The organism is Dactylosporangium cerinum, from assembly GCF_042653625.1.
GTDB classification, from domain to species: Bacteria; Actinomycetota; Actinomycetes; order Mycobacteriales; family Micromonosporaceae; genus Dactylosporangium; species Dactylosporangium cerinum.
Genome location: NZ_JBHSIU010000028.1, coordinates 56,462 through 114,132 on the forward strand (window position 1 = coordinate 56,462; position 57,671 = coordinate 114,132).

A 57,671-nucleotide genomic window follows, 5' to 3' on the forward strand; every position below is an offset into this window, starting at 1 on the left:
ACGTCGCGCAGGCGTGGGGTGACCGGCAGTCCACGGTCGGCGAAGACGTCGCGGAGGATCGGCGTCCAGTCGCCGGTCTGCAGTTTGGTCCTGATCCGCGGACTCGTATATCCGCAGCTCAGCGCCTGTGTACGAGTAAAAAGTCCGCGTTGGTCCGCGGCGTGTGCGTCGAGCCGGTCACGGTCCGGCTGCCCGGGGTTCATGATGTCCGAGGATTGTCATGCCCGAGCCGACTGTCGACGCACAACAATTTTCTGTGGATAACCCAGCGCCATGATCGCCACTTGTCGCGTGTCGGGGCCGACCGACCGCTGCCCTGTCGTCCGATTTGTGGATCTAGGTGACCGCTCGGGTGACAACTTAGGGTCGCCTAACCGACAGACGGCCTCTTCGCGGTTCTAGACTCGCACCAGAGTGACTTTGTGAAGACTTTCACGAGCCGGAAACCACCGGTCAGCGTGACGAAAGGGCAGGAGGTGACGGCTGTGACCGACACTCAAAACGATGCGGATGTCATCGTCGTCGGCGCGGGGCCCGGCGGGTCGACCGCCGCGTTCCACCTGGCCCGGCACGGGCTGCGGGTGCTGTTGCTGGAGAAGACCGAGTTCCCCCGGGAAAAGGTCTGCGGCGACGGTCTGACCCCCCGTGCGGTCAAGCAGCTGATCAAGATGGGCATCGACACCACCGAGGACAAGGGCTGGCTGCACAACCGTGGCCTGCGGGTCATCGGCGGTGGCATCCGGCTCGAGCTCGACTGGCCCGACCTCGCGAGCTACCCCGACTACGGGCTGACCCGCACCCGCATGGACTTCGACGACATGCTGGCGACCGCGGCGACCGCCGCCGGCGCGACCCTGCGCACGGGCACGCCGGTCACAGGCCCGATCCTGGACCGCACAGGCCGGGTGGTCGGCGTGACCGCGACCGGACCCGGCAAGGAGCCGCTGGAGTTCCGGGCACCGCTGGTCATCGCGGCCGACGGGGTCTCGGGCCGGTTCGCGCTCGCGCTGGGCATCGCCAAGCGCGAGGACCGGCCGATGGGCGTCGCGGTCCGGCAATACTTCCGCAGCGAGTTCCGGCACGACGACGACTACCTGGAGTCGTGGCTGGAGCTGCGCAGCCGGGAGTCCGGCGACAAGCTGCTGCCCGGCTATGGCTGGATCTTCGGGCTCGGCGACGGCCGGGTCAACGTGGGCCTCGGCGTGCTCAACAGCAGCGTGGCGTATGGCAAGACCAACTACAAGACGCTGCTCTCCGACTGGGTCGACAACACGCCGGCGGAGTGGGGTCTGTCGGACCCCGCCAACGCCGAAGGCAAGCCGCAGGGCGCCGCGTTGCCGATGGGCTTCAACCGGGTGCCGCACTACACCCGGGGTGTCCTCCTGGTGGGCGACACCGGCGGCATGGTCAACCCGTTCAATGGTGAGGGCATCGCCTACGCCATGGAGTCCGGCGAGCTGGCGGCGGAGATCGCCATCCAGGCCCTCGCCCGCCCGCAGGGCACCGCCCGGGAGCGGGTGCTCGCCAACTACCCCACCGAGCTCAAGGCGCGCTACGGCGGCTACTACCGGCTCGGCAACATCTTCGTGAAGCTCATCGGCAATCCGCAGGTGATGCGGATGGCCACCAAGCACGGCATGCCACACCCGATGCTCATGCGGTTCGTGCTGAAGCTTCTCGCCAACCTCACGGACCCGCGTGGCGGCGACGCCATGGACCGTGTGATCAACGCGATGACCCGCATAGCACCCGCGGCCTGACAAACACGGGCATAACCCGGAAACCACAACTGACCAGCCAAAAGCACAGCCCCGGACGAAGCGGTCCGGACATCACCGAATAGTGTTAAACCGCATACAGCTTGAGTGGTCCCCAGGGGCGGCAGCCCCGCCGGGCTCGCCGAAAGGACGGAGCAGCACAGTGTCGCTCGCGCCGTACGTACCTATCCTCGGACTCTTCGCCCTCGCCGCAGCCTTCGCGCTGTTCTCGGTGGCGGCGGCCCCGTTCGTCGGGCCGCGCCGCTTCAACAAGGCGAAGCTCGACGCCTACGAGTGCGGCATCGAGCCCACTCCGCAGCCCGTCGGCGGTGGCCGCTTCCCGGTCAAGTTCTACCTGACCGCGATGCTCTTCATCGTCTTCGACATCGAGATCATCTTCCTGTACCCGTGGGCCATGAACTTCGGCATGCTCGGGGTGTTCGGGTTCGTGGAGATGGTCCTGTTCATCGTCACGGTGTTCGTCGCGTTCGCCTACGTGTGGCGGCGCGGCGGGCTGGATTGGGACTGAGCCATGGGCATCGAGGAAAAGGTACCGACCGGCATTCTGCTGACCTCCGTCGAGAAGCTGGTCAACTGGTCGCGCAAGGCCAGCTTCTGGCCCGCCACGTTCGGCTTGGCCTGCTGCGCCATCGAGATGATGGCGACCGGCGCGGCCCGCTACGACCTGGCGCGCTTCGGCATGGAGGTCTTCCGGGCCAGCCCCCGCCAGGCCGACCTGATGATCGTGGCCGGCCGGGTCAGCCAGAAGATGGCCCCGGTCCTGCGCCAGATCTACGACCAGATGCCGGAGCCCCGCTGGGTGCTCTCGATGGGCGTCTGCGCGTCCAGCGGCGGCATGTTCAACAACTACGCGATCGTGCAGGGCGTCGACCACATCGTGCCCGTCGACATGTACCTGCCGGGCTGCCCGCCGCGGCCCGAGATGCTGATCGACGCGATCCTGCGGCTGCACGACAAGGTGATGGCCGAGCCGCTCGGTGACCGGCGCCGCCGCATGATCGAGGCGCGGGTCGAGCGCGACGGGCCGCCGATCGTGGCACCTGGCGCGATGCCGTCGAGCTACCGGTTCGACAAGGCCAAGCGTGCCGAGTGGACCAAGGCCGTCGCTCAGGGCCGCGAGGAGCAGCTGCGCATCCAGAAGTGGATGGAAGAGCGGGCGAACCTGTCCGGAGGAGCGAAGTGACTGAGGTAGAACCGGTCGGCGCCGAGCTCGGCGCCCCGGCGCAGCTTCCGCCGTCCAGTGCCGCCGGGCAGGGCATGTTCGGCGTGCAGGGCACGGGTGACACCTCCGGCTTCGGCGGTCTGCGCCGGCGCCGCGAGGTCGAGCTGGACTCCCCGCGCCCGTTCGGCGGGTATTTCGACGAGGTGGTCGACGGGCTGGAGGAGGCGTATCCCGCCTTCGCCGACGCGATCGAGCGGGTCGTCGTGGACCGCGGCGAGCTGACGCTGCACGTGGTGCCCGAGCGCATCGCCGAGGTCGCGCAGACCATGCGGGACGACCCGGCGCTGCGCTTCGAGCTGCTCTCGTCGGTGTCCGGGGTCGACTACCTGGGCTCCGACGGCCGGCGGCTGCACGCCGTCTACCACCTGACCTCGATGACGTTCCGCCGCCGGATCCGGTTGGAGGCCGCGGTCACCGCCGAGGACCCGCACCTGCCGAGCGTCACGCAGATCTACCCGACCGCCGACTGGCAGGAGCGGGAGACGTACGACATGTTCGGCATCGTCTTCGACGGCCACCCCAACCTGACCCGCATTCTCATGCCCGACGACTGGGAGGGCTTCCCGCAGCGGAAGGACTACCCGCTCGGCGGCGTGCCGGTCGAGTACAAGGGCGCCGAGATCCCACCGCCGGACCAGCGGAGGAGTTACCAGTGAGCACCGATTACGCCAGCGCCCGGGAGACCACGGAAGGCAAGGTCTTCACCGTCACCGGCGGCGACTGGGACACGGTCGTCAACGAGGCGGGCTCCGAAGAGCGCATCGTCGTCAACATGGGCCCGCAGCACCCGTCGACCCACGGCGTGCTCCGGCTGGTCCTGGAGCTCGAGGGCGAGACGGTCACCGAGGCCCGGACCGTCGTCGGCTACCTGCACACCGGCATCGAGAAGAACCTGGAGTTCCGCAACTGGACCCAGGGGACCACGTTCGTCACCCGCATGGACTACCTGGCGCCGATCTTCAACGAGACCGGCTACTGCCTGGCGGTGGAGAAGCTCCTCGGCATCGAGGACCAGATCACGCCCCGCGCCACGACGATCCGTGTGCTGATGATGGAGCTCAACCGGGTCGCGTCGCACCTCGTGTGGCTGGCGACGACGGGCATGGAGCTCGGCGCGCTGTCGATGATGATCTACGGGTTCCGCGAGCGGGAGTACATCCTCGACATCTTCGAGATGGTCTCCGGCCTGCGCATGAACATGGCCTACGTCCGGCCGGGCGGCGTCTCCCAGGACGTGCCCGAGGAGGCGCTGGCCAAGATCCGCGAGTTCCTCGGCTGGATGCCTGAGCGCATCGACATGTACGAGGACCTGCTGTCGGGCAACACGATCTGGCGCGAGCGCACCCAGGGTGTGGCGGTGCTGGACGTGACCGGCTGCCTGGCGCTGGGCATCACCGGCCCGGTCCTGCGCTCCGCGGGGCTCGGCTGGGACATCCGCAAGCAGCAGCCGTATCTCGGCTACGAGACCTACGACTTCGAGGTCCCCACCGAGCCGACCGGCGACGCCTGGGGCCGCTACAAGGTCCGGCTCAACGAGATGCGCCAGTCGGTGCGGATCATCCAGCAGGCCATGGACCGCCTGGAGCCCGGCCCGATCATGATCGCCGACAAGAAGATCGCGTGGCCGGCGCAGCTTGCGATCGGCGGCGACGGGCTCGGCAACTCCCTCGACCACGTCGCGAAGATCATGGGCCAGTCGATGGAGGCCCTGATCCACCACTTCAAGCTGGTCACCGAGGGCTTCCGGGTGCCGGCCGGCCAGGTGTACGTGCCGATCGAGGCACCCCGCGGTGAGCTCGGCGTGCACGCGGTCTCCGACGGCGGCACCCGGCCCTACCGGGTGCACTACCGCGAGCCCAGCTTCATCAATCTGCAGGCGATTCCGGCGATGGCCGAGGGCGGGCTGCTCGCCGACGTCATCGTGGGCGGCGCTTCGCTCGACCCCGTCATGGGTGGGTGTGATCGTTAATGGCGTTCAGTGAGGTCACGCGCGAACGCGCGCGGCAGATCATCGCGCGGTACCCGGAAGGCCGGTCGCGCTCGGCACTGCTGCCGCTGCTGCACCTGGTGCAGTCGGAGCAGGGTTACGTCTCGCCGGAGGGCATCGCCTTCTGCGCCGAGGTCCTGAACATCACCAAGGCGCAGGTCGGCGCGGTGGCGACGTTCTACACGATGTACAAGCGCAAGCCCACCGGCGACTACCTCGTCAGCGTCTGCACCAACACCATGTGTGGCGTGCTCGGCGGCGACAAGGCGTTCGAGGCGCTGCGCGACTACCTGGGCGTCGACCACGACGAGACGACGTCGGACGGCAAGATCACGCTCGAGCACGCCGAGTGCCTCGCCGCCTGCGACTACGCGCCGGTGATGACGGTCAACTACGAGTTCTTCGACCAGATCACCGAGGACAGCGCGCTCACCCTGGTCAAGCAGCTGCAGAACGGCGAGCGCCCGCAGCCGACCCGCGGCACGCGGCTGTGCACGCTCAAGGAGATGGCGATCCAGCTGGCCGGCTTCGCCGACGACCGGGGCGACGACGTCATCGCCGACGGCCCCGCGGGCGAGCCGACCCTGGCCGGCAACCGGCTCGCTGAGCGGTACGGCATCGCCGTCCCCGGCTTCGACCCCGAAACGCCGATCGCCAAGAAAGAGGAGGCGAAGCCGTGACCCTCGACTACCAGCCTTCCCAGGAGTCGCTGTCGAAGCTGACGCCGGTGCTCACCAAGCGCTGGCTGTCGCCCGACGCGTGGAAGATCGACGTCTACGAGCGGCTCGACGGCTACACCGCGCTGCGCAAGGCGTTCAAGGCGCACCCTGACGAGCTGATCCAGCTGGTCAAGGACTCGGGCCTGCGCGGCCGCGGCGGCGCCGGCTTCCCCACCGGCATGAAGTGGGGCTTCATCCCGCAGAACGACGGCAAGCCGCACTACCTCGTGGTCAACGCCGACGAGGGCGAGCCGGGCACCTGCAAGGACCTGCCGCTCATGATGGCCGACCCGCACTCGCTGGTGGAAGGCGTCATCATCGCCTCCTACGCGATCCGGGCCAACTTCGCCGCGATCTACATCCGCGGCGAGGCCGTCCACTCCGCCCGCCGGCTGCGGGCCGCGGTCGAGCAGGCGTACGCCAAGGGGTACCTGGGCAAGAACATCCTGGGCAGCGGCTTCGACCTGGACCTGGTCGTCCACAGCGGAGCGGGTGCCTACATCTGCGGCGAGGAGACGGCGCTGCTCGACTCGCTGGAGGGCTACCGCGGCCAGCCCCGGCTGCGCCCGCCGTTCCCGGCGACGCACGGGCTCTACGCGTCGCCGACGGTCGTCAACAACGTCGAGACGATCGCCAGCGTGCCGTACATCGTCCTCGGCGGCTCGGCCTGGTTCCGCAGCATGGGCACCGAGAAGTCGCCCGGCCCGAAGATCTACTCGATCTCGGGGCGGGTCAACAACCCCGGCCAGTTCGAGTGCGGTCTCGGCGTCACGCTGCGGCAGCTCATCGACCTGGCCGGCGGCATGCAGCCCGGCCACGAGCTGAAGTTCTGGACGCCGGGCGGGTCGTCGACGCCGATGCTCACCGACGAGCACCTCGACGTGCCGATGGACTTCGAGGGCATGGCGGGCGTCGGCACGATGCTCGGCACCACCGCCGTCCAGGTGTTCTCCAACCAGGACGACATCGTGTACGCCACGTACCGGTGGATCGCCTTCTACCACCACGAGTCCTGCGGCAAGTGCACCCCGTGCCGCGAGGGCAACTACTGGATGGTGCGGATCCTGCACCGCATCCTCGCCGGCCAGGGCACCGTCCTGGATCTGGACACCCTGCTGGACGCCTGCGACAACCTCCTCGGGCGCTCGTTCTGCGCGCTCGGTGACGGTGCGACCAGCCCGGTGACGTCCTCGATCAAGTACTTCAAGCAGGACTACCTGGACTACATCGAGGGCCGCAAGACCCCGATGTTCAAGGGCGAACTGGTAGGAGCCCACTGATGACGGACGTCGTTCCGAAGGTCGACACGGTCAAGCTGACCATCGACGGCATCGAGGTCGAGGCACCCAAGGGCGCCCTCGTCATCCGGGCCGCCGAGCAGATCGGCATCTCCATCCCCCGTTTCTGCGACCACCCGCTGCTGGCCCCGGCCGGCGCGTGCCGCCAGTGCCTGGTCGACGTGGAGGGCCAGCGCAAGCCGGTCGCGTCCTGCACGCAGCCGGTGGCCGAGGGCATGGTGGTCCGCACCCAGATGACCTCTGAAGTGGCCAAGAAGGCCCAAGAGGGCATCATGGAGTTCCTCCTGATCAACCACCCGCTGGACTGCCCGGTCTGCGACAAGGGCGGCGAGTGCCCCCTGCAGAACCAGGCGATGAGCAACGGCCAGTCCGAGAGCCGGTTCGTCGAGCACAAGCGGGAGTACCCGAAGCCGCTGCCGATCAGCACCCAGGTGCTGCTCGACCGTGAGCGGTGCGTGCTGTGCCAGCGCTGCACCCGGTTCTCCGACGAGATCGCCGGCGACAAGTTCATCGACCTCATGGAGCGCTCGTCCAACGAGCAGATCGGCGTCTTCCGGGGCAACCCGGAGTCGCCCGAGGACGACGCGCCGTTCAACTCGTACTTCTCCGGCAACACGATCCAGATCTGCCCGGTCGGCGCGCTGACCAGCGCGCAGTACCGCTTCCGGGCGCGGCCGTTCGATCTGGTCTCCACGCCGAACGCGTGCGAGCACTGCGCCGCCGGCTGCGACCAGCGGGCCGACCACCGCCGCGGCAAGGTCATGCGCCGCCTGGCGGGCGACGACCCGGCGGTCAACGAGGAGTGGAACTGCGACAAGGGTCGCTTCGCGTTCCAGTACACCCAGGCCACCGACCGGCTGACCACGCCGCTGGTGCGCGACCGCAAGACCGGTGAGCTGCGCGAGGCGAGCTGGCCCGAGGCGCTCACGGTCGCGGCCGCCGGGCTCGCCGCCGCGAAGGACAACGGCGGCGTCGGCGTCCTGACCGGTGGCCGGCTGACGGTCGAGGACGCGTTCGCGTACTCGAAGTTCGCCCGGGTCGCGCTCGGCACCAACGACATCGACTTCCGGGCCCGCCCGCTGTCGGCCGAGGAGACCGAGTTCCTCGGCTCGTCGGTCGCGGGTCGGGTCGAGGTCACGTACGCCGACATCGAGCGGGCCGGCGCGGTCGTCTTCGTCGGGCTGGAGCCCGAGGAGGAGTGCCCGATCATCTTCCTGCGGGCCCGCAAGACCTACCTGAAGCGGGGACTGGCCAGCTACGCGGTCGCCCCGTTCGTCAGCCGCGGGTTCGAGAAGCTCGGCGCGACGGTCATCCTCACCGCGCCCGGCGCCGAGGCGGAGGTGCTCGGCGAGTCCGAGCAGCTGCGCGAGGCGCTGTCGGCCGACGGCGCGATCCTGTTCGTCGGCGAGCGGCTGGCGAGCGTCGAGGGCGGCCTGTCCGCCGCGGCGCGGATCGCCGAGGAGACCGGCGCCAAGCTCGCCTGGGTGCCGCGTCGCGCGGGCGACCGCGGTGCGGTCGAGGCCGGCGCGCTGCCGACCCTGCTGCCCGGTGGCCGCCCGGTCTACGACCCGGCCGCTCGCAGCGAGGTCGCGGCCGCGTGGCAGCTCGACGCGGGTGTCCTGCCCAGCGCCTCGGGCCGCGACACCGACGCGATCATCGCCGCCGCCAAGGCAGGCCAGCTCGGCGCGCTGCTCGTCGGCGGCGTCGACCCGGCCGACCTGGCCGACCCGCAGGCCGCCGAGCAGGCGCTGGACGCGGTCGGCTTCGTGGTCAGCCTGGAGCTGCGGCTCAGCGCCGTCGCGAAGCGCGCCGACGTGGTCCTGCCGATCGCCCCGGCGGTCGAGAAGACCGGCTCGTATGTCAACTGGGAAGGACGGGTCCGCCCGTTCGGCACGGTGCTCAAGACCGCCGCGATGAGCGACGCCCGCGTCCTGGACGCGATCGGCCGCGAGCTCGGCCTCGAGCTGGGGGTCGGCGACGTCGCCGCCGCGCGGGTGCAGCTCGCCGCGCTGGCGGAGCTGCCGCTGCCCGGGACCGCCGAGGCGGGCACCGCGCTGCGCAGCAGTGTCCGGGTCGCGGTGCCGACGGTGGCCGCCGGCACGGCCGCCGCGCCCACCAGCGGCCAGGCGGTCCTCGCGTCCTGGCACCACCTGCTCGACAACGGTTCGCTGCAGGACGGCGACGGCCACCTGGCCGGCACCGCCCGCACGCCGGTCGTGCGGATCTCCAAGAGCACCGCGGCCGACCTCGGGGTCGCCGACGGTGACGCGGTGACGGTCGGCACCGGGCGTGGCGCGATCACCCTGCCGGCACTGGTCACCGACATGGTCGACGGGGTCGTTTGGGTCCCGACGAACTCACCCGGCTCGACCCTGCGCCGCACGCTCGGCGTCGCCGAAGGTGCGCTGGTCGAGATCAGCACTGGGGGTACCAAATCATGATCCTCGCCGAGAACCTCGACCAGTTCGGCAAAGACCCCTGGTGGCTGGTGCTCGCCAAGGTCGTCGTGATCTTCGCGTTCCTGGTCGTCATGACGCTCTTCGCCATCTGGTACGAGCGCAAGGTCGTGGCCCGGATGCAGGTCCGGCCCGGCCCGAACCGCAACGGCCCGTTCGGCCTGCTGCAGTCCCTCGCGGACGGCCTGAAGCTGGCGTTCAAGGAAGACATCATGCCGCGCCTCGCGGACAAGGTCGTCTTCTTCTTCGCCCCGGTGATCTCCACGATCTGCGCGTTCACCGCGTTCTCGGTGATCCCGTTCGGCCCGACGGTCTCGATCTTCGGCACGCACAGCCCGCTGCAGCTCACCGACATCCCGGTGGCCGTCCTGCTGGTGCTGGCCTGCTCGTCGATGGGCATCTACGGCGTCGTGCTCGGCGGCTGGGCCTCCGGCTCGACCTACCCGCTGCTCGGCGGCCTGCGCTCCAGCGCCCAGATGATCTCGTACGAGGTCGCGATGGGCCTGTCGATCGTCTCGGTCTTCCTGGTCTCGGGCACGATGTCCACCTCGCAGATCGTCGAGGGCCAGGCCGGCAACGGCACCGTCGACATCGGCGGCTGGCAGGCCGACCTGCCCGCCTGGTACGGCATCCTGCTCATCCCGAGCTTCCTGATCTACTTCACCTCCGCGGTCGGCGAGACCAACCGGGCCCCGTTCGACCTTCCCGAGGCCGAGTCGGAGCTCGTCGGTGGTTTCCACACCGAGTACTCCTCGCTGAAGTTCGCGCTGTTCTTCCTCGCCGAGTACGTCAACATGGTCACCGTCTCCGGCCTGTGCACGACGCTGTTCCTCGGCGGCTGGCGGGCGCCGTGGCCGATCTCGCTGTGGGACGGCGCCAACCAGGGCTGGTGGCCGGTCCTCTGGTTCACCATCAAGATCCTGCTGCTGCTGTTCGTCTTCGTGTGGCTGCGCGGCACGCTGCCCCGCCTGCGCTACGACCAGTTCATGCGGTTCGGCTGGAAGGTCCTGATCCCGGCCAACCTGATCTGGATCCTTTCGCTCGCCGGCATCCTGCTGACGATCGACAGCGACAGCCTCAGCTCGGGCGGCAAGTTCGGCGTCTCCGTCGCGATCATCGTCGCGGCCCTGGCGCTCGGCTTCGTCGCGATCGCCCTGTCGCGCCGCAACGCCACGGTCGTCGAGATCCCGAAGGCGCACCCGGACGGCCGGGTCGGTGGCAGCAAGGGCTTCCCGCTGCCGCCGCTGAACCTCGAGGTCCCGCCGAGCCCGCGGGCCAAGCTTGTGATCGCCGAGCGGGAGCCCGTCTCGACCGGCAAGGAGAAAGCATGAGCATCGGCGGAACCCTGAAGGGGTTCGGGGTCACCTTCTCGCACATGTTCAAGAAGGTGGTCACCGAGGAGTACCCGGAGCAGCGCAAGCCTCCGGCCCCGCGGTACCACGGCCGGCACATCCTCAACCGCTGGCCGGACGGCCTGGAGAAGTGCATCGGCTGCGAGCTGTGCGCGTGGGCCTGCCCCGCGGACGCGATCTTCGTCGAGGGCGCCGACAACACCGAGGACGAGCGCTTCTCGCCCGGTGAGCGGTACGCCCAGACGTACCAGATCAACTACGCCCGCTGCATCTTCTGCGGTCTGTGCATCGAGGCCTGCCCGACGCGCTCGCTGACCATGAGCAACGAGTACGAGCTGGCCCGCGACAACCGGCGCGACCTGATCTTCACCAAGGAGATGCTGCTCGCGCCGCTGCTGCCCGGCATGGAGCGGCCGCCGCACGACATGCGTCTCGGCGAGACGGAGAAGGACTACTACGTCGGCGCGCTCGAGAACCCCGGCACGTCTGCGGGTGCCGAGCACTACAAGGGGGGTCAGGAATGAACCTCTCCCTGGAGCTGCTGGCCGCCGCCGGTGACGTGAAGGGCGGCGAGGCCGCCACCTTCTGGATCCTCGCTCCGATCGCGGTCCTCGGCGCCATCGGCATGGTCTGGGCCCGCAACGCGGTGCACTCCGCGCTGTTCCTGGTGATCACGATGCTGTGCCTGGGCGTGTTCTACGTCCTGCAGGCCGGCCCGTTCATCGGCATGGTGCAGATCATCGTCTACACCGGCGCCATCATGATGCTGTTCCTGTTCGTGCTGATGCTGGTCGGGCGAGACTCCACGGACTCGCTGATCGAGACACTGCGCGGCCAGCGGATGGTGGCGATCCTGCTCGGCGTCGGGCTGTCGCTGCTGCTGGGCATCGCGCTGTACCGCGCGCTCGGTGACAGCGACCCGAAGGGCCTGACCGAGGCGAACGCCGCCGGCAACGTGACCAGCCTGGCCAAGCTGATCTTCACCAAGTACGTGTACGTGTTCGAGGTGACCTCGGCGCTGCTGATCACGGCGGCGGTGGGCGCGATGATCCTGGCCCACATCCAGAAGAGCCCCGAAGAAAAGATCAGCCAGCCCGAGCGAATGCTCAAGCGGTTCCTGCCGGGCAACTACCCCGCGCCGAAGCCGGGCCCGGGTGTGTTCTCCACCTCCGACTCGGTGGCGACGCCCGCGCGGCTGCCCGACGGCACGCCGTCGGACCGCAGCATCTCCAAGATCCTCCCGACCCGGGAGTTGACGTCGGCAGACGTCGCACCGAAGGGGACCGAGAAGTGACACCGACGTACTACATCGTCCTGGCGTCGATCCTGTTCACGATCGGCGCGGTGGGTGTGCTCATCCGGCGCAACGCGATCGTGCTGTTCATGTGCATTGAGCTCATGCTCAATGCGGCCAACCTTGCGCTGGTCACGTTCAGCCGGATCAACGGCACGCTCGACGGCCAGATCATGGCGTTCTTCGTCATGGTCGTCGCGGCGGCCGAGGTCGTCGTCGGCCTGGCGATCATCATGTCGATCTTCCGGACTCGACGCTCCGCAAGCGTCGACGACGCGAACCTGCTGAAGTACTAGGGAGCGGGTTGTGGAACCAATCGCCTACACGGCGGCGAACGGGTGGCTGGGCACGTTCTGGCTGCTGCCCGCGATCCCGCTGGCCAGCGCGGCAGTGCTGCTGCTGCTCGGCAAGCGCGCCGACCGCTGGGGACACTGGCTCGGCGTGCTCAGCGTCGCCACGTCCTTCGTGCTGGGGCTGACCTACTTCTTCACGCTCCGCGGGCTCGAGAACCGCAGCGGCGTCGAGCTGAAGTTGTGGGACTACATCGGCGTCGGGGACTTCAAGGTCGACCTGGGTCTGCTGTTCGACCCGCTGTCGGCGATGTTCGTCCTGCTGATCACGGGTGTCGGCTCACTGATCCACCTCTACGCGGTGGGTTACATGGACCACGACCCGGGTCGCCGGAAGTTCTTCGGCTACTTCAACCTGTTCGTCGCGGCCATGCTGATGCTGGTCCTCGGCAACAACTACGTGATGCTGTACTTCGGCTGGGAGGGCGTCGGTCTCGCGTCCTACCTGCTGATCTCCTTCTGGTACCTGAAGCCGAGCGCGGCGACCGCCGGTAAGAAGGCGTTCCTCATGAACCGCGTCGGTGACGCCGGTTTCGCGATCGCCATCTTCATGATGTTCGCCTACCTCGGCACGGTCGACTACGCCGAGGTCTTCAACGGCGTGCACAAGCTCAGCAGCGGCGTGGTCCTGGTGATGGCGCTCCTGCTGCTGCTCGGCGCGGCTGGCAAGTCCGGCCAGTTCCCGCTGCAGGCCTGGCTCCCGGACGCCATGGAGGGCCCGACCCCGGTGTCGGCGCTCATCCACGCCGCGACGATGGTCACCGCCGGCGTCTACCTGATCGCCCGGTCCCACCCGATCTTCGACGCCAACTCCACGGCGCAGACGGTCGTCGTGGCGGTCGGCGCGCTGACGCTGCTGATGGGCTGCATCATCGGCGCCGCGAAGGACGACATCAAGCGGGTCCTCGCCTGGTCGACGGTCAGCCAGATCGGCTACATGTTCCTGGGTGTCGGGCTCGGCGGCGCCGCCTACGCGCTCGCGCTGATCCACCTGCTTGCGCACGGCTTCTTCAAGGCCGGCATGTTCCTCGGCGCCGGCTCGGTCATGCATGGCATGCACGACCAGGTCGACATCCGCCGCTTCGGTGGGCTGTGGAAGTACATGAAGATCACCTGGATCACGTTCGGCCTGGGCTGGCTCGCGATCATCGGCTTCCCCGGCCTGTCCGGCTTCTTCTCCAAGGAACCGATCATCGTCGCGGCGTTCGAGCGCGAGGGCTGGACCGCCTGGCTGTTCGGCGGCGCGGCACTGCTCGGCGCCGGGCTGACCGCGTTCTACATGACCCGGCTGTTCTGGCTGACGTTCCACGGCCCGGAGCGCTGGACCGACGACATCCGGCACCCGCACGAGTCGCCGAAGATCATGACGATCCCGCTGATCCTGCTGGCGGTCGGTTCGGTCGGCGCTGGTTACCTGCTGTCGACCTCGGTGCCCGAGTGGCTGACCCCGGTCTACGGCAGCGAGCACGCCGAGCACAAGGCGGTCATGAGCCACCCGCTCATCACCACCCTGTCGATCGTGATGACGTTCGCCGGTGCCGGTCTCGCCATCGCGCTGTTCCGCAAGGGCACCGCCCTGGCCGAGCAGCCGGCCGGCGTGCTGGTCACCGCGGCCCGCAAGAACCTCTACACCGACTCGTTCAACGAGGCGGTCTTCGAGGCGCCCGGCCGCTACCTGACCCGGGCCCTGGTCTACATCGACAACCGCGGCATCGACGGCCTGGTCAACGGCCTCGCCGCGGGTGTGGGCGGCGGCTCCGGCCGGCTCCGCCGTACGCAGACCGGGTTCGTGCGCTCCTATGCCCTGTCCATCCTTGGAGGCGCGGTGCTCGTGGTGGCCGCCATGCTGGCGGTGACGTTCGGATGAGCTCCTTTCCGTATCTGACCGTGCTCACGGTGGCGCCGCTCGTCGGCGCGGCCGGGATCGCGTTCCTGCCCAAGGACAAACCGGAGCTGGCCAAACGCGCCGCCTTCGGCTGGTCGCTGCTGATCCTGGCGCTGACCGTCGGGCTGTGGCTGCAGTTCAAGCCGGCCGGCGAGCGGTTCCAGTTCCGCGAGTCGTACACCTGGATCCCGCAGTGGGGCGCCAAGTTCACCTTCGCGGTCGACGGCATCGCGCTGGTGATGATCGCGTTGATCGCGCTGCTGGTGCCGCTGGTCGTGCTCGCGTCCTGGCACGACGCGGACAAGAGCAAGCGGTCGGTGCCGGCGTACTTCGCGCTGCTGCTGGCCCTTGAAGCCACGATGATCGGCGTCTTCGCCGCGCAGGACGTGTTCCTGTTCTACGTGTTCTTCGAGGTCATGCTCGTGCCGATGTACTTCCTCATCGGTTCCTACGGCGGGCACCAGAAGCAGTACGCGGCGGTCAAGTTCTTCCTGTACTCGCTGGTCGGTGGGCTCTTCATGCTCGCTGCCGTGGTCGGGCTGTGGGTGCTCGGTGGGCACACCTTCGACTGGCAGACGCTGGTGAACGCGGACTTCGGCGTCAACGCCGAGCGCTGGCTGTTCCTCGGCTTCTTCCTCGCCTTCGCGATCAAGGCGCCGTTCTTCCCGTTCCACACCTGGCTGCCCGACGCCGGTGGCGCGGCGCAGGCCGGCTCGGCGGCGCTGCTCGTCGGCGTCATGGACAAGGTCGGCACGTTCGGCATCCTGCGCTACTGCCTGCCGCTGTTCCCCAACGCCTCGAAGCACTTCGCCTGGCTCGGGTTCACGCTCGCACTGGTCGGCATCGTGTACGGGGCGCTGGTGGCCATCGGTCAGCAGGACCTGAAGCGGCTGGTCTCCTACACGTCGATCGCCCACTTCGGCTTCATCGGCATCGGCATCTTCGCCTTCACCACCCAGGCGGGCACCGGCGCGGTGCTGTACATGGTCAACCACGGCCTCGCGACCGGCCTGCTGTTCCTGGTCGTGGGCATGCTGGTGAGCCGCCGCGGCAGCGCGCTGGTGAGCGACTTCGGCGGCGCCGGCAAGCTCGTGCCGGTCCTCGCCGGGGTGTTCTTCATCGCCGGTCTCGCCTCGCTCGCGCTGCCCGGCACGTCGCCGTTCGTCTCGGAGTTCCTGGTGCTGATCGGCACGTTCACCGTGAACAAGACGGTGGCCGTCATCGCCACGGCCGGCATCATCCTGGCCGCCGGCTACGTGCTCTGGATGATCCAGCGCACCACGCAGGGCACCACGAACCCGAAGCTGCTCGAGGTCAAGGCGATGAGCCGGGACCTGTCGCTGCGTGAGGCCGCCGTCGTCACGCCGCTGATCGCGCTGATCATCGTGCTCGGCTTCTACCCGAAGCCGGTCATCGACGTGATCAACCCGGCGATCAAGGCGACGATGACGGACATGCACGTCACCGACCCGAAAGCCACCGCAGGCACCGTGGAGGCCGGCAAGTGAACGACAAACTCCAACTGCCGAACCTGGATTACGCGGCGCTCTCGCCGATGCTGATCCTGTTCGGGGTCGCGTGCATCGGCGTGCTCGTCGAGGGCTTCGTGCCGCGGCGGGTCCGGCATGCCGTGCAGCTGTCCCTGTCGCTGCTCGGTCTCGTCGTGGCGCTGGTGATGGTGATCCGGCAGAGCAACAAGGACCTGATCACGGCGCAGACCGCGGTCGCGATCGACGGCCCGGGCCTGTTCCTGTCCGCCGCGATCATCGTGCTGGGCATCGTGTCGCTGCTGCTGATCGGTGAGCGGTCCCTGGAGACCGGCGGCGCGTTCGTCGCGCAGGCCGCCGTCACCGCCAACACCGACGCCGACCGCGACCAGGCCGCGCGCACGGCCGGCGCGACCGAGGTCTTCCCGCTGACGATGTTCGCGCTCGCCGGCATGCTGCTGTTCTGCACCGCGAACGACCTGCTGGTCATGTTCGTGGCCCTCGAGGTCTTCTCGCTGCCGCTCTACCTGCTGTGCGCGCTGGCCCGCCGCCGGCGGCTGCTGTCGCAGGAGGCCGCGCTCAAGTACTTCCTGCTCGGCTCGTTCGCCTCGGCGTTCTTCCTGTTCGGCATCGCCCTCATCTACGGCTACGCCGGCCAGGTCGACTTCAACGCGATCGACACCGCGATCCAGAACTCGGCCAACGACGACATCCTGCTCTACGTCGGCCTGGCGATGCTCGCCATCGGCCTGCTGTTCAAGGCCGCGGCGGTGCCGTTCCACGTGTGGACCCCTGACGTCTACCAGGGCGCGCCGACGCCGGTCACCGCACTCATGGCGGCCTGCACGAAGGTCGCGGCGTTCGGTGGCCTGCTGCGGCTGGTCTACGTGGGCTTCCACCGCACCGAGTGGGAGTTGCAGCAGGTGCTCGGCACAGTGGCGGTCCTCACCATGCTCGTCGGCGCGATCCTGGCCGTGACCCAGACCGACATCAAGCGGCTGCTGGCCTACTCCTCGATCGCGAACGCCGGCTACCTGCTCCTGGGCGTGCTGTCGGTGTCCGAGCGGGGGCTGTCCAGCTCGATGTTCTACCTGGTCGCCTACGGATTCACGGTCCTCGCCGCGTTCGCCGTGGTGACCCTGGTCCGTGACGCCGACGGCGAGGCGACCCACCTGTCCCGCTGGGCCGGGCTCGGGCGGCGCTCGCCGCTGTATGCGTCGCTGTTCACGTTCATCCTGCTGGCCTTCGCCGGTCTGCCGCTGACCAGCGGTTTCACCGCGAAGTTCGGCATCTTCGCGGCGGCGATCGATGCCGGTCAGACCTGGCTGGTGATCGCCGGCGTGGTGAGCAGCGCCATTCTGGCCTTCCCCTATCTGCGAGTGGTCGTCATGATGTGGCTGTCGGAGCCGGGCGAGACGACCCCTGCGGTGTCGATCCCGGGCGCGATGACAGCAGCGGCGCTGGTCATCGGGACCGTCGCGACGCTGGTGCTCGGCGTTGCCCCGAGCGTCTTGATCGAGGCGACCGAGCACGCGGGATTATTCCTCGGCAAATAAGGGCCTGCGCGCCGCGACGTCCCCAGTGGTCAACCACGTGGGGACGTCGCTGTAAGAGGGCGCCGCTAGCTGATCGGACAGGCTATGGCATCGTTGGAGCTGTGGTGAGTACGGGAACCGTGCAATCGGGTGCGTCTGTCGGCTTGACCTTCGCCGACCCGGCGTTGGAAAGCAGCGTCATGGCGATCCTCAAGGACGTCGAGACGGTGCTGGTCGAGTCCGTCGACAGCGCCAACCCGCTGGTGACCGAGGCGGCCCGCCACCTGCTCAACGCGGGTGGCAAGCGGTTCCGGCCGATGCTCGTGGCGCTCGCCGCGCACTTCGGCGACCCGTCCGCGCGTGAGGTCGTGCTGGCCGGCGCGGTGGTCGAGCTGACCCACCTCGCCACGCTGTACCACGACGACGTCATGGACGAGGCCGCCGTGCGCCGCGGCGCGCCCAGCGCCAACTCGCGCTGGGGCAACTCGCTGGCGATCCTCATCGGCGACTACCTGTTCGCCCGCGCCGCCGCCGTCGCCACCGAGCTCGGGCTCGACGCGGTCAAGATCCAGTCGAGCACGTTCTCCCGGCTCGTGCACGGCCAGGTGGCCGAGACCGCCGGCCCGCTGCAGGGCGAGGACGCGATCTCGCACTACCTGCGGGTCATCTCGCAGAAGACCGGCTCGCTGATCTCGACCAGCGCCCGGTTCGGCGGCATGTTCGGCGGCTGCTCCGCCGAGGAGATCGAAGCCCTGGCCACGTTCGCCGAGACGTTCGGCATCGCGTTCCAGCTCTCCGACGACCTGATCGACATCGCCAGCGAGAGCACCCAGTCGGGCAAGACCCCCGGCACCGACCTCCGTGAGGGTGTGCCGACGCTGCCCGTGCTCTATGCACTCGCGTCCGGCGACGACGACGCCGCCTCGATCCGGCTCCGCGAGATCCTCTCGGCGGGCCCGGTCACCGACGACGCGTTGCACGCGGAGGCGCTGACGCTGCTGCGGGAGTCCGCGGCGCTGAAGCAGGCCAGGGAGACCGTCCGGGGCTACGCGGACCGGGCCCGGGCGTCGCTTGCCCCGCTGCCGCAGGTGCCGGCGCGGGTCGCGCTGGAGTCGCTCTGCGACTTCATCGCCGACCGCACCAACTGATCATCTCCGCCTTCACCGGTGCGGCGCGTCGCCGCACCGGTGAACGGGTTGCGTCGACACATTGCTCAGTGCAACCTGGCGCCGATACCTGCCCCCACAACATCTCGCAACGGCGTGATGACAGCCAGGAGTGGCGGCGCAGCACTCGCCAGGAGGTTACTCAAGCGCGAGCTCTCTACTTACACAGATATCAGCTAACACGGTAGGGCGATACTTACGTTGCTCGGCGTGTCGCCACCATGACTGCACATCACGGGTGTCCGGAATGAGCTATTCATCGCTATGTGTAGAGCGCTCGGATTCCCTCACCTCGCGCCATAAATGATCAAACTGTTCCCTGGACCATCTCCAGTTTCATATGGTGTGAATCCAGTTACTGCTGCGGCTGGGGAGGGCGGCGGTGCGGGATCCACAGGCCGAACCCTCGGACCTCATCCGGAGCGTGTCGAGGGCACTACGAGTCTTGGAGGCCGTGGGTCAATCACCACGCGGCCTCACTGTGAAGCAGATCGCCCGGCGATGTGACTTCACGGTCGCTACTACCTACCACCTCGTGCGCACCCTTGCCTACGAGGGCTACGTCATCCGGCGTGAGAACGGCACCTACGTGGTCGGCCTGGAGATCGCCGACCGCTACCGGGAGCTGGTCCTCGCGTTCCGGGGGCCCAGCGCCGTCACGGACCGGCTGCGCCGGGCCGCCGCGGAGACGGGCTACAGCCACTACCTCGGGCGCTTCATCGGCGGCAGGATCGCCGTCACGGCGGCCGCGGAAGGGCCACGGACCCCGCCGCTCGACGAGCTGGTGCCGGGCTACGACGACGCCGCACACGCGACGGCGTTGGGCAAGGCGCTGCTCGCGACGATGAGCGCGGATCAGCGGTGGCGCTTCCTGAAGGAATACGGGATGCGGGCGTACACCTCGGCGACCCTGACATCACCGGAGGCCCTGGATTCCGATCTGGCCGCCGGCGACCGCCGGGGCATGCAGATCGAGATCGGCCAGTTCCGCCAGGGACTCGCCTGCGCGGCGGTCATGGTGGTCAACGACCGGGACCCGGACCGCCGGGTCGTCCTGGCCTGCGCGCTGCCGCCCGCGGAGCTGATGTCCTCGGCCAAGGTGGTGCGGACCAGGCTGCTCGCCACCGCCCACCACCTGGCGACGGTGCTGGCCGAATAGGCTCTTCGCAAGGGCGCCCCCACATGGTGGGGGCGCCCTTCTGCGCACCCTGGATGTCGGGTGGATGACATGTGACGCCGCCTTGAACCGCTGTGCGTATTAGTGCGTAGAAGCCAGTGGAAGGGATGCGGATAGTGCCAAAGCGTGAGTACAGACGATGCTGACCTGCTGCTGAAGGCGCTCCACAAGGAGCACGGAGATGCCCTGTTCGCCCATGCGCTGCGACTGACGAGCGGAGACCGCCAACGGGCCGAGGACCTCGTGCAGGAAACCCTGCTGCGGGCCTGGCAACACCCGGAGGCGCTCGACCCGGCCCGCGGCTCGGTGCGGGCCTGGCTCTTCACCACCGCTCGGAACCTTGCCATCGACGCGTGGCGGCGACGCTCCGCGCGGGTGGGCGAGGTCTTCACCGACCAGATGCCGGAGTCCCCGGTCGTGGTCGACGAGACCGAGCGCGCGGTGGAGTCCTGGGTCCTGGCGGAGGCACTGACCCGACTTTCCCGACCGCACCGCGAGGTCCTGGTGGAGACGTTCTACCAGGGACGCTCGGTCGCCGAGGCGGCCGAACGGCTGGGCGTGCCCCCGGGCACCGTCAAGTCGCGGACCTACTACGCACTGCGTTCGCTGAAGGTCGTTCTGGAGGAGTTGGGGGTGAGCAATGAGGTGTGAGCACCTCCATGACTCGGCGGTCTACGTGCTGGGGGCGCTGTCGCCGCCGGAGCGCGAGGCGTATGAGCGGCACCTCGTGGACTGCGAGGAGTGCCGGGCGGAAGTGGCCGAGTTCGGTGAGCTGCCGGAGCTGCTCGGCAAACTGGACCCGGACGTCGCGCAGGCACTCGCCACCCCCGGCTGGGCCGGGCCGTCGGCCGCGCCCGTCGACGGTTCCTCGGCCGGGCCCGTTGACGGTGCTTCGGCCGGGCCCGTTGACGCCGCTTGGGCCGGGCCGTCGGCCGTGCCCGCCGAGGCTTCCTGGGCCGGGCCGTCCGTGGCGGCCGCGGCTGACCCCCTGCTGCCCCGCGTGCTCGACCGGGCCCAGCGCAGCCGGCGCATCGAACGGCGGCGCCGCCGCTGGCAGAGTGCCGGGACCGCGCTCGTCGCCGCCTGCCTCGGCGTGCTCGCCGTGCTCGGGGTGCGCTCCGCCGGGGTCGGACAGCCGGATTTCGTTGCCATGCAGGAGGTTTCGGCCACGGTGCCGGTGACCGCCAGCCTTGCCCTGGAGGGCGAGGCCGACGGGACCCTCGTGCGGATGCAGTGCGCGTACAAACCGGCCGCCGCGGCTCACGGCAAGTGGACCTACAAGCTCTATGTGGTCCCTCGCACCGGCGAGCCGGAGGAACTCGACTCCTGGACCGCCGGCGTCGGCGACGAGTATGAGCTCAAGGCCCACAGCCGGTTCCAGCGCGGCGACATCCAGAAGATCGAGATCCGCAAGGGCGACGGCACGCCGTTGCTCGTCCTCAACGCCTGAAGCGCGCAGTACTCACACCGGTTGGGCGGCCACCGTCTCCTCGACGGCGGCCGCCCTTTCCGCTCTGCGCTGCCGCCCGTGCCGGATCGCGTCCCAGGTGAAGATCGCCAGGGCGCACCAGACGATGACGAACCCGGCCAGCCGCCCCGCCGGCATCGGCTCGTGGAACACCAGCACGCCGAGGATCAGCTGCAGCGTCGGCGTCAGGTACTGCAGGATCCCGAGCCCGGACAGTGGCACCCGGTTCGCCGCCTCCGCGAACAGCAGCAACGGCACCGCGGTCAGCAGACCACTGCCCGCCAGCAGCACGGTGTGCCAGGTCGACACCGTGCCGAACGTCTCCTCATGCCGCGACGCCAGCCAGGCCAGAAACCCGACCGCGGGCAGCGACAGCACCGCCGATTCCAGGAACAGACCCTCGCCGGCCGGCAGCCCCAGCCGTTTCTTGATCAAGCTGTACGTGCCGAACGACCCGGCGAGCGTCAACGCGATCCACGGCAACTGTCCGTAGTCCACGCTCAGCACCACGACGGCGATCGTGCCGACTCCGAGGGCCACCCACTGCATCCGGCGCAGGCGCTCGCGCAGCACCAGTACACCGAGCAAGATGACGAACAACGGGTTGATGAAATACCCCAGTGACGCCTCGACCACCCGGTCCGTGTCCACGGCGAAGATGTAGACACCCCAGTTGACCGCGATGAACACGGCGGCTGCGGAGATCCCGGCCAGCCGCTTCGCGTCCTTGATCAGCGCCCCGAGCGTCCGCCATCGCGCCAGCACGGTCAGCAGCACCGTCACCGAGAGCAGCGACCACACGATCCGGTGCGCGAGCACCTCAACCGCCCCGGACGGCCGCAGAGCCCGGAAGTACAGGGGGAAGACACCCCACATGATGTTTGCGGACAATGCGGACAAATACCCACGGCGTAGCGGTTCCACATCGCTAACCGTAAGGGGCGGTCGGCCAACCGCCCCTCACCGGGTCATTCTGGTGTGCTCTTTGCTACCGGTAGTTCTGCGGGCGGTACTGCTGGCGGGGCGGCGGAGGAGGCTGACGACGGCTGTTGTTCCTGTCCTTGTCGCCGCCGTCGGGGATGACGAGGTTGATGACCCAGCTGACGATCCCGATGAACAGCGCCCCGAGCACCGCGGTCGGCCAGAACTCGTCGACGTGGAACGCGAGGTCGAACTGCTCGGCGATCCAGCTCGTGAGCATCAGCAGCAACCCGTTGACGACCAGCGAGATCAGCCCGAGCGTCAGCAGATACGCCCAGCACCCGATGGTCTTGATGATCGGCCGCAGCACGGCGTTCACGATCCCGAAGATCGCGGCGACGACGAGCACGGTGAGCACCTTGCGCCCGGTCGTCCCCTCAACAGTGATGCCGTCGATCACCAGCGTGGCCAGCCAAACCGTGAACGCGCTCACGGCGAGCCGGATGAGGATTCCCATGCGGGTGATCGTGCCACGCTGCGCCTACCCCGACCAGCCACCCCGCCCTTCGTCCGCCCATCACCCTCTTGTCACCCAATTTCCTGTGATCACGACCATACCGTGCGTGACCCGTTCGGTGAACGATGCGCGCCGGGGTCAGCGGGCGGGGCCGCCGGTGAGTTGGAGTTCGACTGGGGTGGGGGACAGGTGGGCCCAGCGGACGGTGCGGCGGCTGACGACGATGCCGAGCATCTCCGGGGGGATGCGGGTGAGCCAGGACGCTGACTCGGTCAGTCCGAGGACCTCGGTGGCGACGGTGGCCTCGGCTGGGGTCAGTGGCTGGAGGAGGACGAGGTCGGCGCGGGTCAGGAGGTCGGCGTCGGCGGCGGTGAGGTCGTCGCGGACGAGCAGGGTGGCGCGCCAGGCGGCCTCGGTGACGGCGGGAGAGCGGCCGTCGGCGGGGCCGGTGTCGATGACCAGCAGCTGGGGGTCGGTGGCGGTGGGCGGAGATGGGTCGAGGGGTTGGTCGGCTGGGAGCAGGGTGATCGGCTCGCCGCCGAGGCCGCGCAGGAACGGGGACCATGCGTCGGGGCGGGTCGACCGGACGGTGACGTGTGCGCCGAGGGCGAGGGCGCGCAGGGTCAGCATCTCGGCGCAGCGCAGGCCGCCGATGAGCACCGCTCGGGTCGGCTCGGCGCGGAACGGGCGGATCACGACCGGGGTGCCGTGCCGGTTGACGCCGAGCATCAGGCCGGCGCCGCCGGCCGTGGGCTCGAGCGAGGCGAGGTGGGCGGCGGTGACCTGCGCGGCGGTGGTGCCGTCGAGGGTGAGGTCGTCGCGGCCGGTGAGGAGCCCGGCCAGCGCGGCGGTGTCGGCCGGTGCGCCGCCGCCGAGGGGCAGCGTGGCGGCGAGGGCGTCGAGCTGGGCGCTGTCGAGGCGGGTGACCTCGGCGCCCAGGGCGGTGACGACCCGGTCCAGCGCCGCGGTGGCCTGGTCGAGCGCCAACGGCGTGGGGGCGGCGAGGCGGATGGTCAGCTCTGCGCGGCAGGTCTCCTCGTCACCGGTCGCGGTGAGGGCGATCGTCACGGCCGAGCAGGGCAGGACCAGCAGCCGGTCGGCGAGCGGTCCGTCCCGGGGCCAGCGGCGCAGCCGGAACACCGCCTGCTGCAGCCCGCCGACCTCCAGGCCGTGGCGGGTCACGCGGATCGGGCGGTCGGGGCGGTGCCGGGCGGCCTCGGTCAGTGCGGCCATGGCCGACGGTGGCGACAGCGGGCGGGCCGGCAGGCCGGCCTTGCCGAGCAGGCGGCAGGCGCGGCGGATCGCGGCCGCGAGGCTGCGCTCCAGATCCTCGCGCTGGTAACCGCCGGCACGACGGATCCGGAGGCTGAGCAGCACCTGCCGGTGTGCGAGGACCAGGCCGTCGGTGAGCTGCCGGTAGGAGGTGGCGGACGCCGTCGCGGCGGCGCCCGGGCCGGGGGCGACGGTGGCGCTGACCAGCAGCTGGATCCGGACCTCCGGCAGGTCCGGGGCGGGAGTCGGCAACAGCGCACTCAACGGGGGCAGCGGCGGCGGGGCGTCGCCGAGCAGGTCGCTCAGGTCGCCGACCTGGATGGTCGCGGTGAGTCCGTCGGCGTCCTCGAACACGCCGACGTCCACGCCGTCGATGTCGACCGACGTCATGACGGCGCCGGGTCGGACCGCCGCGAGCAGTGTGTCGCCCGCCGGCCGCGACCCTCGTCGTCGGGGCGGCCGGATCTGCAGCGCCAACGGCATGGCGGCGGCCAGTGCCCACGCCGGATGCACCGACCACGCCACGATCAACAATGCCATCGCGACCTGCGCCAGCATGATGCGCACAGCCCTGCTCATATCGCCCCCCGCCTATGCGACTTGGGGAATATCGTAGGGCGCCGGTGTGACAGTTTTGGAGGCCAGCATGGCGTCGCGGCAGGACCAGCTGCATTCGTACCAGTTCATGGTGCAACGGGTCGTCGCCGCTCTCGTCATGCGCGACACGGATCCGCCGAGATCGCCGTTTCGGCGGGTAGCAGGCGCGACGCTCGTCGGCGTCCTCCTCGCCGCGCTCGGAGTCGGCGGAGCGGCGGCATATGCCTTGGTGGTGCCGGGCACCTCCGACAAATGGCGCAATGACCAGGCGATCATTGTGGAGAAGGAGTCCGGGGCGCTTTTCGTGTACCGCGACGACCGCCTCCACCCCGTCCTCAATCACGCGTCCGCGCTGCTCATCCTCAACCAGCCCGGCGCGAAGACGATCTCGGTCGCCCGGAAGGCCCTGGCCGAGGCGCCCCGCGGAGCGACGCTGGGCATTCCGGGCGCGCCCGCCTCCCTGCCGGTCGCGAGCCGCCTCCATCGCGAGCCATGGACAATCTGCGATAACAAGCAAGAAACCACGCTTTTCCTGACACCCCACACCAACGGCGGCGAGCTCGGCGAACGCGGGCTCCTCGTCATCAGCCCCACGCAGGCCCTGTACCTGCTGGTCAACGGCCGCAAGCACCTCATCCGCCAGCCCGGCGCGGTGCTGCCCGCGCTGGTCTGGTCCGGCCGGCCCCAGCTCGCGGTCGCGCAGGCGCTGCTCAACGCGGTCCGGTCCGGCGCCGACCTGGTCACTCCGGCGGTCGCCGACCGTGGCCGCAAGGTGGACCAGAAGGTCGTCGGTCAGCTGTTCGGAGTCCGCAGCGGGGACCGGGTCGACGCCTTCGTGATGACCGGCGAGGGGCTCGCCTCCGTCACGCCGTTGCAGGCCGCGTTGCTGCTCGCGGCGCCGGAGACCGCCGCCGTGCAGGGCCGTGGCGAACTGCTGCCGTTGACACCGGGCGAGCTCGCCGTGCTCGTCCAGGACCGGCAGGTCCGCCCCTTCCCGTCCGGTGCGGACCTGCCCGGTGTGGTGCCTGAGATTCTCGTGAATGACGTTGGCTCCGTGTGTACCACCAGCGCAAACGTCATCTCGACCAGCAATTCGATGCCCGAGACGCCGGGTGCGATCCGGACCTCGTCGGCGTCACCGGCGGGCACCGTCCTGGCGGACCGGATCGTGGTGGCGCCGGGCGGTGGCGCGCTCGTGCGCACCGACACCGGCAACCTCACCCTCGTCACCGACCTCGGCCGGCGGCACGCGCTCCCGGTCGCCGGCGTCCTGTCCGGCCTCGGCTACCAGGGCGTCGAGCCGGTGACGGTGCCGGGCGAGTTCGTCGGGCTGCTCCCGGCCGGGCCGGCGCTCGACCCGGAGCTCGCGACCCACCTTCAATAGTTCGTGAGCACCAGGTCCGAGCTCGCCCTGGCCGCCGACCGCAGGTTGATGTCGCGGCGGGTCGCCATCGTCGTCGCGGTGAAGTCGCCGTAGATGCGGCGCGTCGCGTCGGTGTCGCTGTTGGTCATGGTGATCAGGACCCCGCGTCCCGTGGCGTCGCGCATCGCGGCGGCGAGCCGCTCGTGGTCGGTGTCGCGGAACTGGCCGGCGGTATACCGCTTGAAGTCCGCGAACCCACCCTCGGGCAGGTACGGCGGATCCAGAAACACCCAGTCCCCGGCCGCCGCCTCGCGCAACGGCTCCTCGAAGTCGCAGCGCCGCAGCTCCACCCCGGCGAGCGCCGCCGACGCCGCCAGGAACGTCTCGCGGCGATAGTACGGCCGGTCATACGCACCGTACGGCGTGTTGAACCCGCCCCGCCGGTTGACCCGCCACAGGCCACGGAACGCGGTCTTGTTCAGGTAGATGACCCGGGCGGCGCGCTCGACGTCGGTCAGCGCGCCCGGATCCTGCGCGCGGATCTCGGCGAACCGTTCGGCGGTGTTGGGCAGTGCGTCGAGCCGCTCCATGACGGCCTCGGGCTGCGTGGCCACGGCGCGGAAACAGGCGACGAGCTCGGGATTGGCGTCCGACAGGACCGCCTTGACCGGCCGCAATTCGAAGAACACCGCGGCGCTGCCCATGAACGGCTCCCAATAGCAGCCGGTGAACGGTGGCGCCGCGGCCACCAGTTGCGCCGCATAGCGGGTCTTCCCGCCGGCCCACTTGATGAACGACCGGCCATCCGCCACGCGGTACATCGTAAAGGAAGGGCGAAATGCCGGAAGTTATCCACAGGGAGGAATTACGTCTGGTTATCGATCGGTGACGGCCGATACCGTCGGCAGGTCCGCGACACGAGAGACGGGGTGAGCACCGTGGCACAGACGACCCAGGCGCAGCAGGCCGAGCTGCATTCGGCCGCACAACGGTTCGAGCAGGTCAACGGCGAGCTGCAGAGCATGCTCAGCACGCTGATGCGCGAGCTGGAGACGACGAGGACCGGCTGGCAGGGCGCGGGCGGCCGGTCCTTCGACACGGTCAAGCACGCGTGGAACCGCGACCAGCAGACGCTCAACAAGAACCTGCTGGAGACGGCCGAGGGCCTCAGATCCGCCGGCCGCAACTATCAGACCACCGATGCCGACGCCGGAGCCCGCCTCAGGGGCATCGGCACCCAGCACCTGCCGCTCTGAGCCGGACGGGAGACATTCATGGACGACACACTGGTGGTCAACTTCGCCGCCATGGACCACGCCGGCCATTCCATCCAGAGCGCGCTCAACACGCTCAACGCCCGGCTGGAGGAGGTCACCCAGCTCGGCCGGCGGCTGACCGCAGGATGGCAGGGCGAGTCGCGGGAAGCGTATGCGGCCCGCCAGGCCAACTGGGAACGCGCCGGCAATGACCTGGCCGCGACGCTGCGGGAGATCAAGGTCGCGTTGGACGAGTCGATGCGGCGCTACCTGGAGACCGAGCAGCGCAACAGGAACCTGTTCCCGCAGGGCTGAGCCGGCGGGACGGCCCGGTCCGCGACACGTTCGCGGACCGGGCCTTCGGCGTGCCGCCGGCCGGGTCGGCGCCGCACGTCGCCGAACAACGCTCAGCGGCGCCAGGGTGCCTGCCGGGTGGGCGGCGCACGTCGTTGGTGGCGCTCAGCGGTCCCGAGCGCGTGCTGCTCGGTGGCGCGGGCGGGTGTTGGTCAGCAGCGCGGGCCGGGTGTCGCACGGCGGCGCGGGCGGCGTGTTGCTCAAGGGTGCGGGTGGCGTGTTGTTCAGCGGTGCGGGCCGCCGAACGCTGGCGCGGTCCGGTCGCCCGAGGTCGCGTCCTGGGGGTCGGGCAGGTGCCGGACGCCGGGATGCCAGCCACGCCGCCTTCCGCGCGGTAGCACGACCGTGACCAGCAGCATCAGCGCGGCCAGCCCGACGCCCAGCCCGGCCAGCAGCAGGGTGTGGTCCCGCGCGGCGATCCGCTGCGCCGCCCGTGGGTCCTGCGCGACCGGGGCGAGGACGTGCCCGGCCGGATCGGGAGCCGCTCCGGTCTCCTCCGTCAGCGCGCGATAGGGGTTGAGGACGCCCGCGCCGAAGCCCGGACCGGCCACGCCACCATCGGCGGTTGCCGTCAGCCGCGCCGCGATCTGTGCTGCGGTCATTTCCGGTCGGTACTGGCGGAGCAACGCCGCGGCGGCAGCGACGTACGGGGCGGCGAAGCTCGTGCCGTCCACGGTCGTCAGCCCCTGCGGTGTGGCGGTCGTCACCACCTGGCCGCCCGGCGCGACGAGATCCACGAACGGGCCGGTCTGCGACCCTGGCAGCCGCTGCCCGTCCGGGCCGATGGCGCCGACGCCGATGACCCCGTCGTACGCCGCGGGGTACGGCGTCCGGTTCCCCTCCGCGAAGCGGTTCCCGGCGGCGGCGACCAGCACCACGTCCCGTGCCACCGCGAACCGGACCGCCTCGCGCACGTCGGCGCTGTCCTGGTACGACACCAGCGACAGGTTGATCACCCCGGCGCCGCGCTCGACGGCGGCCCGGATCGCCGCCGCGACCCCGGCAGGCGTGCCGCGGCGCCCGGCGGTCGTGCCGTCCTCCAGCTCGACCAGTTCGCTCACCCGCAGTGCCAGGATCGTGGCGCCCGGTGCGAGTCCCTGCAGCGACGAGCCCGCGACCGGCCGGGCCGCGATGATGCCGGCGACTCCGGTGCCGTGCCCCACGCAGTCGATCAGCGAACCGTCGCCGTCGAGCTGGTCGGGCCCGGCGCGCACCGCGCCTCGCAGCTGCGGATGCCGGCCGTCGACCCCTGAGTCGAGGACCGCGACGGTGATGCCAGTGCCGTCGGCGAGAGGGGTGAGCTTGCGGTGGTCGTACACCTGCGAAGGCCAGGACACACCGGTCGGTGCCGGCGCTGGCGGGCGGATCGGCGTGGGGCACCCGGGCGGAGCCTGTGCGGCGGCCGTCGGAGGTGCGACACCAAAGCCGACAATTACACATGAAAGCGTCAAAGTAGCCAGTCTGACCGGACGAGGCATGCGCAGATGGTAATTGTTCCACCCTCGGACGGTGACGCTCGTGAGACAGGCCTGGGTTCCGGGGCGGTTCCATCGCTATGCTGGCCGGAGCGCTTGCTGGGTCGCACCCCTCGGATTGCCGTGGCCGTATAGGTTAAGTTTCGCGAGCGCGGCGGTTCCGAGCCCGACAGAGGGGGTGGCCGTGAGCGAGTGGGAGCCGGCCACCGAGGCCGAAGGCGCCATGCGTGACGCCCTGCGCGCGAACGACCAGGAGCAGTATTTCCGCATCCTGGCCCGCACGGACATCATGCTGCCCATCGCGCCTGAGGGCGTGCAGAACGGTGACTCCGGCTGGGGCACCTGGACGACCGAGGGCCGCACGCATGTGCTGGCGTTCACGTCGCCCGAGGCGCTCCGCGAGTGCCTTGCCGGGCATCCCGGCACGCACCGGCGGGTGCCGTTCCGCGACCTCTCCAGCATCTGGCCCAATGTCGACTGGTGGCTCGCGGTCAACCCCGGCCTGCCGATCGAGGGCTACCTGCCGTCGTGGTTCGTGACCCAAATCACCCGCGGCGACGTCCGGCTGCCGGGCCGCACGCTCGGCGCCCGCGCCAGGATCGAGCAGGCCGCCGGTTCACGGGCCCGCGCGACGGCCCAGGTGCCGGTCCGCGGCGTGCCCAACCAGCCGGCGCCGACGCCGATCGAGCGCCACCGGATGAAGGCAGCCGAGTCCGCGCCACCGGCGCCTCCCGTGTCTGCGCCTCCAGCCCCTCCCGCGCCCCCGCCCGGGGGCCGGCCGGGCGCCTCCACAGTGCAGCGCTCGCCGTCGGGGCCGCCGGCGAAGCGGGACGTGCCGCCGCCTGACGTGGCGCCGCCCGGGGCGTTCCTGCCGACGCGGGCGGACCGTCCGATCAACTACGAGCGCACGACCGGCGCCGCGGGGTATGAGCGGCCCGCCGACTTCCGCCGTCCCCGGCCACCGGTCACCCCGGCCACGCCGCCGGCCGCCGCCGCGCCGCCGCCGGCAGTGCCTGGGCGGTCCGGGCTCTTCGACGAGTCGGATCGCAGCTCGCTGGACGTGCCGGGCGAGCGGGAGCTGTTCGGGGACCTGAAGCCCGACGTGCCTGGGCGTTCGCCGGGCTGGTCACCGGGTGCGGACACGCGTCCCGTGCCGCCGTCCAAGGCCGGCGCGTCCAGCCTGCCGCAGCGGCCGACGTCTCCCGCTCCAGGATCTTCTGGGTTGCCGCAGCGACCCGGTGCCGGTGAGCCCGGCCTGCCGCAGCGGCCCGGTGCCGGTGAGCCTGGGCTGCCGCAGCGGCCGACTTCGCCGGCCCCCGGTTCTGGTGGGTTGCCGCAGCGGCCGACCTCGCCGGCGGGTGGATCGCCCGGACTGCCGGCGCGGCCTTCGGCAGCCGGCGGGCTTCCCACGCGCGGCGCCGGTGCCGACGGCGAGCAGGATGACCACGAGGGCGACCCCCGTCGGTACTGGCCACGTCGCGAACCCGCGCGCAGTCTCGGCGAGATCTTCACCGAGCACGCCGACCCGGTGATCCCGGCCGCCTGGCAACCGCCGCCTACCCTGCCCGCTTCGGCAGCTCCGCCGCTGCCGACCCGCCAGCCGGGCGAGCGTCCCGACGCTGCGTTCCGCCCAGGCGAGGGCGGTGCCCTGCCGTCACGACCGGGCCCGTCCGACGCCGGCGGCTTCCCGTCCCGTCCGGGTGCCGGCGATGCGGGCGGCCTGCCGCCGCGGCCTGGTGCCGGTGGTGGCCTGCCGTCGCGGCCCAGCGGCGGCGACCAGGGTGCACTGCCGGGCCGGCCGAGCAGCTTTTCGTCGCGGCCCAGTGATCAGGGTGCGCTGCCGGGTCGGCCGAGCAGTCTGCCGGCGCGCCCACGCCCCGCCGATCCGTTGCCGTCGCGCGCCGAGGCGGGCGACGCCGGTGTGCTGGCATCGCGTCCCGGCCTGGTCGATCCCGGTGTGTTCGGTCCTGGCGCGTTCGGTCCTGGTGAGAACGGTGCGCAGCAGCCCGGTGCCCGAGAGGGTGGGGCGCCGCAGTCGGGTCCCGGCGGGTTCCTGGCGTCCGGCTGGGACCGGTCCGACGAGCCCGCCGCGTTCCGCGATGACACGTCCCGGCCCGGCGCCAGCGAACCCGGTCCGCGCCCCGGTGACCAGGGCGGCTTCCTGGCTGCCCCCGGCGACCCCGCGTCCCGCGGCGATGCGGCTTCCCGTGGCGACGTTCCGGCCCGTGGCGCTGCGGCGTATGGCGACCTTGCCGCGCTTGACGAGGGGCGTGGCGACCTCCCGGCCCGTGGCGACGCTCTGGCCCGTGGTGCTGCGGCTTATGGCGCGCTTGCGGCGCTTGGCGAGGAGCGTGGTGACGTTCCGGCCCGTGGCGCTGGGGGCTATGGAGACCTTGCGGCGCGGGGCGACGGTCCTGCGTGGGGCGACGGTGCTGCGCGGGGCGAGGCGGGGCATGGTGATCTTGCGGCGCGGGGTGCTGCGGTTTATGGCGACCTCGCGGCGCTTGGCGAGCCTGGAGTGCGGGGCGATGCTGCGGGGTGGGGCGAGGCTGCTGCGCGGGGCGAAGCTGTGGCGTGGGGCGTCGCGGCCCGTGGAGACGTTGCGGCGTGGGGCGATGCGGGGCGTGGCGACGCGGCCCGTGGTGACCTTGCGGCGCGGGGTGAGGCTGCTGCGCAGGGCGAGGCTGTGGCGTGGGGCGATGCGGGGCGTGGCGATGCGGGGCGTGGCGACGCGGCCCGTGGTGACCTTGCGGCCCGTGGTGAGGCTGCTGCGCAGGGCGAAGCTGTGGCGTGGGGCGATGCGGCGCGCGGCGACCTGGCGCGGAGCGAGGTTCTGGGCGATGCGCGGAGTGAGGCGCCGTCGTGGCGGACGCAGGCTGAGCCGCCGTTGCCGTTCGATCGGCCCGTGTTTGACCGGCCCGGGTTCAGCAGGCTGGACATCGAGGCACCCGAGGTTGATGAGCCGCCCACCGGTTCGGTCGAGGCGCCGGTCAATGAGCCCAGGTCGCTGTTCGGTCCGGTGAAGGGCAGGGCCAAGGCCGCTGGGTTCGGGCGGGTTCCTGACCTGGACGAGCATCCGTTCTTTGCCGACACCGAGCCGTCCGAGTTCGACGCGCCCGGGCGGGCGTTCGGGCAGCCGGAGCCTGCAGGAGAAGAGCCATCGCATGAGCCGGCCCCGTGGGGGCCGAGCGCGCTGGAGCACAGCGGCCGCGACCAGGTTGCGCGGGAGATCGCCGCTCAACAGGTAGCGCGGCAGCAGACTGCCCGGGAGCAGGCGGCGGACGAAGCCCGTGAGCAGGCCGCGCGAGAGCACGCGGCCCAGGCGCAGGCAGCCCGGGAGCAGGCCGCGCGCGACGAGGCCCGGCGGCTCGCGGCGCAGGAAGCCGACCGTGAAGCCGCGCGGGAGATCGCCGCGCAGGAGGCAGCTCGCGAGCTTGCCGCTCACGAGGCCGCCCGTGAGCTGGCCGCGCAGGAAGCCCGCGAACTTGCCGCCCAGGAAGCCCGCGAACTGGCGGCGAAGGAAGCTGCCCGTGAGCTGGCCGCGCAGGAAGCCCGCGAGCTCGCGGCGCAGGAGCTGGCCCGGGAACTGGCCGAGCAACAGGCCCGTGAGCTCGCTGAGCAGGAAGCCCGTGAGCTGGCCGCGCAGGAGGCCGCCGCTGAGCGGGCCGCCGCCGACCGGGCCGAGGCCGAGCGGGACCGCGCGGCGCTCGATCGGGCCGCCGAGCAACGGGCCGCGCTGAGCTGGCTGGCCCAGGAGCAGGATGCGGAGTCGGAGAGCGGCCAGGGCGCGTATGAGCCCTGGCGGCCGTCGGCCGGCGCGGCCGGGCTCGACCTGGCGGCGGAGCTGCGAGCGATCGAGGAACGGGCCGCGCAGGCGAAGGCGGCCGAAGAGCTCGCCGCCCGCGAGCTGGCCGAGCAGTTGCGGGCCATCGAGGAGCGCGTCGCTCGGTCCAGCGCCACCGGTAAGGCACAGTCGTGGGTCGAACGGGAGGACACCGAGTCCACTCAGGCGATCGGCGGGCCGGCGACCGGACGGGACGCCCCGGTGTCGTTCTTCAGTGGCGCGGAAGGCGCTGGGGGTACACCGGCGGCAAACGAGACAACAGCGGCTCCTTCGCAAGAAGTCAGGTCGTTCTTCGAGTCGGTGTATGAGCCCGAGGTCGTCGACGCGGAGGTCGTGGCGGCGCCCACAACGCCCATAACGCCCACAACGCCGGCAACGGCACCCGCGACGGTGCCCGTGAAGTCGGCGGCGGCGCAGGCGCGGGACTTCCGGCCGGCGAACACCGTGGAGCAGGACCTGTTCGATGCGGTGCAGGCCAACAGCACCGACCGGTTCCTGTCGACGCTGCTGCTGGCGAAGATCCTGGTGCCGGGGTGGTCCGGTGAGGGGCCGATCGACCCGGCGTCGTGGCGGACCGAGCACATGAACGGGCTGCCGCATCTGGTCGTGTTCACGTCGGCGGAGCGGCTGGCGGACCGGCTCGCGGACACACAGGCGAGCTGGATCAAGTTCACGCGGTTGATCCGGAACTGGCCGCCGGGGGACCAGCTGGCGTTCGCGGTGAATCCGGACTCGCCGATCGGGGCGGTGCTGCCGGGCACTGAGGTGGTCCAGCTCGCGACCTGGGCGGCGGAGCTGGGTCTCGGGGTCGACGAGCCCGAGGCGGCGCCGGCCGCCGCGGCCAAGCCGGCGCAGCAGCCGAGGCCGGCGTTCGAGCCGCAGGTGTCCAGCGGGCCGCTGTTGATGCAGAAGCCGATCTCGCCCGAGCAGCTGTCCTACTATCTGGAACGCGGGTACGACCGGGTGTCCGGGTTCGTGCACCGGGCCGGTGAGGTGGCGCACCTGCAGACGCCTGAGGAGCTGTATCAGGTGCTGGGTCTGGGGTACGCGGGTTCGTCGTTCAAGCCGGATGCCGAAGAGGCGTACGTGTTGCGCTGGAAGGCGTACCGCGGCGACCTGTACCGGATCCCATACGGTGGACCGAACCAGGCGGCGATGCGGGCGATGGAGGGCTGGGTCATCGAGCGCCCGCCGTTCCGGGGCAACGGGTTCGCGCCGAGCGACACCAGTGACGTGATCGCCGAGTTCAAGGTGGACAGTGCCCGGTTGCCGCATCACGCGGAGCTGTGGCGGCTGCGGCGCGACGGTCGTCAGGAGCTGATCGCCCGCCTCGACGCGGACGGGCCGGCGTGGCGGAAGGGCAAGGAGCTGTGATCCGCGACGGCTATGCGGCCCGCTGGCAGGGCGCGGAATACGAGGCAAGCCCCGACGGCGACAACGTCCGCCTGTACCGGCCGGATCCGAGCGAGGGCTTCGACGAGGTGCGGGCCGGCCGGTTCCGGCGGGTCGTGCCGCTGAGCGAGGTCGACTTCGCCTACGTGCGCACCACGTGCTTCTGGCGGGACGAGCCGTTCATCGTGCTCGGCGAGCACGACGGGTGGCTGCGGGTCGAGTACACGGGCGGCAAGTCGACCGTCGCCGCCGAGCTCGGCCTGGAGGAGTTCGACTACGGCGTCTACCAGGGTTGGGCGCCCCGCGCCGACGTCAGCGAGCTGCGCGAATACCGGGTCTAGCCGGTTTTGATCCAGCGCAGGATCTCGCCGGTGATCAGCTCGGGCTGCTCCTGGTGCGGGAAATGCCCGACATCCGGCAGGAGGCGCCACTCGTATTCCGCCTGCGCGTAGCGTCCCGAGCCCTGCGCGGTGCGGGGCAGGACGGCGGTGTCGAGCGCGCCGTGCAGCTGCAGCGTCGGCGCGGTGATCGGCGTCTGGAGTTGCTTGACGAAGCGGTACCCCTGTAGCCGCAACGCCGAGCGGGCGGCCCAGCGGTACGTCTCCAGTGCGCAGAACGCGGCCTGCGGGATGCGCATCGCCTCCCGGCAGCAACGCTCGTAGTCGCGGTATTCATCGGTGCCGACCCAGTCCGGGCCGCCCCACATCGCCATGTATTCGCCGACGAGCGCGGCGTTGTTCCTGGTGAGGATGTGCTCGAAGCGGGGCAGCTGGAACTTCAGCACTGGCCCGGCGGCGGCGAGCTGGCCGCGGGGGTCGGTGGCCAGCGCGGCGCGCAGCCGCAGCGGGTGGGCCGCGCCGAGCACGACCAGGCGGCGCACCAGCTTCGGGTGGAACGCCGCGGTGGCCCAGCCGATCATGCCGCCGTAGCCGGCGCCGACGAGGTGCGCGCTGCGCTCGCCCAGGGCGCGGATCAGGCCGGCGACGTCGCCCGCCATCGTGTACCCGTCGTAACCGCGTGGTGGCTTGTCGCTGGCGCCGTATCCGCGCAGGTCGACCGCGACGGCCCGGAAGCCCGCGTCGGCGATCGCGGTGAGCTGGTGGTGCCAGGCATACCAGAACTCGGGAAAACCGTGCAGGAACAGCACCAGCGGACCGGTGCCGGTTTCCACGACGTGGAACCTCGTGCCGTTGGCGCTGACGAAGCGGTGCGACCACGGCCCGTCGATCATGACGCACGTGTCGTCAACCGAGGGGTTCATGTGGCTCAGCGTAGGGCCCCGCGGCCAAGAACTCTGCCAGGCGACCGGCTGTGATCCGTAACGCCGAGGGTTCTCGGCAGGGGTCGGTCACGCTTAGCGTTCAGCGCATGAGCCTGCCGTTGCCGCTGGTCGAAGTCGAGGGTACGCCCGGTGAGTGTGGCGTCGCGTACGGTGTTGCCGCCCGATCCCTGATCGCCGCGAACACCGCGAACTATCTGGAGCGGTTCGCGGCGAATGGCCTGGATCGTCCGGCGGTCCGGCGCGCGGGGACCCTGTTCCGCGCCGCGTCCCGGCAGCACGCGCCGCGGATCGCGGAGATGCTGGACGGCGTCGCGGAGGGTGCCGGGGTGCCGATCGAGGAGATCTACGCGCTCAACGCGCGCACCGAACTGCTCTACGGCAACACCGAGTGCACCTCGATCGGCGTCCTGGACGCGCGGACGGCCTCGGGGCACACCATCCTCGGGCAGAACTGGGACTGGCACCCGGCGCAACGGCCGTACACGCTGCTGCTGGCCACCCGGGACGAGCGCGGATCGACGGTGCTCACGCTGACCGAGGCCGGCATGCTGGCCAAGACCGGGTTCAACGACGCGGGCCTGGGCGTCTGCGTCAACCTGCTCACCTGCGACCGCGACGGCCGGCCGGGCGGCGTGCCCTATCACGTGCTGCTCCGGGCCGTGCTCGAGCAGCGCGTGCTCGGCTCGGCACTGCGGGTCGCGTGCTCCACCCCACGCAGCGCGAGCATCAACATGTTGCTCGGCCAGGCATTTGCGGCGGGCGTACCGGGGGAGATCATCGATGTCGAGGTGGCTCCCGGTGATGTGGGTGTGCTGAACCCGGTCGACGGCGTGATTACGCACGCCAACCACTTCGAGGCGCTGCCGACCGTGCACGACACGCTGCGTGACTTCGGCAGCGCGTCGTTCTTCCGGAGCGCCCGGGCGCGCCGCCTGCTCGGGTCGGGTGTGCTTGCCGAGAAGGACCTGCAGTCGGTGCTGGCAGACCACGGTGGTTACCCGCAGTCCATCTGCCGGCACGACGCGGATGCGCTCACGGAGGAGGACCGGTCGGAGTCGCTCTATGCCGTCGTGCTGGACCTCGACGAGCGCCGGATGTCGATCGCCGCCGGGCCGCCGTGCCAAGCCGATACGTATCACGAGGTCCGACTTTCCGGACTTTTCTCCTGAGCTCTGTGGTGCAGGCCCACCTTAAATGTACCTGTGCTGATCGCGTTCCCATGACGGTCCGCAGCGATCTCTGAAACGGGTGTTTCAGCAGCTCAGCTCGGTTAAGTAGGGCACGTCCGCGGCGATCTTCACCCTGGGTCGCCGCAAGGCTCCTTAAGTCCTGGTCAGAACGCTTCATGCACGGGTTGTACCTGCTCTTGGCACCCACTAACTTCCGATCGACGCACGTGAGCCCCCACATCGTCGGAATCGGGATTTGTAGATGAACGAGCGAGACGTGCCGAGACGGCGCCCGGGACAGGGCCCTGACGGTAACTACGACCCGTACGCCGACTCGTACTACGAGTCCGGCTACGAGGACCAGACCGGCAGCGGTCGGCGCCCCCAGGGTGGCGTCGGCGGCCCGCGCGGCTACGACCGGCAGGCGATGCCCGCCGACCGTGGCGGCTCCGGCCCGCACTTCTACGATCCCGCGGCCCGTGGCTACGGCGGCGGCAACGGCCTGCCCGACATCGAGGACGAAGACTTCGATGACGAGGAGCCGTCGAACTGGCGCCGCCGCACGGCGATGATCGCCATCGGCGGTGGCGCGGCCGCCCTGATCGGTGGTGGCGCCTACGCCGTCACCCAGTTCTTCGGTGAAGGCACCGACCCGGCCAACACCGGCGCCGAGGCGCCCGTCGACACCGCCGCTCCCGCGTATGTCGACCAGAACCAGAGCCTGATGAACGGCCAGGCCGGCCTCGGCATCCGCAAGAACACGCCGACCAAGGGCAACTCGTTCGGCACGCCGGCCGACGCGGCCAAGAACGCCAAGGTCACCGCGAAGACCGTGCTGCCGACCAAGGACCCGGTCCGACACCTCGCCGGCCGCCTCACCTTCGGGCCGAACGCCAAGACGATCGCCGATATCAACAAGCTCGGCATCAACGCGTGGATCGCCAAGCAGCTCAAGCCCGAGACGATCCCGCTGACCCGGGGTGAGCAGAAGGCCGACGCCGAGCTCGTCACCTGGTCCATGACCTACGAGCAGCTCAAGACGCAGCGCGAGGACCTGGACAAGAAAGGCATCCAGGCGGACGAGCAGAACGTCCGGTACGCCATCGCCAAGCAGCTCTTCTCCGACCGCCAGCTCTTCGAGATGATGGTCGACTTCTTCGGCGACTACTTCCACGTCGCGGCCTTCCACGAGGGCAACGAGCTGACCCGCGCCTCGTTCGAGCGCGACGTCATCCGCAAGTACGCCCTCGGCAACTACGTGGACATGTTCGTGGCCGGCAACAAGCACTCGGCCCTGCTGAAGTACCTCGACCAGGACGAGTCGTCGAAGGACCAGATCAACGAGAACCTCGCCCGCGAGAACCTCGAGCTCTACACGGTCGGCGCGTTCAACGGGTACACCGAGACCGACGTCCGCCAGGCGGCCATGCTGCAGACCGGCCGCAGCGTCCGGGACAACCAGTACGTCTACCGCCCGGAGCAGCACTACGTCGGCCCGGTCAAGATCATGGGCTTCTCGCACCCGAACCCGACCGCGGAAGGTGGCGAGGCGGTCCAGGAGGCGTACTTCCGCTACCTGGCGCTGCACCCGAACACCGCCCGGTACATGGCGCAGAACCTCGCGACCCGGTTCGTCTCCGACGTCCCGCCGAAGTCGCTGGTCGATGCGATGGCCAAGACGTACCTGGAGAAGAAGAGCAACATCCCGGCCGTGCTCATGACCATGCTGAGCCGCACCGAGTTCTGGGAGTCCGTCGGCCAGAAGGTGCGCCGCCCCGCCGAGTACCTGACCGCCACGTACCGCGCGCTGGAGATCGGCGCCGACGCACCGGCCGGGTTCACGTCGAACAACATGAACCTCAGCCCGATGGTGCAGGGGCTCGGCGACATCAAGCGCAAGCTCGAGGAGTTCGGCCACGCCCCGATGGAGCTGCCGACCCCCAACGGCTACCCCGACGTCTACGTGGCGTGGACCTCCGCCGGCACGATGGTCAACCAGTGGAACGACGCCTACAACGCCATCACCGGCGGCCGGCGCCAGTTCACCTGGCCGAAGCCCGAAGCGATCATCGCCAGCCCGCCGGCCACCGCGGGTGCCTACCTCGACGCGCTGACGAAGAAGCTGATCAACGTCACGCTCGACAACGACCGTCGCATGGCGATCCTGCACATCGTCAGCCCGACGATGACGGCGGCCACGCCCGTCGACGCCACGTTCAACGGTGCGATCGCGTCCGTGGTCCGGGCCATCTTCGCCACTCCCCACCACCACCTTCGGTAAGTCGAGGCATACCAATGGAGAAGACAGTGCGCGCACAACACCCGTCACTGCACCCTGAGTGCCCCGACCTGCTCAAGCTCGGCCCGAACCGCTTCGAGGCCGCGCTGCGCGCCGAGGCTGTCGCGGTCCAGGAGGAGCAGAAGGCGACCCGCGACGAGTACCTCGAGCTGGCCCGCCAGGAGGACGAGCAGGACGAGGGCAAGGGCGTCACCCGCCGGCGGTTCTTCGTCGGCGCGGCGGCCACCACGACCGCGCTCGCCACCAGCCAGTTCCTGACCACCCAGGCGTCCTTCGGGGCCACCCCGACGGGCACGCTCATCCACGTGTTCCTGTACGGCGGCGCCGACGGGCTTTCGCTCTTCGCCCCGATGAACGACGCCGTGCTGAACCGGGTCCGGCCCAGCTTCACGCTGCCGGAGAACGGCTCGATCGCCCTCGAGCGCGGGTTCGGCCTCAACCAGTCGTTCACGCCGCTGAAGAAGTACCTGGACGCGGGCCAGCTGGCCTTCATCCCGGCCGTCAGTGACCGGCGCCTCGACCGCAGCCACTTCGCCGCGACCGACATCTGCCAGCTCGGCGGCCTCCCCGCCGAGACCGGCGGCATGGGCTGGCTCACCAACCTCGCCGACAAGCTCGGACCCGGCACCGCCTTCCGCGCCATCGGCATCGGCTCGACCCTGCCCCGCTCCCTCGTCGGCGGCGGCGGCGCGCTCGCGCTGAACAACGTCGCCTCCCTGAACGTGAACGGCGACGGCAAGTACAAGCAGCCGACGGTCGAAGCGATCCAGAAGCTCTTCACCGGCACCAACCACCCGATCGAGGCTCCGGTGAAGGCCGGCATCGACGCGCTGACCCTGGCCTCGACGCTGGCCCAGAAGGGCTACACGCCGGCCGAGGGCGTCAAGTACGCCGGTGTCGGCAACGCCTTCAAGGAGCTCGCCCAGCTCATCAAGGGCGGCGCCAACGTCCGCATCGCCACCATCGGCATGGGCGGCTGGGACACCCACGAGAACCAGGGCACCCGCGGCGGCTACGTGGCTCAGCACTTCGGTGAGCTCGCCTCCGGCATGGCCGCCTTCTTCGACGACCTGGGCGACCTGGCCGGCAACGTCACCGTCATGGTCTCGACCGAGTTCGGCCGGCGCGTCGCGGAGAACGGCGGCGGCACCGACCACGGCAAGGGCGGCGGCGTCATCGTCCTGTCGGGCAAGAAGCTCGCCGGCAAGCTCATCGGCACCTGGAACGGCACCGCCACCCTCGTCAACGGCGACCTGCCGGAAATGAACAACATGTTCAGCGTGTTCGGATCGGTGGCACAGGGCCGGTTCGGCCTGACGGATGCCGAGGTCGGGCAGATCTTCCCCCGCCAGACCTACACGCCGGTCAAGATTTACGCGTAGCTCCACCTACGCGTGCATAGGGGCGGTCCCGGTCCCGGGGACCGCCCCTTTCCTCATGCCTGCCCAACCTCGATCCCGCCGGCACGCGATCCTGGACCGTGTTTCGCGCTTGCCTTGCCCTTCGGAGTGGACTTCGATCAAGCCGCGGCGGCGCCGATGTCGGAGTGGATCCGGCAAAAGGGGTGAAACGAGGTCGGGTTGGCCGGCGGTGCTTCAAGGTCTTCCCGATCGTGGGATGGGCGCTGAACCCTCCGGGCCTGAGGCCGGGTGGTGCCAAAATGCCGCCGCACTCACCGGGCGATTCCGCAGGCGGGCATCGAACCAGTCGCCCCGAAGTGATCGGCCAGCGATCCTGCGGGGTTGGTCAACGACGGCCTGGCGGTGTCTGGCCGCGCGCCCGCATGGTGGTGTCCGCTTGTAGGTAGGAGCGGGCGGCGTCGTTCCTGACTGTCTTGGTGATGTCCGCCCGCATGTCGATGTGGGCGATGTCCGACCCCTGGCCCGCCTCCCGCTCCGCGCGACCCACATCTCTGGCTGCAAGCCAGCCTGGTGGTGTCTGGCCGCGCGCCCGCATGGTGGTGTCCGCTTGTAGGTAGGAGCGGCCGGCGTTGGTTCGTGAATGGCCCGGTGGTGCCCGCCCGCATGTCGATGTGGACGATGTCCGACCCCTGGCCCGCCTCGCGCTCCGCGCGACCCACATCTCTGGCTGCACGCCCGCATGGTGGTGTCCGCATGTAGGCAGGAGCGGCTGGCGTTGGCTCGTGAATGGCCCGGTGGTGCCCGCCCGCACGTCGATGTGGACGATGTCCGACTCCGGCCCGCCCGGTGTCCAGCTGCGTGCTGGCCTGGTGTCCGCTTCCACGTCGGAGCGGGGCGGTGCCCCGACTCCGGCCCGGGTCTGGCTGCACACCAGCCTGATGGTGCCTGTTCGTAGACAGGAGCGGGCGGTGTCGGTTCCTGACTGGCCTGGTGATGTCCGCCAGCGCGTCGATGTGGGCGATGTGCGACCCGGCCCGCCCGGTGTTCAGCTGCGTGCTGGCCTGGTGTCTGCTTCCACCTCGGAGCAGGCGTGTCCCGACTTCTGCCACATGCCGGCCTGATGGTGTCCGCTCCAAGTCGGAGCGGGCGGTGTCCGACCTCCTTAGGGCCGACGGGTGTTCCGATCCACTCGCCAGCGGTGTCTATCTCGCCCCGGGCCGGCGGGAGTGCCGTCGGCCCGGGGGTGCGAGATGTGGTGCCGTCAGTCCTCCGACTTGCCGGACTGCAGGCCTGAGGAGATCAGGTCCATGACCGTCGAGTCCTGCAGGGTGGTGACGTCGCCGAGGCTGCGGTTCTCGGCGACGTCGCGCAGCAGGCGACGCATGATCTTCCCGGAACGGGTCTTCGGGAGCTCCGGGACGAGCATGATCTGGCGGGGCTTGGCGATCGGGCCCAGGGTCTTCGCGACGTGGTTGCGGAGTTCCTGGATGAGGGCCTCGCCGGCCTCGCCATCGGTCTCGACGCCGCCGCGCGGGATGGTGAACGCGACGATTGCCTGGCCGGTGGTCGGGTCGGTGGCGCCGACGACGGCGGCCTCGGCGACCTTCGGGTGGCTGACGAGGGCGGACTCGACCTCGGTGGTGGAGATGTTGTGCCCCGAGACGAGCATGACGTCATCGACGCGGCCCAGGAGCCACAGGTCGCCGTCGGCGTCCTTCTTGGCGCCGTCGCCGGCGAAATACATGTCCTGGAAGCGGGACCAGTACGTCTCCTTGAACCGCTCGTCGTCGCCCCAGATGGTGCGCAGCATCGACGGCCAGGGCTCGCGGAGGACCAGGTAGCCACCGCCGCCGTCGGGGACGGACTGGGCCTGGTCGTCGACGACGTCGGCGGAGATGCCCGGCAGGGGGCGCATGGCGCTGCCCGGCTTGGCGGCGGTGACGCCCGGCAGCGGGGAGATCATGATGGCGCCGGTCTCGGTCTGCCACCAGGTGTCGACGATGGGGCAGCGGTCGCCGCCGATGTGTTCCCGATACCACATCCAGGCTTCGGGGTTGATCGGCTCGCCGACGGAGCCCAGCAGGCGCAGCGACGAGAGGTCGAAGCCGGCGGGGATGTCGTCGCCCCACTTCATGAACGTGCGGATCGCGGTCGGGGCCGTGTACAGAATGGTGATCTTGTACTTCTGGATGAGCTCCCAGAAGCGGCCGCGGTGCGGGGTGTCGGGCGTGCCCTCATACATGACCTGGGTGGCGCCGTTGGACAGCGGACCGTAGACGATGTAGCTGTGGCCGGTCACCCAGCCGATGTCGGCGGTGCACCAATACACGTCGCTGTCGGGCTTCAGGTCGAACACCGCGTTGTGCGTGTAGCTCGCCTGGGTCAGGTAGCCACCGGTGGTGTGCAGGATGCCCTTGGGCTTCGCGGTGGTGCCGGACGTGTACAGGATGAACAGCGGGTGCTCGGCATCGAACGGCTGCGCCGCGTGCTCGGCGGAGGCGGTCTCCACGACCTCGTGCCACCACAGGTCGCGGCTGTCGTCCCAGTCGACGTCCTGGCCGGTGCGGCGCACCACGAGCACCTTCTCGATGCTGGGCGACTTGGCCGCGGCCTCGTCGACGATCGCCTTGAGCCCGCTGGGCTTGCCCCGGCGGAAGCCGCCGTCGGCGGTGATGACGACCTTGGCGCTGGCGTCGTCCACGCGGCCGCTGAGCGCGTCGGCGGAGAAGCCGCCGAAGACCACGCTGTGGGTCGCGCCGATGCGCGCGCAGGCGAGCATGGCGACGGCCGCCTCGGGGATCATCGGCAGGTAGATCGCGACCCGGTCGCCGGCCGTGACGCCCAGGTCGGTCAGCGCGTTGGCGGCCTGGCACACCGAGCGGTGCAGGTCGGCATACGTGATGGTGCGGGTGTCGCCGGGCTCGCCCTCCCAGTGGATGGCGACCTTGTCGCCGCGGCCGGCTTCGATGTGCCGGTCAAGGCAGTTGTACGCCACGTTGAGCTGACCGCCCACGAACCACTTCGCGAACGGCGGGTTGGTCCAGTCAAGCACCTGGTCCCATTCCTTGGCCCAGCTCAGCCGGTGGGCCTGGCGCTCCCAGAACGCGAGCCGGTCCTGCCTGGCCTCGGCATAGGCACCCTCCGTCACGTTGGCGGCGGCGGCGAACTCGGCAGACGGCGGGAACTGCCGTGTCTCGTTGAGAAGGTTTTCCAAGGTCTCGCTCATCGGTGATGGCTCCTCGATGTGGTCCAGCTCTCGCAAGCAGGCTAGTTGGGGGGTGTGACAGTTTGCGAGTCTTCTGCGCTGAGTGGCGCCTGTGGAGCGCCGGGCTCTTCTGTAAGTATTGTTACCAGTAGGGGCACGATACCGTTTGCCCGTGCAGGTTGACCCACTCGCTCCACTCCTTGAACTCGCCGATGTCCGGCCCGCCTTCGACGCCGCCCGTGCCGCCGTCGACGCCGCGATGCGCCACCGCGCCCTGCGCCGCTCGGGCGGGCCCGTGGCCGCCGAGGTGGCGCTGCGTTCGTCCGTCGCCAGTGCGGCGCTGGACACGCACGGGTTCGACCTGGAAGGGGTGCGGGCGGGGGTCGTGACCGACCCGGTCGTCCAGGGTGCGTTGCGGGCGACCGCCGCCCTCGACGGTCTGACCGGCACATGGGCCAAGGCGCCCCGCCAGGTGCTCGCCAGGCTCCACACCCTGATCGCGCGCGACGTCGTGCCCGAGGCGTGGCTCGGCCGCCCCGTCAAGCCGGAGTCCGTGCCGCGGTTGGACGCGCTGTCCGCGCTCGTCACGGGCGGGACCAGGGTCCCGGTGCTGGTGCAGGCGGCAGTCGTACACGGGGAGCTTCTGGCTTTGAAGGCTTTTGAGGGTCCGAACGGAGTGGTGGCGCGTGCCGCGGCGCGGTTGACGCTGATCGGTGGCGGGTTGGACCCTCGAGGCCTGCTGGCGATGGATGTCGGCCACCGCAGCCGCGAGCCCGAGTATGTGGGCGCGGCCAACGCCTTCGCGACCGGCACGCCGGACGGGCTGCGCTCGTGGCTGCGGCACTATGCGAGCGCGGCCGAGCGTGCGGCGGAGGAACTGGTGGACATCTGCGAGAGCGCCGCCTACGCACAGTGAACGGCGCCTCGACTAGAGGCGCCGTCACACACGTCCTACCGGGTTACCATGCGTGCACTTTGCGTTCGTTGTCGGCGGTCCTTGCGGTGCCGCCGCAACGTGCCTACCGCGGCTGATCGCTCGTGGGTGCCCGGTGGCCGTGCACGAGATCCGTTCAGATCCCGCACTTCTGTTCTACGCCGTGACCTCCATGAGCGGAACCCCTCAGCCGCAAAATGTGACTGGTGGTGCTGCTGTGATCATGCCGCAGTGATGGCCGCTTTCGTCCGGCGATGCTTGCTGTACAGGGCGAACGCGATCGCCAGACCCACGCCGACACCGATGGCCGCGGCCGTCACCGGCACCGCCGGACGCTCCCGCAGGCGCCGGGCGAGCGGGATCGGGTGGCGGAACGTGAGCATCGGCCAGCTGCGCTCAATGGCGATCTTGCGCAGGCCGCGGTCGGGATTGACGGCGGTCGGATGTCCGACGAGGCTCAGCAGTCCCGCGTCGGTCACGGAGTCGGAATAGGCGAAACACGTGGCAAGGTCGTAGTCGCGCTCGGTGGCGAGTTCCTTGACCGCGACGACCTTGTTGGGTCCGGCCGCGTAGAAGTCGAGATCTCCGGTGTAGCGGCCGTCGTCGCCGATGACCATCCGGGTCGCGATGATGTCGGTGACGCCCAGTTGCTCGCCGATCGGCCGGACCATCTCGTCGCCGGACGTCGAGACCAGGACCACGTCGCGGCCGGCGGCACGGTGCTCCTCGATCAGGAGCACGGCCTCCGCGTAGATGTACGGACTGATCAGCTCCTCGAGCGTCTCCCGCACGATCTGCCGGACCTGCTCGGCGCGCCAGCCCTTGACCAGGGCCGCGAGGTAGTCCCGCGTCTTGGCCATGGTCTGCTCGTCGGAGCCTCCGCCGACGCGGAAGAGCAGCTGCGCGTAGGCACCCTTGATCACGTCGCGGCGGCTGATCAGCCCATCGCGATAGAACGGTCGACCGAAGGCCAAGGCGCTTGACTTGGCGATCACCGTCTTGTCCAGGTCGAAAAACGCGGCGCTACGCCCCACGGCGGGCAAGTGTAGCGTTGCGGGACACGGAGCGGGGCCCGGACTTGGTGGATCACTCTCGGCGTGGGGTTGATCACGGATGATTACCGCGGCGTGAAATATTGATTGGCGTTCTGGGCGTGTTGCGGGCCGGTCCTACTCGACGTATGGCGGTCCACTCAGGCATGCTTATGTTTGCGACGAGGTTTCATGTCCAAGTGACTGCGACCCGTTATTCGACCCTCAGCGGTTGCACCCCCCCGTAGCCGCTGAGTGGGTTCGGCTCGACCCCCCCGGAGCCGAACCCCCGGCGACCCCCGTCACCCCCCGGCGGGGGTCGTCCCCTTTGTATGGCGTGTGCCACATGGCTTTCTGCGTCCTGGCACCGACTAATGGTCGGGTTATAGAGCATTGACGCTGGATGCTTTGTTGAGCGTTCACGAATTCTGCCTCTTCGACCGTTTTGGCATGCATCGTTTTTTCGCTGGTACGGCCAGCGAGTCGCACGCCGCGTTGCGCCCTATTTGTCCGGACTGACATAGCAGATCGACTGTGGGCGCGGAGGTTATCCACAAGCGGCGGGTTATCCACAGAAACGGCCCGGCGGCCCAGCCGCCCCCATCGTGTCGGAGCCATGGTGTGCGCAGTCCACCCAGCCCGCCGACACCATGGAGCACGCCGTGGCCCGACATCGACCGCTGCTCGTCACCGACGACCTCGACCTGCTCGACGACGTGCTCGGCCTCGCCGCCAGGGTCCCGCTCGACGTCGACGTCGAACCCGGCCCAGAACCGGCCCGGCACCGATATCCGGACGCGCCGATCGTCCTGATCGGCGACGCCGCTGCGCCGGCCTGCGCCCGGGCCGGGCTGCCCCGCCGGCGAGGGGTCGTGCTGCTCACCCGCGACCCGCGGCCGGACCACGCGACGGCGCTCGCCGACGCGGTCGGCGCCGAGCAGATCGTCCGCTTCCCCGAAGGTGCCGCCTGGCTCGTGGACTGTCTCGCGACGGTGGCGCAGCGGCACGCGGTCACGGTCGCCGCCCGCGGCCGGATCCTCGCCGTCCTCGGCGGGCGCGGCGGCGCCGGCGCCAGCGTCCTCGCCGCCGGCCTGGCGATCACCGCGGGCAAGGTCGGCCTGCGCTCCCTGCTCGTCGACGCCGACCCCCTCGGCGGCGGCGCCGACCTGATTCTCGGCTGGGAGGACGTCGCCGGACTGCGCTGGCCGGCCCTCGCGGCGACGAGCGGCGCCGTCGACCCGCCCGCGCTCGTCGCCGCCCTGCCGAGCCGCGGCGACGTCGCCGTGCTGTCCTGCGACCGCGGTCAGCCCGGCGGCCTGTCACAGGACGCGATGGCCGCCGCCCTCGACGCCGGCAGCCGCGGCCGCGACCTCGTCGTCACCGACCTGCCCAGATCGCTGGACGAAGCGGCTGTCCTCGCCCTGCGCGCGGCCGACCGGGTCCTCCTGGTGGTGCCGGCCGAGCTGCGGGCCTGCGTCGCGGCCGCCCGGGTCGCCGCAACCGTCGCACCGCACACCGACGAGCTGCGGCTGGTTGTCCGCGGTCCCGCGCCCGGCCGGTTGCGCGCCCGGCAGATCGCCCAGTCGCTGGGCCTGCCCGTGGCCGGGACGCTGCGCGCCGAGCCCGACCTGCCGCGGCGGCTCGAGCAGGGCACCCCACCGGCCGGCAACGGCCGCGGCCCGCTCGCCCAGCTGTGCCGCCGGATCATCGGCGACCTCGGCCTGGCCGGCGGGGTGGCGGCATGAACGCAGTGGTCCTGGAGGCGCGTAGAGGCGGCGTGGTGACCGTGCCGATGGACGAGTTCGTCGAGCGGGTCCGGTTGCGGATGACCGTCGACAGCGTCGAGCCGACACCTGGGGCGGTGCTGGCGGCGGTGCGCGCCGAGCCGGGTGCGCCCCTGCTCGGGGAGAGCACGCTGCGGCAGGTGGCCGACCGGCTCATCGGCGAGATGATCGGTGCCGGCGGGCTCGCACCGCTGCTCGCCGACCCTTCCGTCACCGACGTCCTCGTCAACGGTGTCGAGGTGTGGGTCGACCGCGGCGCCGGCCTGCGGCGGGCCAACGGGCAGTTCGGCGATGCGGCCGAGGTGCGCCGGCTCGCCCAGCGACTCGCGGCCAGCGCCGGGCGGAGGCTGGACGACGCGTCGCCGTTCGTCGACGCGCAACTGCCCGACGGCACCCGGCTGCACGCGGTGCTGCCGCCGATCGGGCGCGAGGGACCGTATCTGTCGCTGCGGACGTTTCGCCGGCAGACGTTCACCGTCGACGAGCTCATCGCGTGCGGCACGTTCGACCCGGGTGCGGCCCGGCTGTTGGCGTCGATCATCGCGGCGCGGATTCCGCTCCTGGTGACGGGCGGCACGGGCACCGGCAAGACCACGGTGCTGGCGGCGCTGCTTTCCCTGGCGCCGCCCACCGAGCGGCTCGTCGTCGTCGAGGACGCCGCCGAACTGCGGCTCGCGCACCCGCACGTGGTCTCGATGCAGTCGCGGATGTCCAACGTGGAGGGCGCCGGCGAGATCACCCTGCGGGACCTGGTCCGCCAGGCCCTGCGGATGCGTCCTGACCGCCTGGTCGTCGGCGAGTGCCGCGGCGCCGAGATCGTCGACCTGCTCGGCGCGCTCAACACCGGCCACGAGGGTGGGGCGGCCACGTTGCACGCCAACTCGCCCGCCGACGTGCCGGCCCGCCTGGAGGCCCTCGGGCTGCTGGGAGGCGTGCCGAGAGCGGCATTGCACGCCCTCGTCCACGCCGCGCTGCGGGTCGTCGTGCACCTGCAGCGCGGCGCGGACGGCACCCGGTTCCTGAGCGAGATCTGTGTCCTGGACGCGCATCCGGAGCAGCGGACCACCGTCGTGCTCACCGCCTGGCGGCGTGGCACCGGCGCGGCACCGGCATCCGAGCAGCTGGAGATGCTGATCGCCGACCGGGGCATCACGCCGCCCAGACCGTCAGGGCCGTGGCGATACGTGTCGGGGAAGGGTTGGCAATGAACGCCATCGACCTGGCCCTGGCCGCGGGCGGCGCACTGACCGTCGGCTTCGGGCTGCTGCTGATCCGGCGGCGCCGAGCCCGGACCCGGCTCGACCGGCTCTCCAGACACCGCAGGACCGCCGGTGCTCGACGCCGGTGGCCGACGAAGGACCGGCTGGCCGCCGGGCTCGTCGAGCGGCCCGGTGTGGTCGTCACCGCCGGCGGCGCGGTGGCGGGTGGGATCGGGCTGCTGGGCGGTGGTCCAGTCGCCGCTGTGCTGTCCGCGGCGTACGCAACGGTCACGCTGATCGGCATCCGCCACCACCTGACCCGGCGGGCCGCCGATCGGGCGGTGGCGGAGCTGCTCGACGCGATCGAGGACGCGGTCGGTGATCTGCGGGCGGGCGTGGTGCCGTATGCGACCGCCGCGCCGTATCCGGGTGGGGCGGACGTGGAGCTGTACGCCGCACCCGGCCCCGCACCGGCGCCCCCGACCGGTGACCGTCCGGCACTCGGGGCAACCGTTCGACGGATCTGGGCGGCAGCCGACGGAGGTGGCCGGCGAGCGGGCACCGGTGGCCCGGTGGGATCTGCCGGGCACGCGCCCGGTGGGCGAGGGCGGAGGCGGGAGGACGCGGCCGTCTCGGTGGCGCTGGCCCGGCTGGAGGCGGCGCAGCGCGTCAGTGAGGCGCTCGGCACGCCGCTCGCCGATCTCCTCGACCAGGTCGAGGCGGATCTGCGGGCCGGGCAGACCCTGCGGCTCAACCTCGGGGCGCAGACCTCGGGTGCCCAGACCACGACGACGCTGCTGGTCGGGTTGCCCGCAGCCGGGCTGTGGCTCGGCGCCGGCATCGGCGTCGACCCCCTCGGCCAGCTGCTGCACACCCCGCTCGGCGCGGCCTGCGCGATCACCGCCGTCGCGCTGCAATGCGCCGGGCTGCTGTGGACCGGGCGGATGGTCCGTTCCGTCGTCGCGGAGGTGCGGTGATGAGCCGGGGTCGGCGCTGGCTGTCCGCGGCCGGCTGTGCCCTGGCCGTCGGCCTGCTGCTGGGCGGGATCGCGGGCATCGCGGTCGGGCTCGTCACGGCGATCGTGGCGGAGCGGGCGCTTCGGCGGGTGGAGTCGCCGCGCACGCGCCAGGAGCGGGCCAGGGCCCGGGGCGACCTGCCGTTCGCGACGGACCTCCTGGCCGCCGCGCTGAGGACCGGCGCGCCACCCGATCGCGCGGCGATCGTGGTCGGGGAGGCCGTCGGCGGGCCGGTCGGGACCAGGTTGACGCTCGTCGGACGGGCACTGCGGCTCGGTGCGTCGCCGCGGGATGCCTGGGTGCACCTGGCCGACCTGCCCGGCGGGCGGCGGCTTTCCCGGGTCGCCGCCCGCAGCGCCGACCGGGGCACGGCGTTGACGGTGGCCCTCGAGCGGCAGGCGGCCGACCTGCGCGTCGCGAAGACGGCGGCCGGCGAGGCGTCGGCGCGCCGGGTCGGCGTGCTGGTCGTGCTGCCGCTCGGGGTGTGTTTCCTGCCCGCGTTCGTGCTGATCGGGGTCGTCCCGGTGGTCGCCGCGATCATCCGCGACGTGCTGAGCGTGCTGTGAGTCGCTGTTCGTTTCGTCGATCGATGTGGTCGAGCGTCATTTGTGAAGGAGCACCAGTGCACAACCTCCGCGCCCGTCTCCGTGCCTTCCGCAGGGGAGACCGTGGGTCGCACAGCATCGAATACGTCCTGGTCATCGGCGTCGGGGTGGCACTTGCCGCCGTGCTGCTGAAGGTCGTGATGTCGGATTCGACGTACAACGCCATGTTCCGGCTGGTCGGCGGGGCACTGGGATGAGAAGCGACCGGGATCGTGGCGTCCGCCGCGGGGGTCCATGGCGACGGCGGAGCTGGACGTTCCGCAGCGGCCGCGCCGACGACCGCGGGTCGGCGACGGTCGAGTTCGCCGTGGCACTTCCTGGAGTCGTCGTCCTGCTGCTGATCTTCCTCGCCGGGTGGAGCGCCTCAGCGGCCAAGGTGCGCCTGACCGACGCGGCTGGTCTGGCGGCAAGGGCGGCGGCCCGCGGCGAGCCGGAGTCCACCGGCCGTGGTGCCATGCCGCCGGGCGTCACGATCTCGGTCCATCGCGACGGTGACCTCGTGCGGGTGACCGTGCGGCAGCGGGTCGGTCTCGGCCCTCTGCCGTCGATCACCTTGCGGGAAGAGGCGGTCGCGCTGGTCGAGCCCGAGAGCGAGGAGCCGTGAGCGGCCGGCCCGTCTTCGCCAGATCGGCGGCGCCGTCCGTGCCGCGGCCGGTGGCAACGGCCTGTCCGGTGCGCCTCGCAACGGCGGCTGCGGAAAGGGCGGGTGCAGCGACGGCGGCACCGGACGGTGTGGCCTTGGCGGCGACGCCAACGGCCGCGCTGGCGGGTGTGGTGGTGTCGACGCAGGCGGCACCGGACGGTGTGGCGGTGTCGGCGACGGCGGCACTGGACGGTGTGGCGTTGGCGGCGACGCCAATGGCTGTGCTGGCGGGTGTGGCGATGTCGCCGATGGCGGCACCCGACGGTTTGGCCTTGGTAGTGACGCCGATGGCTGTGCTGGCGGGTGCGGCGATGTCGCCGGACGGTGTGGCTTTTGGTGGCGACGTCGACGGCTGTGCCGGCGGGTGTGGCGTTGGTGACGACGCCAATGGCTGCGCCAGGGGTGTAGTGACGGCGGCGCCGGCAGGTGTGGCGTTGGTGGCGTCGGCAAGGGCGGCTCCAGCGGGTGCGGTGTTGGTGGCGTCGGCAGGGGCGGTGCCGGCGGGTTCGCCGTCGGTGGCGGCGGCACGTGCGAGGCCTCCGGGCCGGGACCGCGGGTCGATCTCGCTGCTGATGGTCGTGGTCGGGGTCGTGTTCGTGGCGGCGTTGGTCGTCGGGATCGGGCTGGGCGGTGCGCGCGTCGCGCGGCATCGGGCGCAGAACGCGGCCGATGCGGGTGCGCTCGCCGCAGCGGTGTGGGCGGTCGACGGCTCGGCGGTGGCCTGCCCGGTCGCCGGTCGGGTGGTGTCGGCCAACGACGCCAGGCTGGTGAGCTGCACGGTCGATGGCCTCGACGTACGCGTGACGGTCGAGGTCCGCCTGTCGGACACCACGCCGGCCGGTCGGGCAACCGCCCGTGCAGGCCCGGTCCGAGACGCGAGCGTCGCCGCCGATCGGGACGGATGACCGCATCACAGAGACACCTGCCAGGCCGAAGGAACCGCTGGCCAGAAGGGCCGGGGATCCTTCGGCTTGGCACGGCTGGCCGAGGCGATTGGCAGGCCGAGTGACGTCGGGAGCCCGGTTGCCGAGAAGCGTTGGGCAGCGGGGTGTGCGGAGAAGCGTTGGGCGGCGGGTGTGCGGAGAAAGGTCGGGAAGCGGGGTGTGCCGAGAAGCACTGGGCGGCGGGTGTGCTGTGGAGGGCTGGGTCGTGGGGTCTGCGCTGAGGCCTCGGGCGGGTGCGTCGGATCTGGCGTTGATGGTGTCCGAATAAGGCGCTTTGTGTGATTACTTCAATCCAGGAGTGGATCTTCCTGGTGATCGAGGTCGTGTGCGGGTCGTTCGCGCGGCCAGCGCGCGGCTTCGATCTACGCCGCGATTGCATTAGCGCTGGAACGGGGCCGACGTCTCTCGGGAATCGGTGCAGCGGATCGCGGCGGGTGGGCGCTGGAGCGCTACAGGGAGGCGAGGACGAGCGTCAGGACCCGGACGGCGTCGTGTTTGTTGAGGGGGTTGTTGCCGTTGCCGCACTTGGGGGACTGGACGCAGGACGGGCAGCCCTGCTCGCAGCGGCATTCGGCGACGACGGTGCGGGTGGCGGCGAGCCAGTCGGTGGCGACGTCGAAGGCGCGTTCGGCGAACCCGGCGCCGCCGGGGTGGCCGTCGTAGACGAAGACGGTCGGTAGGGCGGTGTCGGCGTGCAGGGCGGTGGAGAGGCCGCCGATGTCCCAGCGGTCGCAGGTGGCGACGAGTGGTAGCAGGCCGATCGACGCGTGCTCCGCGGCGTGGAGGGCGCCGGGCCAGTCGACCTCGGGGATGCCGGCTTCGTCGAGGGCCTCGGGGGAGACGGTCCACCAGACGGCGACGGTTTTGAGGATGCGTTCGGGGAGGTCGAGCTGGCAGGTGTCGATGACCTCGCCGCTGGAGATGCGGCGGCGCTGGTAGCTCACCACCTGGGAGGTCACCTCGACCTCGCCGAGCGAGAGCGTGACCGGGCCCGCGGTGCGGGTCTGGCGGACCGACAGGACGGTCAGGGAGGTGACGTCACGGGGGTGGGTGCTCCAGTCGGGCTCCTCGGCGTGCACGAGGGCGACGGAGTCGGCCAGGTCGAGCTTGTCGACCACGTACGCGGTGCCCTGGTGCAGGTGGACCGCGCCGGTGTGGACCTGGTGGTGGGCGGAGCCGGTGTCGACCGTGCCGAGCAGGCGGCCGGTGGACTCCTCCACGACCGCGACCGGGCCACCGCCCGCGCCGCGGAGGTCGACGTCGGGGCGTTGGCGTTCGGTCCAGTACCAGCCGCTGGGGCGCCGTCGCAGGATCCCGGCGGCGACGAGTGCGTCCAGCGTGGTCTCCGCGGTCGGGCCGAAGAGTGGCAGGTCGGCCGGGGTGAGGGGCAGTTCGGCGGCGGCGCAGCACAGCTGTGGGGCGAGGACGTGCGGGTTGGCGGGGTCGAGGACGGTTGCCTCGACGGGCTTGCCGAAGAGAGCTTCCGGGTGATGCACGAGGTACGTGTCGAGCGGGTCGTCCCGGGCTACCAGCACGCACAGCGCGTCCCGGCCGGCGCGGCCCGCTCGGCCCGCCTGCTGCCAGAGGGAGGCGAGGGTGCCCGGGTAGCCCGAGATGAGGACCGCGTCGAGGCCGACGAGGTCGACGCCGAGTTCGAGGGCGTTGGTGGAGGCGAGGCCGAGCAGGGTGCCGTCCATGAGGTCGCGTTCGAGGGCGCGGCGTTCTTCCCGGAGGTAGCCGGCGCGGTACGCGGCGACCCGCTCACCGAGGCCCGGCACCGCCTGGTTGAGGGAACGGCGGGCCATGCTCGCGACGACCTCGGCGCCCTTGCGGGACCGGACGAAAGCGAGGGTCCGGACGCCGGCGACGACCGCGTCGGTGAGCAGGTCGGCCGTCTCCCGCAACGCCGAGCGACGCACGGGCTCGGCGTCCCGTACCGCGGGCGCCGCATCGAAAGCCAAAGCGCCGACGTCCAAAGCGCCGACGTCCAAAGCGCCGACGTCCAAAGCGCCGACGTCCAAAGCGCTGACGTCCAAAGCGCTGACATCCAAAGCGCCGACGTCCGAAGCGCCGGTATCGAAAGCGCCAACGTTCAAAGCGCCAGCGTTCAAAGCGTCGGGAGCGGGAGGCAGCAGCGGCGGCTCCCACAGTGCGAACGTCACCCCGCCGCGCGGTGAGGCGTCCTCCGTCACCGCGGCCATCGGCAGCCCGACCAGCCGGGACCCGGACGCCTGCGGGTCGCCGGACGTCGCCGACGCCAGGATGAAGCACGGCCCGGCAAGGCCCCTCGGGGTGTAGCGGGCCGTGACCCGCCGCAGCCGGCGCAGGACGTGGGCGACGTGTGAGCCGAAGACGCCGCGGTACGTGTGGCACTCGTCGACGACCACGAAGCGCAGGCCGCGCAGGAAGCGGGTCCACGAGGCGTGGTTGGGCAGGATGCCGTGGTGCAGCATGTCGGGGTTGGTGAGCACGACGCGGGCGTGCTGGCGCACCCAGTCGCGTTCCTCCCGAGGGGTGTCGCCGTCGTAACTGGCGGGACGGACGCCGGGCAGGTCGAGGCCGTGCAGCGAGCGGAGCTGGTCGGCGGCCAGGGCCTTGGTGGGTGAGAGATAGAGCACCGTCGCCTTGTCGTCGGTGAGCAGCGAGGACAGGAACGGCAGCTGGTACGCGAGGGACTTGCCCGAACCGGTCCCGGTCGCGATGACGGTGTGGGTGCCGGACCATGCGAGCTGGGCCGCGGTCGCCTGATGGGTCCAGGGCAGGTCCACGCCGCGGGCCGCGAAAGCGGACCTGAGCAGGGGCGGGGTCCAGTCGGGCCACGGGGAGACGGCCCCGGCGCGGGGCGGCACGTGCTCGACGTGGGTGAGTGATTCGGCGCGGCGGGGCGGTAGGAAGGAGAAGAGCGGGAGCACAGCCGTCACGTCGAGCACTCTAAGACAGATGTTCGAAGAGATGCTGCGGTACACGTGTGGCATTTGTGGGAAACAGGGTGGACGCGTCGCCTTGTGGGGGCGTCGATGGTTAGATGCCCGAGAGACTCATTGTGGGCGACGGCCCATGACACCCCGAACCCGCTCAGATGAGGAGGTCCGCATGGAGCTGTCGTTGTCGACGTACGACTCCGGCGACCACACAGTGCTCGAAGTCGGCGGTGAGGTGGATGTCTACACCGCTCCGCGGCTTCGCGAGAAGCTGGTCGAGCTCGTCGAGACGGGCGCCCGCCATGTCGTGGTCGACCTGAGCCGGGTGGAGTTCCTGGACTCGACCGGGCTCGGTGTGCTCGTCGGCGCGCTGAAGCGGCTGCGGGCGGTCAACGGCACGTTCGGGCTGGTGTGCGCGCACGAGAGGCTCCTGAAGATCTTCCGGATCACCGCATTGGATCGGGTGTTCTCCCTGTACGACTCCGTAGCTGCCGCGACCGCCGCGGTCGGCTCGGACGCCGAACCCACGGCGTAGGTTCATGCCCACAGTCAGGCTGTCATTCTCGCCAGCGGCCGCGCATGTCCGCACCGCCCGTCTGGTCGGGGTGGCCGTCGCGCGGCGGGCCGGCGTGGCTGAGGAGCTGCTCGAGGAGGTCAGGCTCGCCATCGGCGAGGCCTGCTCCCGCGCCGTGGCCCTGCACCGGTCGCACGGACTGGAGGACCTGGTCGACGTCGCCATGGCCGACGGTGACCGGTTCACGGTCCGGGTGGTGGACCGTGCTGCGAACGGGGCGCTGGTCGCGCGGCTGGCGGGTGAAGCTGGGGATGAAGATTCCGTGATGGTCCTGTCGGACCCGGCGTTGCCGCTGACCACGCCGCCGGAGCTGCTGGCGGAGGAGGCGGTCGCGGCGCGGATGGGGTTGGCCCTGCTCGCGGGGCTTGTCGATGATCTCAACGTGTCCGAGCTGGCCGAAGGCGTCGGCACCGAGGTGCGGATGTCGTGGCCCCTGGAGCGTCCTGCGGAGTAGGACACCGATGACAAAGTGGACCATCGACGAAAAGCGATCTCTTGAAACGCGCAAGTCGGTGTGACCACAGACACGCTCTGCGGCTAGAGTACGGCGATCGTGTATGACGGGCCTGGTCATTGGGTACCTCGGCCGTCCGCACGGCTCCCCCTGGGGAGAACCCGCCGCCGGCCTGACCGCTCGCGGCGCTGTCATGTGTCGGTACAGGAGGACAACGAATGTCCGCAACACTCGTCGCAGCCGACGAGATTTCCCTCAGCGGGAACAACCTGACCTATGTCGTCGTCGCGCTCGTCATCGCCTTCGTGGCGTTGGGCTTCGCGGCCGCGTTGGTCAAGGCTGTGCTCGCGACTGGTCGGGGCACCCCGAAGATGCAGGAGATCGCCGGGGCGGTGCAGGAGGGCGCGACCGCGTACCTCACGCGCCAGTTCAAGACCCTCGGCATCTTCGTCGTCATCGCCGTGGTGGTGCTGTTCCTGCTCCCCGTGAGTGACGCCGGGGACAACGAGACCATGATCAAGATTGGCCGGTCGGCGTTCTTCATCGTCGGCGCGGTCTTCTCGGCCTTCATCGGCGGCGCCGGTATGGCGCTGGCGACCCGCGCCAACCTGCGCGTCGCGGCGGCGGCCCGAGAAGACGGCGGCCGGGAGAAGGCGATGCAGATCGCCTTCCGCACCGGTGGCGTCGTCGGCTTCCTCACCGTGGGCCTCGGCCTGTTCGGTGCGGCGCTGGTCGTGCTGATCTTCAAGAGCGACGCCCCGACCGTGCTGGAAGGCTTCGGGTTCGGCGCCGCGCTGCTCGCGATGTTCATGCGGGTCGGCGGTGGCATCTTCACGAAGGCCGCCGACGTCGGCGCCGACCTGGTCGGCAAGATCGAGAAGGGCATCCCGGAGGACGACCCGCGCAACGCCGCCACCATCGCCGACAACGTCGGTGACAACGTGGGTGACTGCGCCGGTATGGCCGCGGACCTCTTCGAGTCCTACGCCGTGACCCTGGTCGCCGCGCTGATCCTGGGTCGTGCCGCGTTCGGCGAGGAAGGCCTGGTCTTCCCGCTCATCGTCTCCACGATCGGCGTCATCGTCGCGATCCTCGGGGTGGCGCTCACCCGCCTGCGCCCCTCCGACCGCAACGGCCTGGTCGCCATCAACCGGGCGTTCTACATCTCCGCCCTCATCTCCATCGTGCTGGTTGCCGGCGCCGCGCTGTTCTACCTGCCGGCCAAGTGGTCCGGCCTGCACGGCGAGGGCGACAGCCTGAAGGCGATCAAGGCACTCGCGGGCGGCGACGCACCGCCGTTCGGCCCGAACGTCACCGCGATCATCGCCTGCGCCATCGGCATCCTGCTGGCGGCCATCGTCCTGGCGCTGACCGGGTACTTCACCGAGACCGAGCGCCGTCCCGTCCGGGACATCGGCAAGAGCGCGCTGACCGGTCCCGCGACCGTGGTGCTCGCCGGCATCAGCGTCGGCTTCGAGTCGGCCGTGTACTCCGCGCTCGTCATCGGCGCCGGCGTGTTCGGCGCGTTCCTGCTCGGTGGCGGCTCGATCACGCTGTCGCTGTTCGCGGTCGCCATGGCCGGCACCGGCCTGCTCACCACCGTCGGCGTCATCGTCGCGATGGACACGTTCGGCCCGATCAGCGACAACGCGCAGGGCATCGCCGAGATGTCCGGTGACATCGACGAGCGCGGCGCCCGCACGCTGACCGAGCTCGACGCGGTCGGCAACACCACCAAGGCGATCACCAAGGGCATCGCGATCGCCACGGCGGTCCTCGCCGCGACGGCGCTGTTCGGCTCCTACACGGACTCGATCCTGAAGGAGTTCAGCCAGGTCGAGGTGGACAAGTTCCTCAACGTGGCCAACCCGGGCAACCTGGTCGGCCTGCTCATCGGTGCCGCGGTCGTGTTCCTCTTCTCGGGCCTGGCGATCAACGCCGTCGCCCGCTCGGCCGGTTCGGTCGTGATCGAGGTGCGCCGCCAGTTCCGCGACTTCCCGGGCATCATGGACTACTCGCAGCGCCCGGAGTACGGCAAGGTCGTCGACATCTGCACCCGGGACGCCCAGCGTGAGCTCATCACGC

At 70.5% G+C, this 57,671-nt stretch carries 46 protein-coding genes and 2 pseudogenes (2 of these 48 running past the window's edge); 38 read left to right on the top strand and 10 right to left on the bottom strand.

Annotated features, from left to right (window positions below; translation table 11 throughout):
* On the bottom strand, window positions 1–203 hold the beginning of the coding sequence (locus ACFPIJ_RS23075) for a hypothetical protein (RefSeq protein WP_380117255.1). 700 nt of this gene lie to the left of the window's left edge; only the first 203 of its 903 coding nucleotides appear in the window; it begins with the start codon at window positions 201–203; the stop codon falls past the left edge of the window.
* 282 nt (window positions 204–485) lie between these two features.
* Here ACFPIJ_RS23075 and ACFPIJ_RS23080 point away from each other — a divergent pair, with 282 nt between their 5' ends.
* The 19 genes and pseudogenes from ACFPIJ_RS23080 to ACFPIJ_RS23170 all read left to right on the top strand — a co-directional run bounded on the left by ACFPIJ_RS23080 (window position 486) and on the right by ACFPIJ_RS23170 (window position 21,156).
* A complete protein-coding gene (locus ACFPIJ_RS23080) occupies window positions 486–1,760 on the top strand; it encodes a geranylgeranyl reductase family protein (protein WP_380117256.1) in 1,275 nt (424 codons plus the stop codon).
* 160 nt (window positions 1,761–1,920) lie between these two features.
* Window positions 1,921–2,286: an NADH-quinone oxidoreductase subunit A gene (locus tag ACFPIJ_RS23085; RefSeq protein ID WP_344509015.1), complete on the top strand. Its 366-nt coding sequence runs from the start codon at window positions 1,921–1,923 to the stop codon at window positions 2,284–2,286.
* Window positions 2,287–2,289: 3 nt separating this feature from the next.
* Window positions 2,290–2,961, top strand: coding sequence for a NuoB/complex I 20 kDa subunit family protein (locus tag ACFPIJ_RS23090; protein WP_380117257.1), 672 nt, complete (start codon window positions 2,290–2,292; stop codon window positions 2,959–2,961).
* Entirely contained in the window at window positions 2,958–3,656 is a 699-nt protein-coding gene (locus ACFPIJ_RS23095; protein WP_380117258.1) for an NADH-quinone oxidoreductase subunit C, read from the top strand. Before ACFPIJ_RS23090 ends, ACFPIJ_RS23095 begins: the two co-directional genes overlap by 4 nt.
* Window positions 3,653–4,969 (top strand): NADH-quinone oxidoreductase subunit D, encoded by a 1,317-nt coding sequence (locus ACFPIJ_RS23100; protein ID WP_380117259.1) that lies wholly within the window; start codon window positions 3,653–3,655, stop codon window positions 4,967–4,969. The genes ACFPIJ_RS23095 and ACFPIJ_RS23100 overlap by 4 nt, the downstream gene beginning before the upstream one ends.
* A pseudogene (gene nuoE / locus ACFPIJ_RS23105) lies at window positions 4,969–5,658 on the top strand (NADH-quinone oxidoreductase subunit NuoE); the annotation flags it as partial. The gene ACFPIJ_RS23100 and the pseudogene nuoE, both read left to right, overlap by 1 nt.
* Window positions 5,659–5,663: 5 nt before the next feature.
* The gene (nuoF, locus tag ACFPIJ_RS23110; RefSeq protein ID WP_380117260.1) at window positions 5,664–6,986 is read left to right on the top strand and encodes an NADH-quinone oxidoreductase subunit NuoF; all 1,323 of its coding nucleotides are present in this window, start codon (window positions 5,664–5,666) and stop codon (window positions 6,984–6,986) included.
* Window positions 6,986–9,445 (top strand): NADH-quinone oxidoreductase subunit G, encoded by a 2,460-nt coding sequence (locus ACFPIJ_RS23115; RefSeq protein ID WP_380117261.1) that lies wholly within the window; start codon window positions 6,986–6,988, stop codon window positions 9,443–9,445. The genes nuoF and ACFPIJ_RS23115 overlap by 1 nt, the downstream gene beginning before the upstream one ends.
* On the top strand, window positions 9,442–10,791 hold the full coding sequence (gene nuoH, locus ACFPIJ_RS23120) for an NADH-quinone oxidoreductase subunit NuoH (protein ID WP_380117262.1): 1,350 nt from the start codon (window positions 9,442–9,444) through the stop codon (window positions 10,789–10,791). Before ACFPIJ_RS23115 ends, nuoH begins: the two co-directional genes overlap by 4 nt.
* Window positions 10,788–11,336, top strand: coding sequence for an NADH-quinone oxidoreductase subunit NuoI (nuoI, locus tag ACFPIJ_RS23125; RefSeq protein ID WP_380117263.1), 549 nt, complete (start codon window positions 10,788–10,790; stop codon window positions 11,334–11,336). Before nuoH ends, nuoI begins: the two co-directional genes overlap by 4 nt.
* On the top strand, window positions 11,333–12,106 hold the full coding sequence (locus ACFPIJ_RS23130) for an NADH-quinone oxidoreductase subunit J (protein WP_380117264.1): 774 nt from the start codon (window positions 11,333–11,335) through the stop codon (window positions 12,104–12,106). Before nuoI ends, ACFPIJ_RS23130 begins: the two co-directional genes overlap by 4 nt.
* Window positions 12,103–12,402, top strand: a complete 300-nt coding sequence (nuoK, locus tag ACFPIJ_RS23135) for an NADH-quinone oxidoreductase subunit NuoK (protein WP_033363255.1) — start codon at window positions 12,103–12,105, stop codon at window positions 12,400–12,402. The genes ACFPIJ_RS23130 and nuoK overlap by 4 nt, the downstream gene beginning before the upstream one ends.
* 10 nt (window positions 12,403–12,412) lie before the next feature.
* The gene (gene nuoL / locus ACFPIJ_RS23140; RefSeq protein WP_380117265.1) at window positions 12,413–14,323 is read left to right on the top strand and encodes an NADH-quinone oxidoreductase subunit L; all 1,911 of its coding nucleotides are present in this window, start codon (window positions 12,413–12,415) and stop codon (window positions 14,321–14,323) included.
* Window positions 14,320–15,849, top strand: coding sequence for an NADH-quinone oxidoreductase subunit M (locus ACFPIJ_RS23145; protein WP_380117266.1), 1,530 nt, complete (start codon window positions 14,320–14,322; stop codon window positions 15,847–15,849). The genes nuoL and ACFPIJ_RS23145 overlap by 4 nt, the downstream gene beginning before the upstream one ends.
* Entirely contained in the window at window positions 15,846–17,384 is a 1,539-nt protein-coding gene (gene nuoN, locus ACFPIJ_RS23150; RefSeq protein WP_380117267.1) for an NADH-quinone oxidoreductase subunit NuoN, read from the top strand. Before ACFPIJ_RS23145 ends, nuoN begins: the two co-directional genes overlap by 4 nt.
* Before the next feature lie 104 nt (window positions 17,385–17,488).
* Complete coding sequence (locus ACFPIJ_RS23155; protein WP_380117268.1) at window positions 17,489–18,511, top strand: polyprenyl synthetase family protein; 1,023 nt, start codon at window positions 17,489–17,491, stop codon at window positions 18,509–18,511.
* Window positions 18,512–18,911: 400 nt separating this feature from the next.
* The gene (locus ACFPIJ_RS23160; protein ID WP_203849534.1) at window positions 18,912–19,688 is read left to right on the top strand and encodes an IclR family transcriptional regulator; all 777 of its coding nucleotides are present in this window, start codon (window positions 18,912–18,914) and stop codon (window positions 19,686–19,688) included.
* 144 nt (window positions 19,689–19,832) lie between these two features.
* A complete protein-coding gene (locus ACFPIJ_RS23165; RefSeq protein WP_380117269.1) occupies window positions 19,833–20,357 on the top strand; it encodes a sigma-70 family RNA polymerase sigma factor in 525 nt (174 codons plus the stop codon).
* Window positions 20,347–21,156 (top strand): anti-sigma factor family protein, encoded by an 810-nt coding sequence (locus ACFPIJ_RS23170; protein WP_380117270.1) that lies wholly within the window; start codon window positions 20,347–20,349, stop codon window positions 21,154–21,156. Before ACFPIJ_RS23165 ends, ACFPIJ_RS23170 begins: the two co-directional genes overlap by 11 nt.
* 12 nt (window positions 21,157–21,168) lie before the next feature.
* Here ACFPIJ_RS23170 and rarD read toward each other — a convergent pair whose 3' ends face one another.
* The 3 genes and pseudogenes from rarD to ACFPIJ_RS23185 all read right to left on the bottom strand — a co-directional run bounded on the left by rarD (window position 21,169) and on the right by ACFPIJ_RS23185 (window position 24,463).
* The gene (gene rarD, locus ACFPIJ_RS23175) at window positions 21,169–22,098 is read right to left on the bottom strand and encodes an EamA family transporter RarD (protein WP_380117271.1); all 930 of its coding nucleotides are present in this window, start codon (window positions 22,096–22,098) and stop codon (window positions 21,169–21,171) included.
* A gap of 154 nt (window positions 22,099–22,252) precedes the next feature.
* Window positions 22,253–22,612 (bottom strand): annotated as a pseudogene (locus ACFPIJ_RS23180) (phage holin family protein); the annotation flags it as partial.
* 138 nt (window positions 22,613–22,750) lie between these two features.
* On the bottom strand, window positions 22,751–24,463 hold the full coding sequence (locus ACFPIJ_RS23185; protein WP_380117272.1) for a type VII secretion protein EccE: 1,713 nt from the start codon (window positions 24,461–24,463) through the stop codon (window positions 22,751–22,753).
* Between the two features lie 67 nt (window positions 24,464–24,530).
* On the opposite strand from ACFPIJ_RS23185, the gene eccB reads away from it, so the two are divergent.
* Window positions 24,531–25,865, top strand: a complete 1,335-nt coding sequence (gene eccB, locus ACFPIJ_RS23190; RefSeq protein ID WP_380117273.1) for a type VII secretion protein EccB — start codon at window positions 24,531–24,533, stop codon at window positions 25,863–25,865.
* Here the strand turns inward: eccB and ACFPIJ_RS23195 are convergent.
* On the bottom strand, window positions 25,859–26,656 hold the full coding sequence (locus ACFPIJ_RS23195; protein WP_380117274.1) for a DNA adenine methylase: 798 nt from the start codon (window positions 26,654–26,656) through the stop codon (window positions 25,859–25,861). The two genes, eccB and ACFPIJ_RS23195, sit on opposite strands and share 7 nt — an antisense overlap.
* Before the next feature lie 126 nt (window positions 26,657–26,782).
* Between ACFPIJ_RS23195 and ACFPIJ_RS23200 the strand changes: the two genes are divergently transcribed.
* On the top strand, window positions 26,783–27,100 hold the full coding sequence (locus ACFPIJ_RS23200; protein ID WP_380117275.1) for a WXG100 family type VII secretion target: 318 nt from the start codon (window positions 26,783–26,785) through the stop codon (window positions 27,098–27,100).
* Between the two features lie 18 nt (window positions 27,101–27,118).
* The gene (locus ACFPIJ_RS23205; RefSeq protein ID WP_380117276.1) at window positions 27,119–27,415 is read left to right on the top strand and encodes a WXG100 family type VII secretion target; all 297 of its coding nucleotides are present in this window, start codon (window positions 27,119–27,121) and stop codon (window positions 27,413–27,415) included.
* Window positions 27,416–27,678: 263 nt separating this feature from the next.
* Here ACFPIJ_RS23205 and mycP read toward each other — a convergent pair whose 3' ends face one another.
* A complete protein-coding gene (gene mycP, locus ACFPIJ_RS23210; protein WP_380117277.1) occupies window positions 27,679–28,932 on the bottom strand; it encodes a type VII secretion-associated serine protease mycosin in 1,254 nt (417 codons plus the stop codon).
* A gap of 31 nt (window positions 28,933–28,963) precedes the next feature.
* Here mycP and ACFPIJ_RS23215 point away from each other — a divergent pair, with 31 nt between their 5' ends.
* Both ACFPIJ_RS23215 and ACFPIJ_RS23220 read left to right on the top strand, forming a co-directional pair.
* Window positions 28,964–34,147 (top strand): SseB family protein, encoded by a 5,184-nt coding sequence (locus ACFPIJ_RS23215; protein WP_380117278.1) that lies wholly within the window; start codon window positions 28,964–28,966, stop codon window positions 34,145–34,147.
* Complete coding sequence (locus ACFPIJ_RS23220; protein ID WP_203849553.1) at window positions 34,144–34,506, top strand: hypothetical protein; 363 nt, start codon at window positions 34,144–34,146, stop codon at window positions 34,504–34,506. The genes ACFPIJ_RS23215 and ACFPIJ_RS23220 overlap by 4 nt, the downstream gene beginning before the upstream one ends.
* Here ACFPIJ_RS23220 and ACFPIJ_RS23225 read toward each other — a convergent pair.
* Window positions 34,503–35,426 carry an alpha/beta fold hydrolase gene (locus ACFPIJ_RS23225; protein ID WP_380117279.1) on the bottom strand — a complete coding sequence of 308 codons (924 nt, stop codon included), beginning with the start codon at window positions 35,424–35,426 and terminating at the stop codon, window positions 34,503–34,505. The two genes, ACFPIJ_RS23220 and ACFPIJ_RS23225, sit on opposite strands and share 4 nt — an antisense overlap.
* Window positions 35,427–35,533: 107 nt before the next feature.
* On the opposite strand from ACFPIJ_RS23225, the gene ACFPIJ_RS23230 reads away from it, so the two are divergent.
* The 3 genes from ACFPIJ_RS23230 (at window position 35,534) to ACFPIJ_RS23240 (ending at window position 40,297) form a co-directional block, all read left to right on the top strand.
* Window positions 35,534–36,616: a C45 family autoproteolytic acyltransferase/hydolase gene (locus ACFPIJ_RS23230; RefSeq protein WP_380117280.1), complete on the top strand. Its 1,083-nt coding sequence runs from the start codon at window positions 35,534–35,536 to the stop codon at window positions 36,614–36,616.
* 277 nt (window positions 36,617–36,893) lie between these two features.
* Window positions 36,894–38,897: a DUF1800 domain-containing protein gene (locus ACFPIJ_RS23235; protein ID WP_380117281.1), complete on the top strand. Its 2,004-nt coding sequence runs from the start codon at window positions 36,894–36,896 to the stop codon at window positions 38,895–38,897.
* 26 nt (window positions 38,898–38,923) lie between these two features.
* Window positions 38,924–40,297, top strand: coding sequence for a DUF1501 domain-containing protein (locus ACFPIJ_RS23240; RefSeq protein WP_380117282.1), 1,374 nt, complete (start codon window positions 38,924–38,926; stop codon window positions 40,295–40,297).
* Between the two features lie 1,240 nt (window positions 40,298–41,537).
* On the opposite strand, the gene acs is transcribed toward ACFPIJ_RS23240, so the two are convergent.
* The gene (acs, locus tag ACFPIJ_RS23245) at window positions 41,538–43,502 is read right to left on the bottom strand and encodes an acetate--CoA ligase (RefSeq protein ID WP_380117283.1); all 1,965 of its coding nucleotides are present in this window, start codon (window positions 43,500–43,502) and stop codon (window positions 41,538–41,540) included.
* Between the two features lie 151 nt (window positions 43,503–43,653).
* Between acs and ACFPIJ_RS23250 the strand changes: the two genes are divergently transcribed.
* Window positions 43,654–44,397 carry a Fic family protein gene (locus ACFPIJ_RS23250; RefSeq protein ID WP_380117284.1) on the top strand — a complete coding sequence of 248 codons (744 nt, stop codon included), beginning with the start codon at window positions 43,654–43,656 and terminating at the stop codon, window positions 44,395–44,397.
* A gap of 239 nt (window positions 44,398–44,636) precedes the next feature.
* On the opposite strand, the gene ACFPIJ_RS23255 is transcribed toward ACFPIJ_RS23250, so the two are convergent.
* Window positions 44,637–45,458 carry an HAD family hydrolase gene (locus ACFPIJ_RS23255; protein WP_380117285.1) on the bottom strand — a complete coding sequence of 274 codons (822 nt, stop codon included), beginning with the start codon at window positions 45,456–45,458 and terminating at the stop codon, window positions 44,637–44,639.
* 650 nt (window positions 45,459–46,108) lie between these two features.
* Between ACFPIJ_RS23255 and ssd the strand changes: the two genes are divergently transcribed.
* From ssd to ACFPIJ_RS23290, 7 genes are all read left to right on the top strand, one after another.
* Window positions 46,109–47,191, top strand: a complete 1,083-nt coding sequence (ssd, locus tag ACFPIJ_RS23260; protein ID WP_380117286.1) for a septum site-determining protein Ssd — start codon at window positions 46,109–46,111, stop codon at window positions 47,189–47,191.
* Between the two features lie 35 nt (window positions 47,192–47,226).
* Entirely contained in the window at window positions 47,227–48,438 is a 1,212-nt protein-coding gene (locus ACFPIJ_RS23265) for a TadA family conjugal transfer-associated ATPase (RefSeq protein ID WP_380117610.1), read from the top strand.
* Window positions 48,435–49,406 (top strand): type II secretion system F family protein, encoded by a 972-nt coding sequence (locus ACFPIJ_RS23270; protein WP_380117287.1) that lies wholly within the window; start codon window positions 48,435–48,437, stop codon window positions 49,404–49,406. The genes ACFPIJ_RS23265 and ACFPIJ_RS23270 overlap by 4 nt, the downstream gene beginning before the upstream one ends.
* A complete protein-coding gene (locus ACFPIJ_RS23275; protein ID WP_380117288.1) occupies window positions 49,406–50,011 on the top strand; it encodes a type II secretion system F family protein in 606 nt (201 codons plus the stop codon). The genes ACFPIJ_RS23270 and ACFPIJ_RS23275 overlap by 1 nt, the downstream gene beginning before the upstream one ends.
* A gap of 56 nt (window positions 50,012–50,067) precedes the next feature.
* A complete protein-coding gene (locus tag ACFPIJ_RS23280; protein WP_327006998.1) occupies window positions 50,068–50,247 on the top strand; it encodes a DUF4244 domain-containing protein in 180 nt (59 codons plus the stop codon).
* A 110-nt stretch (window positions 50,248–50,357) separates the two neighbouring features.
* The gene (locus ACFPIJ_RS23285) at window positions 50,358–50,654 is read left to right on the top strand and encodes a TadE family type IV pilus minor pilin (protein ID WP_380117289.1); all 297 of its coding nucleotides are present in this window, start codon (window positions 50,358–50,360) and stop codon (window positions 50,652–50,654) included.
* A gap of 134 nt (window positions 50,655–50,788) precedes the next feature.
* The gene (locus ACFPIJ_RS23290) at window positions 50,789–51,598 is read left to right on the top strand and encodes an Rv3654c family TadE-like protein (protein ID WP_380117290.1); all 810 of its coding nucleotides are present in this window, start codon (window positions 50,789–50,791) and stop codon (window positions 51,596–51,598) included.
* A 488-nt stretch (window positions 51,599–52,086) separates the two neighbouring features.
* Here the strand turns inward: ACFPIJ_RS23290 and ACFPIJ_RS23295 are convergent, their stop codons facing one another.
* On the bottom strand, window positions 52,087–54,558 hold the full coding sequence (locus tag ACFPIJ_RS23295; RefSeq protein WP_380117291.1) for a DEAD/DEAH box helicase: 2,472 nt from the start codon (window positions 54,556–54,558) through the stop codon (window positions 52,087–52,089).
* A 172-nt stretch (window positions 54,559–54,730) separates the two neighbouring features.
* On the opposite strand from ACFPIJ_RS23295, the gene ACFPIJ_RS23300 reads away from it, so the two are divergent.
* The 3 genes from ACFPIJ_RS23300 to ACFPIJ_RS23310 form a co-directional block, all read left to right on the top strand.
* Window positions 54,731–55,093 (top strand): STAS domain-containing protein, encoded by a 363-nt coding sequence (locus tag ACFPIJ_RS23300; protein ID WP_203849569.1) that lies wholly within the window; start codon window positions 54,731–54,733, stop codon window positions 55,091–55,093.
* A 4-nt stretch (window positions 55,094–55,097) separates the two neighbouring features.
* The gene (locus ACFPIJ_RS23305; protein ID WP_203849570.1) at window positions 55,098–55,586 is read left to right on the top strand and encodes an ATP-binding protein; all 489 of its coding nucleotides are present in this window, start codon (window positions 55,098–55,100) and stop codon (window positions 55,584–55,586) included.
* A 218-nt stretch (window positions 55,587–55,804) separates the two neighbouring features.
* On the top strand, window positions 55,805–57,671 hold the 5' portion of the coding sequence (locus ACFPIJ_RS23310) for a sodium-translocating pyrophosphatase (RefSeq protein ID WP_380117292.1). It continues 491 nt past the right edge of the window; only the first 1,867 of its 2,358 coding nucleotides appear in the window; it begins with the start codon at window positions 55,805–55,807; the stop codon falls past the right edge of the window.

Coding starts and splice junctions, on each gene's coding strand:
- ACFPIJ_RS23090 (WP_380117257.1), top strand. CDS start 2,290: ATGGGCATCGAGGAAAAGGTACCGACCGGCATTCTGCTGACCTCCGTC.
- ACFPIJ_RS23115 (WP_380117261.1), top strand. CDS start 6,986: ATGACGGACGTCGTTCCGAAGGTCGACACGGTCAAGCTGACCATCGAC.
- nuoH (WP_380117262.1), top strand. CDS start 9,442: ATGATCCTCGCCGAGAACCTCGACCAGTTCGGCAAAGACCCCTGGTGG.
- nuoI (WP_380117263.1), top strand. CDS start 10,788: ATGAGCATCGGCGGAACCCTGAAGGGGTTCGGGGTCACCTTCTCGCAC.
- ACFPIJ_RS23130 (WP_380117264.1), top strand. CDS start 11,333: ATGAACCTCTCCCTGGAGCTGCTGGCCGCCGCCGGTGACGTGAAGGGC.
- ACFPIJ_RS23145 (WP_380117266.1), top strand. CDS start 14,320: ATGAGCTCCTTTCCGTATCTGACCGTGCTCACGGTGGCGCCGCTCGTC.
- ACFPIJ_RS23170 (WP_380117270.1), top strand. CDS start 20,347: ATGAGGTGTGAGCACCTCCATGACTCGGCGGTCTACGTGCTGGGGGCG.
- ACFPIJ_RS23185 (WP_380117272.1), bottom strand. CDS start 24,463: ATGAGCAGGGCTGTGCGCATCATGCTGGCGCAGGTCGCGATGGCATTG.
- eccB (WP_380117273.1), top strand. CDS start 24,531: ATGGCGTCGCGGCAGGACCAGCTGCATTCGTACCAGTTCATGGTGCAA.
- ACFPIJ_RS23205 (WP_380117276.1), top strand. CDS start 27,119: ATGGACGACACACTGGTGGTCAACTTCGCCGCCATGGACCACGCCGGC.
- mycP (WP_380117277.1), bottom strand. CDS start 28,932: ATGCCTCGTCCGGTCAGACTGGCTACTTTGACGCTTTCATGTGTAATT.
- ACFPIJ_RS23225 (WP_380117279.1), bottom strand. CDS start 35,426: ATGAACCCCTCGGTTGACGACACGTGCGTCATGATCGACGGGCCGTGG.
- ACFPIJ_RS23230 (WP_380117280.1), top strand. CDS start 35,534: ATGAGCCTGCCGTTGCCGCTGGTCGAAGTCGAGGGTACGCCCGGTGAG.
- acs (WP_380117283.1), bottom strand. CDS start 43,502: ATGAGCGAGACCTTGGAAAACCTTCTCAACGAGACACGGCAGTTCCCG.
- ACFPIJ_RS23270 (WP_380117287.1), top strand. CDS start 48,435: ATGAACGCCATCGACCTGGCCCTGGCCGCGGGCGGCGCACTGACCGTC.
- ACFPIJ_RS23275 (WP_380117288.1), top strand. CDS start 49,406: ATGAGCCGGGGTCGGCGCTGGCTGTCCGCGGCCGGCTGTGCCCTGGCC.
- ACFPIJ_RS23300 (WP_203849569.1), top strand. CDS start 54,731: ATGGAGCTGTCGTTGTCGACGTACGACTCCGGCGACCACACAGTGCTC.
- ACFPIJ_RS23305 (WP_203849570.1), top strand. CDS start 55,098: ATGCCCACAGTCAGGCTGTCATTCTCGCCAGCGGCCGCGCATGTCCGC.